Annotated in this window: 36 protein-coding genes; 19 read left to right on the top strand and 17 right to left on the bottom strand. The window is 59.8% G+C overall.

Translation table 11 applies throughout. From position 1 onward, the window contains the following. Nucleotides 1-836: 836 nt before the first annotated feature. Nucleotides 837-1,295 (bottom strand): DUF721 domain-containing protein, encoded by a 459-nt coding sequence (locus BMY73_RS23930; RefSeq protein ID WP_062384179.1) that lies wholly within the window; start codon nt 1,293-1,295, stop codon nt 837-839. A gap of 318 nt (nt 1,296-1,613) precedes the next feature. On the opposite strand from BMY73_RS23930, the gene secA reads away from it, so the two are divergent. The 4 genes from secA (at nt 1,614) to BMY73_RS23910 (ending at nt 7,429) form a co-directional block, all read left to right on the top strand. Next, a complete protein-coding gene (gene secA, locus BMY73_RS23925) occupies nt 1,614-4,364 on the top strand; it encodes a preprotein translocase subunit SecA (protein ID WP_062384177.1) in 2,751 nt (916 codons plus the stop codon). A gap of 126 nt (nt 4,365-4,490) precedes the next feature. After that, a complete protein-coding gene (argJ, locus tag BMY73_RS23920; RefSeq protein WP_062384174.1) occupies nt 4,491-5,708 on the top strand; it encodes a bifunctional glutamate N-acetyltransferase/amino-acid acetyltransferase ArgJ in 1,218 nt (405 codons plus the stop codon). Nucleotides 5,709-5,855: 147 nt separating this feature from the next. After that, a complete protein-coding gene (locus BMY73_RS23915; RefSeq protein ID WP_092410210.1) occupies nt 5,856-6,482 on the top strand; it encodes a glutathione S-transferase family protein in 627 nt (208 codons plus the stop codon). A 2-nt stretch (nt 6,483-6,484) separates the two neighbouring features. Continuing rightward, nucleotides 6,485-7,429 carry a Nudix family hydrolase gene (locus BMY73_RS23910; protein ID WP_092410208.1) on the top strand — a complete coding sequence of 315 codons (945 nt, stop codon included), beginning with the start codon at nt 6,485-6,487 and terminating at the stop codon, nt 7,427-7,429. Nucleotides 7,430-7,584: 155 nt separating this feature from the next. On the opposite strand, the gene BMY73_RS23905 is transcribed toward BMY73_RS23910, so the two are convergent. The 3 genes from BMY73_RS23905 to BMY73_RS23895 form a co-directional block, all read right to left on the bottom strand. Continuing rightward, nucleotides 7,585-8,163 (bottom strand): cob(I)yrinic acid a,c-diamide adenosyltransferase, encoded by a 579-nt coding sequence (locus tag BMY73_RS23905; RefSeq protein ID WP_092410206.1) that lies wholly within the window; start codon nt 8,161-8,163, stop codon nt 7,585-7,587. 4 nt (nt 8,164-8,167) lie between these two features. Then, the gene (locus BMY73_RS23900; RefSeq protein ID WP_092410204.1) at nt 8,168-10,216 is read right to left on the bottom strand and encodes a sensor histidine kinase; all 2,049 of its coding nucleotides are present in this window, start codon (nt 10,214-10,216) and stop codon (nt 8,168-8,170) included. 114 nt (nt 10,217-10,330) lie between these two features. Next, nucleotides 10,331-11,251, bottom strand: coding sequence for a putative 2-dehydropantoate 2-reductase (locus tag BMY73_RS23895; protein ID WP_092410202.1), 921 nt, complete (start codon nt 11,249-11,251; stop codon nt 10,331-10,333). A 172-nt stretch (nt 11,252-11,423) separates the two neighbouring features. On the opposite strand from BMY73_RS23895, the gene BMY73_RS23890 reads away from it, so the two are divergent. Continuing rightward, nucleotides 11,424-11,909 carry a YajQ family cyclic di-GMP-binding protein gene (locus tag BMY73_RS23890; RefSeq protein ID WP_062384157.1) on the top strand — a complete coding sequence of 162 codons (486 nt, stop codon included), beginning with the start codon at nt 11,424-11,426 and terminating at the stop codon, nt 11,907-11,909. A 140-nt stretch (nt 11,910-12,049) separates the two neighbouring features. After that, nucleotides 12,050-12,904 carry a mechanosensitive ion channel family protein gene (locus tag BMY73_RS23885; protein WP_092410212.1) on the top strand — a complete coding sequence of 285 codons (855 nt, stop codon included), beginning with the start codon at nt 12,050-12,052 and terminating at the stop codon, nt 12,902-12,904. 194 nt (nt 12,905-13,098) lie between these two features. Here BMY73_RS23885 and BMY73_RS23880 read toward each other — a convergent pair whose 3' ends face one another. After that, entirely contained in the window at nt 13,099-14,658 is a 1,560-nt protein-coding gene (locus tag BMY73_RS23880) for an AmpG family muropeptide MFS transporter (protein ID WP_092410200.1), read from the bottom strand. A gap of 42 nt (nt 14,659-14,700) precedes the next feature. Beyond that, nucleotides 14,701-15,069 (bottom strand): MGMT family protein, encoded by a 369-nt coding sequence (locus BMY73_RS23875; RefSeq protein ID WP_092410198.1) that lies wholly within the window; start codon nt 15,067-15,069, stop codon nt 14,701-14,703. 159 nt (nt 15,070-15,228) lie between these two features. Here BMY73_RS23875 and BMY73_RS23870 point away from each other — a divergent pair, with 159 nt between their 5' ends. The 5 genes from BMY73_RS23870 (at nt 15,229) to groL (ending at nt 20,060) form a co-directional block, all read left to right on the top strand. After that, nucleotides 15,229-16,236, top strand: a complete 1,008-nt coding sequence (locus BMY73_RS23870; protein WP_092410196.1) for a DUF481 domain-containing protein — start codon at nt 15,229-15,231, stop codon at nt 16,234-16,236. A gap of 286 nt (nt 16,237-16,522) precedes the next feature. Then, nucleotides 16,523-17,254 (top strand): HugZ family pyridoxamine 5'-phosphate oxidase, encoded by a 732-nt coding sequence (locus BMY73_RS23865; RefSeq protein WP_062384150.1) that lies wholly within the window; start codon nt 16,523-16,525, stop codon nt 17,252-17,254. Between the two features lie 65 nt (nt 17,255-17,319). Beyond that, on the top strand, nt 17,320-17,817 hold the full coding sequence (locus tag BMY73_RS23860; protein WP_062384147.1) for an FxsA family protein: 498 nt from the start codon (nt 17,320-17,322) through the stop codon (nt 17,815-17,817). A 253-nt stretch (nt 17,818-18,070) separates the two neighbouring features. Further along, nucleotides 18,071-18,364: a co-chaperone GroES gene (locus BMY73_RS23855; RefSeq protein ID WP_062384143.1), complete on the top strand. Its 294-nt coding sequence runs from the start codon at nt 18,071-18,073 to the stop codon at nt 18,362-18,364. A gap of 52 nt (nt 18,365-18,416) precedes the next feature. Further along, nucleotides 18,417-20,060, top strand: a complete 1,644-nt coding sequence (gene groL, locus BMY73_RS23850; protein WP_062384140.1) for a chaperonin GroEL — start codon at nt 18,417-18,419, stop codon at nt 20,058-20,060. A gap of 609 nt (nt 20,061-20,669) precedes the next feature. Here groL and BMY73_RS23840 read toward each other — a convergent pair. Next, a complete protein-coding gene (locus tag BMY73_RS23840; RefSeq protein ID WP_092410192.1) occupies nt 20,670-21,413 on the bottom strand; it encodes a phosphatase PAP2 family protein in 744 nt (247 codons plus the stop codon). Between the two features lie 235 nt (nt 21,414-21,648). Between BMY73_RS23840 and colR the strand changes: the two genes are divergently transcribed. The 5 genes from colR to BMY73_RS23815 all read left to right on the top strand — a co-directional run bounded on the left by colR (nt 21,649) and on the right by BMY73_RS23815 (nt 25,421). Beyond that, entirely contained in the window at nt 21,649-22,332 is a 684-nt protein-coding gene (gene colR, locus BMY73_RS23835; RefSeq protein ID WP_062384084.1) for a two-component system response regulator ColR, read from the top strand. Then, nucleotides 22,322-23,608 carry a sensor histidine kinase gene (locus BMY73_RS23830; protein WP_062384081.1) on the top strand — a complete coding sequence of 429 codons (1,287 nt, stop codon included), beginning with the start codon at nt 22,322-22,324 and terminating at the stop codon, nt 23,606-23,608. The genes colR and BMY73_RS23830 overlap by 11 nt, the downstream gene beginning before the upstream one ends. Nucleotides 23,609-23,804: 196 nt before the next feature. Then, nucleotides 23,805-24,473 (top strand): class I SAM-dependent methyltransferase, encoded by a 669-nt coding sequence (locus BMY73_RS23825; protein ID WP_092410190.1) that lies wholly within the window; start codon nt 23,805-23,807, stop codon nt 24,471-24,473. 4 nt (nt 24,474-24,477) lie between these two features. Beyond that, nucleotides 24,478-25,197, top strand: coding sequence for a lipopolysaccharide kinase InaA family protein (locus BMY73_RS23820; RefSeq protein ID WP_062384073.1), 720 nt, complete (start codon nt 24,478-24,480; stop codon nt 25,195-25,197). Next, nucleotides 25,194-25,421, top strand: coding sequence for a hypothetical protein (locus tag BMY73_RS23815; protein ID WP_062384070.1), 228 nt, complete (start codon nt 25,194-25,196; stop codon nt 25,419-25,421). Before BMY73_RS23820 ends, BMY73_RS23815 begins: the two co-directional genes overlap by 4 nt. A gap of 85 nt (nt 25,422-25,506) precedes the next feature. Here BMY73_RS23815 and BMY73_RS23810 read toward each other — a convergent pair whose 3' ends face one another. From BMY73_RS23810 to BMY73_RS23765, 10 genes are all read right to left on the bottom strand, one after another. Further along, nucleotides 25,507-28,533, bottom strand: a complete 3,027-nt coding sequence (locus BMY73_RS23810; RefSeq protein ID WP_092410188.1) for a multidrug efflux RND transporter permease subunit — start codon at nt 28,531-28,533, stop codon at nt 25,507-25,509. Between the two features lie 40 nt (nt 28,534-28,573). Beyond that, a complete protein-coding gene (locus BMY73_RS23805) occupies nt 28,574-29,725 on the bottom strand; it encodes an efflux RND transporter periplasmic adaptor subunit (protein WP_092410186.1) in 1,152 nt (383 codons plus the stop codon). Between the two features lie 43 nt (nt 29,726-29,768). Then, nucleotides 29,769-30,881, bottom strand: a complete 1,113-nt coding sequence (locus BMY73_RS23800) for a DUF1513 domain-containing protein (RefSeq protein ID WP_092410184.1) — start codon at nt 30,879-30,881, stop codon at nt 29,769-29,771. 1 nt (nt 30,882) lies between these two features. Continuing rightward, a complete protein-coding gene (locus tag BMY73_RS23795; protein WP_092410182.1) occupies nt 30,883-31,947 on the bottom strand; it encodes an imelysin family protein in 1,065 nt (354 codons plus the stop codon). 31 nt (nt 31,948-31,978) lie between these two features. Then, the gene (locus tag BMY73_RS23790; protein ID WP_092410180.1) at nt 31,979-33,406 is read right to left on the bottom strand and encodes a di-heme oxidoreductase family protein; all 1,428 of its coding nucleotides are present in this window, start codon (nt 33,404-33,406) and stop codon (nt 31,979-31,981) included. 147 nt (nt 33,407-33,553) lie between these two features. Next, nucleotides 33,554-34,093 carry an AP2/ERF family transcription factor gene (locus tag BMY73_RS23785; RefSeq protein ID WP_062384048.1) on the bottom strand — a complete coding sequence of 180 codons (540 nt, stop codon included), beginning with the start codon at nt 34,091-34,093 and terminating at the stop codon, nt 33,554-33,556. Between the two features lie 277 nt (nt 34,094-34,370). After that, a complete protein-coding gene (locus BMY73_RS23780; RefSeq protein ID WP_092410176.1) occupies nt 34,371-35,717 on the bottom strand; it encodes an imelysin family protein in 1,347 nt (448 codons plus the stop codon). 343 nt (nt 35,718-36,060) lie between these two features. Continuing rightward, on the bottom strand, nt 36,061-38,112 hold the full coding sequence (locus BMY73_RS23775) for a putative bifunctional diguanylate cyclase/phosphodiesterase (protein WP_092410174.1): 2,052 nt from the start codon (nt 38,110-38,112) through the stop codon (nt 36,061-36,063). Between the two features lie 305 nt (nt 38,113-38,417). Then, the gene (locus BMY73_RS23770) at nt 38,418-39,014 is read right to left on the bottom strand and encodes a superoxide dismutase (protein ID WP_062384041.1); all 597 of its coding nucleotides are present in this window, start codon (nt 39,012-39,014) and stop codon (nt 38,418-38,420) included. A gap of 217 nt (nt 39,015-39,231) precedes the next feature. Then, the gene (locus BMY73_RS23765; RefSeq protein ID WP_092410172.1) at nt 39,232-39,834 is read right to left on the bottom strand and encodes a LysE/ArgO family amino acid transporter; all 603 of its coding nucleotides are present in this window, start codon (nt 39,832-39,834) and stop codon (nt 39,232-39,234) included. Between the two features lie 112 nt (nt 39,835-39,946). Here BMY73_RS23765 and BMY73_RS23760 point away from each other — a divergent pair, with 112 nt between their 5' ends. The 3 genes from BMY73_RS23760 (at nt 39,947) to BMY73_RS23750 (ending at nt 42,846) form a co-directional block, all read left to right on the top strand. Next, complete coding sequence (locus tag BMY73_RS23760) at nt 39,947-40,846, top strand: LysR family transcriptional regulator ArgP (RefSeq protein ID WP_092410170.1); 900 nt, start codon at nt 39,947-39,949, stop codon at nt 40,844-40,846. A 59-nt stretch (nt 40,847-40,905) separates the two neighbouring features. Next, nucleotides 40,906-41,904 carry an NAD-dependent epimerase/dehydratase family protein gene (locus tag BMY73_RS23755; RefSeq protein ID WP_062384032.1) on the top strand — a complete coding sequence of 333 codons (999 nt, stop codon included), beginning with the start codon at nt 40,906-40,908 and terminating at the stop codon, nt 41,902-41,904. Nucleotides 41,905-41,985: 81 nt separating this feature from the next. Then, nucleotides 41,986-42,846, top strand: a complete 861-nt coding sequence (locus tag BMY73_RS23750) for an ATPase (RefSeq protein WP_092410168.1) — start codon at nt 41,986-41,988, stop codon at nt 42,844-42,846. Nucleotides 42,847-43,359 lie beyond the last annotated feature (513 nt).

The following is a 43,359-nucleotide window of genomic DNA, read 5'->3' as shown; positions in this document are numbered from 1 at the left end:
GGCGGTGTAACAGTCTCTTCTTCTCAGTTTCATATTTAAGGCCACCTTCGGGTGGCCTTTTTTATGGACTCTGTTTTTTACGTTGAGAGGGTGTGTATATCCGTTTTTTTGGTAACGGCGACTTAGGGTTCCGCTCTTACAGCGGGTCACTTTTTCCAAGAGCCGAAAAAGTAACCAAAAAGGCCCTGCTCCTGGCTTGGCCCTCCTGCGTCGGGTACCCGCACTCCGACGACGCTCCGTGGGCCCGCGCTGAACGGACATCCATGTCCTGGCAGCGCTCTCGCGGCATCCATGCCGCTCGGCCCACTGCGCGTCGTCTGCGCTTGGCCTGCACCCAAGTCGCGATTTGCGGTGTCCGGAATATCGATGTCGAAAAGCAAAATCAAAAGCAGATCTATCAGGCTGACACAGTCCCTGTAGGAGCGTGGCTTGTCCCGCGATCTACCGCGCAGCGGTAGCAAAATCAGGCGACTCAATTGTGCCTGACACCCCGCATGCACAGGTATTGCTGCCGGTTCCCGGCAGATCGCGGGACAAGCCACGCTCCTACAAGAGAGAGGTGCGGGAAATGGATGCACGAACCAAGAAAGCGATGAGCGTTAGCTCCAGCCCGCATTGCTTTTGTACGCAACAGTCCAGACGACACACATCGCGACTTGGGTGCGGGTATCCGACGAAGGAGGGCCAAGCCAGGAGCAGGGCCTTTTTGGTTACTTTTTCGTGGTCCGACATTTCGGCTCTTGGAAAAAGTGACCCGCTGTAAGAGCGGAACCCATATCAGCACCACCCGAGCTAACGGATATGCACCCAAAGCCGAGCGTGTCCGTCACGCTTCCTTAGGCTTCCTTAGGCTTCCCATGCGCCGCCAGCCGCTCCAGCGCCGCACGGAGCTTGGGATCACTGATCCCCTCAGCCGTCGAACTGATCGACTCAGCCGCCGCGGTCGACAAATCCCTGGAATGACCAACGGCACCCCGGTGCACCGTTGCAGGCTGTACCTTGAGTTGCAGTCGGGTAAGGTTGGCGAATTCTTTGAACGCCACCAATTGCCGCTGCAACCGCTTCTGCTGATAACGCAGACGCGTCGCCCAGTGCCCGTCGGTGACAATCAATAGAAGAGTACCCTCACGCCACGAGGCCACATGGCAGTGCTCGCGCGCTGCGGGTTGCAACTGGCTTTCCAGCAGGCGCTGTAAATGCGCCAGTCGCTGGGCATGATTGAAAATGGCTTTAAGCGGCCTGGCTTCGCGCAGAAGAACAGCCGGTGAGCGAGCCGGTAGAGGACGAAATGCCACGAAAGGTACCTTTTCTTACAAGCGCGGGATAGTACCAGAAAGCGTGAGTGGGTCCGGCAGGCAACCCGATCTGGAGCGTGCCAACGTCCGGTTCATGAAAAAACATTAATAAAACTTCTCCCCGCGATGGGTTGAAGTCCCGGGAAATGCCCCTATTGTACATCTGCCCCGTAACATTGCTGTGCCAGCATCGTGGAATAACGCCACTTTCCTCACCACCATTTCCGGGTAGAATGCTCGTTCGCATGCGGCCATGAGGGCTGCACGGGCGACTCACGGGGCCGCCCTCCATCCCTATGTGTGGAAGATCCTGTCGATATGTTTGCACCTTTGTTAAAAAAACTTTTCGGAAGCAAAAACGAGCGCGAAGTGAAGCGCATGCTCAAGACGGTCCAGATCGTCAACAGCTTCGAAGAGCAAATGGTGGCCCTTTCGGACGAGCAACTGCGTGCCAAAACCGAAGAGTTCAAGGCCCGCATAGCCAAAGGTGAGACCCTCGATCAGCTCCTGCCTGAAGCGTTCGCGGTTTGCCGTGAAGCGGGCAAGCGCATCATGGGGATGCGTCACTTCGACGTTCAGTTGATCGGCGGCATGACGCTGCACGAAGGCATGATCGCCGAGATGCGTACCGGTGAAGGCAAGACCCTGGTAGCGACTCTGGCGGTGTACCTCAACGCTTTGTCCGGCAAGGGCGTGCACGTGGTCACGGTGAACGACTACCTGGCCCGTCGTGACGCCAACTGGATGCGTCCGCTGTATGAATTCCTCGGTCTGAGCGTCGGCGTTGTCACGCCCTTCCAGCCGCCGGAAGAGAAGCGCGCTGCGTATAACTCGGACATCACCTACGGCACCAACAACGAGTTCGGTTTCGACTACCTGCGCGACAACATGGCGTTCAGCCTGGAAGATAAATTCCAGCGCGAGCTGAATTTCGCGGTCATCGACGAAGTGGACTCCATCCTCATCGATGAAGCGCGTACGCCGCTGATCATCTCGGGTCAGGCTGAAGACAGCTCCAAGCTCTACACCGAAATCAACAAGCTGATCCCAAGACTCGAGCAGCACATCGAGGAAGTGGAAGGTGTGGTCACCAAACAGGGCCACTACACCATCGACGAGAAATCGCGGCAGGTGGAGCTGAACGAGTCCGGTCACCAGTTCATCGAAGAGATGCTCACCGAAGTCGGCTTGCTGGCGGAAGGCGAGAGCCTGTATTCCGCGCATAACCTTGGCCTGCTGACCCACGTCTACGCCGGTCTGCGTGCGCACAAGCTGTTCCATCGCAACGTTGAGTACATCGTTCAGGACGGCAATATTCTGCTGGTCGACGAGCACACCGGTCGTACCATGCCGGGTCGTCGCCTGTCCGAAGGCCTGCACCAGGCGATCGAAGCAAAAGAGCACCTGAACATTCAGGCCGAGAGCCAGACCCTGGCCTCGACCACGTTCCAGAACTACTTCCGTCTGTACAACAAGTTGTCCGGCATGACCGGTACTGCAGACACCGAAGCGTTCGAATTCCACCAGATCTACTCGCTGGCCGTGATGGTCATTCCGCCGAACAAACCGTTGGCGCGTAAAGACTTCAATGACCTGGTGTACCTGACTGCCGAGGAGAAGTACGCGGCAATCATCACCGACATCAAGGCCTGTCTGGCCGAGCAGCGTCCGGTGCTGGTCGGTACCGCGACCATCGAAACTTCCGAGCACATGTCCAATCTGCTGCGCAAGGAAGGCATTGACCACAAGGTTCTGAACGCCAAGTTCCACGAGAAAGAAGCCGAGATCATCGCGCAAGCGGGTCGTCCGGGCGCCTTGACCATCGCCACCAACATGGCGGGTCGTGGTACCGACATCCTGTTGGGCGGTAACTGGGAAGTCGAAGTCGCAAGCCTCGAAGACCCGACCCCGGAGCAGATCGCACAGATCAAGGCCGACTGGCAGAAGCGCCATCAGCAAGTGATCGAGGCGGGTGGTCTGCACGTCATCGCGTCCGAGCGTCATGAATCGCGTCGTATCGATAACCAGCTGCGCGGTCGCGCCGGCCGTCAGGGCGACACCGGTTCCAGCCGTTTCTATCTGTCGCTGGAAGACAGCCTGATGCGCATCTTCGCCTCTGACCGGGTGAAGAACTTCATGAAGGCACTGGGCATGCAGTCCGGCGAAGCGATCGAACACCGCATGGTGACCAACGCGATCGAGAAGGCGCAGCGCAAGGTTGAAGGCCGTAACTTCGACATTCGCAAGCAGTTGCTCGAGTTCGACGACGTTTCCAACGAACAGCGTAAAGTGATCTACCACATGCGTAACAGCCTGCTGGCTGCGACCAACATTGGTGACACCATTGCCGAGTTCCGCGAAGAAGTCCTCGACGCCACGATCAATGCACATATTCCTCCACAATCGCTGCCAGAGCAGTGGGATGTGGCCGGTCTGGAAGCGGCACTGAACAGCGACTTCAGCGTGAAGCTGCCGATCCAGCAATGGCTGGACGAAGACGATCACCTGCATGCGGAAAACCTGCGTCCGAAGCTGTTGGAAGCCATCATGGCGGCTTACAACGAGAAGGAAGACCAGGCCAGCGCCGAAGCATTGCGCACCTTCGAGAAGCAGATTCTGCTGCGTGTTCTGGACGATCTGTGGAAAGACCACCTGTCGACCATGGACCACCTGCGTCACGGTATTCACCTGCGCGGCTACGCTCAGAAGAACCCGAAGCAGGAATACAAGCGCGAGTCCTTCACCCTGTTCCAGGAACTGCTGGATTCGATCAAGCGCGACACTATCCGTGTGCTTTCGCACGTTCAGGTTCGCCGCGAAGACCCTGCCGAAGAAGAAGCGCGTCTGCGTCGCGAAGCCGAAGAGCTGGCTCAGCGCATGCAGTTCCAGCACGCTGAGGCGCCGGGTCTTGAGCATCCGGACGCGCTGGCTGAAGAGGGCGAGGACGTTGCAGTCGCGGCCGCCACGGCGATGTCGCCGGTGCGCAACGACCAGAAGCTGGGCCGTAATGAGCTTTGCTGGTGTGGCTCGGGCAAGAAATTCAAACACTGTCACGGCCAGATCAATTAAGTAAAGGCCGACAGGGGCTGTACCGTACTACCACGCCGCGACCGGCCCAGCCGTCGCGGCGTTTTTCAATTGATCGAGCCGTGCCGGTGATCCGGGCGGCGTGATATCTCTCAAGGAGCGCATTTCATGGCTGTTGGTCTTGGTCCTCTGCCGACTCTGCACCCGGTTCCGGGTTTTGAACTGGGTATCGCCTCTGCCGGCATCAAGCGCCCTGGGCGCAAGGATGTGGTCGTCATGCGCTGCGCCGAAGGCTCCAGCGTCGCGGGCGTGTTCACCCTGAACGCATTCTGCGCGGCGCCGGTGATTCTTTCCAAACAGCGTGTGCAGGGCACCGTGCGTTACCTGCTGACCAACACCGGCAACGCAAACGCAGGCACCGGTGAGCCGGGGCTGGCCGCTGCAGAGCGCACCACGGCCAGGCTGGCCGAGCTAACGGGCGTCGACGCCAGCGCCGTGCTGCCGTTCTCCACGGGTGTGATCGGTGAGCCGCTGCCTGTGGAAAAGATCGAGGGCGCGCTGCAAGCCGCCCTGGACGACCTGTCCGTGGATAACTGGGCGGCTGCGGCCACCGGCATCATGACCACCGACACGTTGCCAAAAGGCGCGAGCCGGCAGTTCCAGATCGATGGCGTGACCGTCACGGTGACCGGCATCAGCAAAGGCGCCGGCATGATTCGTCCCAACATGGCGACCATGCTGGGTTACATCGCTACCGACGCCAAGGTGTCCCAGAGCGTGCTGCAAGACCTCATCCGTGATGGCGCGAACAAGTCATTCAACCGCATTACCATTGACGGCGACACCTCGACCAACGACTGCTGCATGTTGATCGCGACCGGTCAGGCCAACCTGCCGGAAGTGACCGAAGCCCGCGGCCCGCTGTTCGATGCGCTGAAAAAAGCCGTGTTCGACGTGTGCATGGACGTGGCTCAGGCCATCGTGCGTGACGGCGAAGGGGCCACCAAGTTCGTGACCGTTGAAGTCAACGGTGGTGGCAATCATCAGGAATGCCTGGATGTCGGCTATACCGTCGCCCACTCGCCTTTGATCAAGACTGCGCTGTTCGCCTCCGATCCGAACTGGGGCCGTATCCTGGCCGCTGTCGGCCGTGCCGGCGTACCGGACCTCGACGTGAGCAAGATCGACGTTTTCCTGAGTGGCGTCTGTATCGCCAGCAAAGGCGCGCGCGCGTCGACCTACACCGAAGCGCAGGGCTCGGCGGTGATGGCTGAGGAAGAAATCACCATCCGTATCGAGCTGGGTCGCGGTGACTGCAGCGAGACGATCTGGACCACTGACCTGTCCCACGAGTACGTGAAGATCAACGCGGAATACCGCACCTGATTCAGGTGGGATTTCGTCATCGGGTAGGAGCACATGTGCCCGCGATAACGTCGTGTATCGAACATTGTCGTTTGACATGATGTGATTGCGGGCAAGCGCACTCCTACAGGTTTTATGAAGTCATGCGTTTTTCAACGGAGCCAGACCATGAGCCTGCACCTGATCATCGGCGACAAACGTTATTCTTCCTGGTCCATGCGGCCTTGGCTGGTGCTGGAAATGATCGGTGCGCCCTTCACCGATCAGGTCATCCGCCTGAACCAGGCCGACACCGACCGGCTGATCCGCGAGCACTCGTCCAGCGGCAAAGTCCCTGCGCTCAAGTGCGACCACGGCACCATTGTCGATTCGCTGGCGATCTGCGAATACCTGGCCGAGCTGTTTCCCAAGGCCAACGTCTGGCCAGCGGACACCGCTGCCCGAGCACAGGCGCGTTCGGCGTGCGCACAAATGCACAGCGGTTTCATGGGCTTGCGGTCGAATCTGCCCATGGACCTGCGTCGTGATGAAGCGCTGGAGGTGATTCCGGTGGAGGCGCAGGCCGACATCGAACGCGTTATCGAACTGTGGGCCGAGTGCCGTACGGCGTCGAAGGACGGTGGTCCGTTCCTGTTCGGCAAGCCAGGCATCGTCGATGCATTCTTTGCACCGGTCGCCGTGCGCCTGCGCACCTATCGCGTCGAGTTGCCCGCCGACGCAGCTGCCTATGTCGAAACGATTTACCAATGGCCTGCGTTCCAACGCTGGGAGCAGGCAGGTTTAGAGGAAGGCTGAACGTGAAACGAATCCATGTCGCCGCCGCGGTCATTCGTGGCTCCGACGGCAAGATTCTCATTGCCCGACGCGCTGACAAACAGCACCAGGGCGGTTTGTGGGAGTTTCCCGGTGGCAAGGTCGAGCCTGACGAAACTGTCCAGGCGGCCCTGGCCCGTGAGTTGAAAGAAGAACTGGGCATCGCTGTCGTGGCGGCGCGGCCGCTGATCAAGATCAAGCACGACTACCCGGACAAACAGGTATTGCTGGACGTCTGGGAAGTCTCCTCGTTTACCGGCGAGCCCCATGGCGCTGAAGGTCAGCCGTTGGCCTGGGTGTCGAACCGCGAGTTGGCCAGCTATGAGTTCCCTGCGGCCAATCAGCCGATCGTCGCGGCGGCGCGGTTGCCGGGCGAATACCTGATCACGCCGGATGCCCTCGAAACCCCGGCGTTGTTGCAGGGGATTCAGAAGGCGATTGCAGGCGGCATCAAGCTGATCCAGTTGCGCGCCCCGAATGGCTATGACCCGAAATACCGTGATGTGGCGGTAGACGCGGTCGGGCTTTGTGCGGGAAAGGCGCAGTTGATGCTCAAAGGGCCGCTGGAGTGGCTGGGCGATTTCCCGGCTGCCGGCTGGCACCTGACCAGCGAGCAACTGCGTAAATACGCCAGCAAGGGCCGTCCGTTCCCTGAAGAGCGCTGGTTGGCTGCGTCATGCCATAACGCTGAGGAGTTGTCGCTGGCTGAGCAGATGGGCGTGGATTTCGTCACACTGTCCCCGGTCCAGCCGACCCAGACTCATCCCGATGCGCACCCGCTGGGTTGGGAAAAAGCGCGCGAGCTGATCGAAGGCTTCAGCAAACCGGTGTATCTGTTGGGTGGCGTCGGGCCGACGGAGCGTCAGCAGGCGTGGGAAAACGGCGCGCAAGGCGTGGCTGGAATCCGGGCGTTCTGGCCCGATAACTGACATGAACCACCTGTAGGAGCGTGGCTTGTCCCGCGATCGGGGGGGAACCCGCCGCAAACCCGGCAAACTCGGTCCGCCGGACACACCGCGTTTACCGGATGGCTGCCGGTTCCCGGCAGATCGCGGGACAAGCCACGCTCCTACAGTTGTTGTGATTACTCAGGCTTCTTCGCCGGCTCCCACAAAATCTCCGCAACACCTTCCCGGCGGGCGATCAGGCGGGCCGCGACGAACAGCAAATCCGACAACCGATTGATGTACGCCAGCCCCACACCCGCCAGCGGTTCCACGGCGTTCAGGTGCTGGCAGCGCCGTTCGGCCGTGCGCGCCAGGCTGCGACAGACATGGGCCTGGGCGATCAGTGTCGAGCCGCCCGGCAGGATGAAGTTCTCAAGTGGCCCGAGTTCTTCGTTCCAGCGATCGATAGCCGTTTCCAGCCGCTCGATTTCCGCTGGGTTCAACGCCCGATACTCCGGCATCGCCAGTTCGCCACCCAGATCGAACAATCGGTGCTGACACGGCGCCAGCACGTCGATGATTTCCTGGAACGCGGGCACCGCACCGACGAGTCCTGCAAGTCCCGCCAGCAACAGGCCCAACTGGCTGTTCAAGGTATCGACTTCACCGATGGCTTCGACCCTTGGATGGTCTTTCGGTACCCGGCGCCCGTCACCCAGGCCGGTTTCACCCGTATCGCCCGTGCGCGTGTAAATCTTCGACAAGCGAAATCCCATGGTTCTACTCCCGGTCGTTCTGACCAATGATCTGTGGGGCAGGCACGTTCATCGGGTTGCCCGCCAATGGCAGACGCAACGTGAAGCAGGTGCCCTGGCCGAGGGTGGAGTGCACCTCCATCTGGCCCTTGTGATTGTTGGTGATGATGAAATACGAGACCGACAGGCCGAGCCCGGTGCCCTGACCGATCTCCTTGGTCGTGAAGAACGGCTCGAAGGTGCGTTTGCGCACGGCTTCGGACATCCCGATACCGTTGTCCTCAACCTGGATTTCCGCCCATGGCGGATTCAGACGGGTGCGCAGAATGATGCGCCCCGGCTCGGTTTCGTTTTCGCGTTGGTGAATGGCCTGCGCGGCATTCTTGAGCAGGTTGAGCAGGACTTGTTCCAGCTCGTTGGCGGTGCCCGGTACAGGGCCCAGCCTGGGGTCGAACTCACGAATGATGTTTTGACCCTTGAAGTCGAAACCGATGGTCAGGTCGAAGTCGTTGCTGGCGATTTCCACGGCCTGATCGATCAGTGCGGGCAGATCGCAAGGCGCCATCTGCCGGTTACTGCGGCGGCTGAAGCTGAGCATGTGGCTGACGATTTTGGCCGCACGCGCGCCGGCCTGTTGGATGCCGTCGAGTAACTGCGGCACTTCTCGCGCGCTGAGGTACTGGTTCACCGCGCTCAGTTCCACGCCTTCCTGCTGGGCTTGTTCCAGGTTCTTCGGAAGGTCGGGCGACAGGCGACGTCGAATGTTCTGCACGTTGTGCATGATCGCGCCCAGCGGGTTGTTGATTTCGTGGGCCATGCCCGCCGCGAGTCCGCCCACCGAGAGCATTTTCTCCGATTGCACCATCATGTCTTCCAGCGACAGGCGCTGGGTAATGTCGTCGATCCGGATCACCACGCCGCGACCGGCGCCGCCGGTCAGTGGGTAAAACGTCAGCGCGTAATGCCGGCTGACGTCCCCCTTGACCCACGTCACCCGCTCGATCTTGGTCACGGTGTGGCGTTCGACGGTCTGTTTGATCTGCGGCAGAAACGCCTTCATCGGCGGGAACGCGAGGAAAATCGGCTGGTTCAGCGCTTCGTCCAGCGGCGTGCCGGAGAGGGCGCCGGCTTCCTGATTCCATTGCGTGACGTAGAGCTGTTCATCCAGCGCAATCAGGGCCGAGGGCATAGAGTCGATGATGCTGTTGAGGTAGTTCTGAAAGCCGGTGAGCTTTTTCTCGATCTTGCTTCGCACCTGGACTTCCAGCTCCAGCTTGCGGTTGGTGTGGCGGGTTTCTTCGGCGAGCCCCTGCGCCTGATCGTAAGCTTCCTGAGACTCGTCGCGCGCGCGCTTGAGTTGCTGCTCGCGGGCTTCTATTCGCGACAGCATGGTATTGAACGCTTCAGCCAGCGAGCCGATTTCGTCGCGATTACCGGTGCCGGCGCGCAGGGCGTAGTTCTCTTCCCGGGTCACCCGGCGCGAAAGCTGTTCCAACTGATAGATCGGCTCGGTGATGAACCGCCGGATCTGCCTCGCCACGCCTGCCCACAGCAGCACGCTGAAGATCAGAATGCCGAGACTGGCGGTCAGCGTGCCGGTGTAGAAGGCGGTCGGCAGTTCGCTGCTGGCGACCAGCAACAGATGGCCGGGCGCCTGCCCCGGTTTGGAGACGGGAATGACCTGGGTGTTGCGAAACTCGGTGATGCGCCAACTTTCAAGATTGCGGTAATGGTCCGGCAACCGGAGCTTGTCGCCTTGTTGAACCTGGGCCAGCCGATTGCCGTTGGTGTCGTACACGGCAGCGGCACGCAACGGGGTGTAATTTTTCAGCTCCTTGAGCAGCGCCTGAGCGTTGTAAGGTGACGACAAGGCCTGCTCGGACAGGCCAGGGTTGCTGATCAGTCGGCCAATGGTCTGCAACGCCTGAGGCGCCATGGCTTCCTGAGAAATGTAATAGGCGGCGCTGATGAACGTCAGGTTGGCGACCAGCAGAACGGTGGTCAACAGGACCAGCAGCGCAGCCAACAGCTTCTGGCCGACCGGCAGGTTTTCGAGGCGCTGGCGCAATGGCATTGTCAAAGTCACTGGCGAATGAGGAACAGGCAGGTTAGCGCTGTTCGGGCCCTGCGCAAACCCGAACCTTTGAAATGGTTTGACGCGCTCCCGGTTGCAGTCCGGTATCCGCTGCTAGTAGCCCGGTAGGCCCCGGGCGTGCAGATGATCGATCAATTGTTCGCGTATCCGGTTCAGGCCGGGCGCGTGGCACTTGTGTTGTCGGGCGACGTTGCAGACGTGACCGAGCAAATAGCTGATTTCTGTTCGTCGACCTTGCGCGACATCCTGATACATCGACGAGTAGTTGGCGGCCGTGGCCTGGATGACCCGTTTCACTTCAGCGTGTAATCCGATCGCGGCCTCTGGCTGGCCGCAGGTTTTCAGCACCTGAACCAGTTCGTCGCACAACGCGTCGACTTCTTCGCGGTGCTGCAGCAGGTCACCGTTGCGGCATTCGTGCAGCACCGTCAGCGGATTGATCGCGCAGTTCAGCGCGAGCTTGCGCCACAGCCGGTCGAGAATGTCCGAAGACCATTGGTGTGGAATGCCTGCAAGGCTCAGTTCATCGAGCCAGTGGGGGGCGGCGCCGTTCTGCGTATCGCCGAGCCAATTGAAGCCCTTCCCGGCGAACACCACGCTGAAGTCTGCATCCCGAAACGCCCCTTCGGTGCTGGAAACGAATATGCACCGCACGTGCGGGACAAGCCCGGCGACAGCGTCCTGGCTGCCGAGCCCGTTTTGCAGCAGCAGAAGCTCGGCGCCAGCTTTGAGTCGCGGCGCAATGCTCTTCACGGCGCGTTCGGCATCGTACGCCTTGCAGGCCACCAGCAGACGCTGGATCGGCTCATCGTCGTCGACGGTCTGTGCCGGGATATCCAGCGTCAGGTGTTGTCCTTGCTCATTGAGCGTCAGGCCGCCCTTGCTTGCATACGCACCGAGGCGCGTGGCATCACGCAGGATCAGCCGCACCGGCAGCCCCGCGCGCGCGAGCCTTGTCGCCCACAAACTGCCCAGGCTCCCGGCGCCAAGGATGTGCCAAAGGGTTGTATTCAAGAGACGTCGCGCCGCAGGTCGGTGAGCATGGGTAAGAGGGAAAACAAAATCGACACCGCAGGCTCACATGAATGGGGGAAAAGTCTCGTTATAATGAGCGGGCTTTCATACCGTCAAGTCAGGCGTGCTCCATTTCCATGTCGAGCCGCGCCGTATCAATTGGAGAATCTACATGCCCTCGTTCGACGTAGTGTCCGAACTGGATAAACACGAAGTCACGAATGCCGTCGACAACGCGATCAAGGAGCTGGACCGCCGCTACGACCTCAAAGGCAAAGGCAGCTTCGAGTTCAAGGAAAAGGAACTCACCGTCAACCTGACCGCCGAAGCCGAGTTCCAGCTCGAAGCGATGATCGAGATCCTCAAGCTGGCGCTGATCAAGCGCAAGATCGACGTGCAGTGCCTGGAGGTGAAGGATGCCTATCCGTCTGGCAAAGTGATGAAGCAGGAAGCGATCCTCAAAGAAGGGATCGACAAGGAGCTGGCGAAGAAGATCGTCGCTCATATCAAAGACGCCAAGCTCAAGGTTCAGGCCGCCATCCAGGGTGAGCAGGTGCGTGTGACCGGCAAGAAGCGTGATGACCTGCAGGAAGCCATTGCGGCCCTGCGTGCCAAAGAGTTCGGCATGCCGCTGCAATTCAACAATTTCCGCGACTGATCGCGTCCTGATTTGCCTCTGCGTGGGGAACCCGAAGGGGTTGTGCGCGTCCGAGTGCAGGTCCCGCTGAAACGACGGCGCGGTAAAGCGCTGTCGTTTCAGTCTTCCGTTTTCGCGACCGCGAGGAGAAATGAATGGATTTGGATTTGAACGGCCAGGTCGATCACCTGGTCAAGGCTTCCCAGGCCTGGCTTCCCATGGTCATGCAGTACGGCAGCAAAGTCCTGTTGGCACTCGTGGTGTTGCTGGTGGGCTGGTGGCTGATCAATAAACTGACCAGCAAGGTGGGCGCACTGTTGGCGCTCCGTCACGTTGACTTGGCGCTGCAAGGCTTCATCAGCAGTCTGGCCAACATCATTCTGAAGATTCTGCTGATCGTCAGCGTCGCATCGATGATTGGCGTCGAGACCACGTCGTTCGTTGCAGCCATCGGTGCGGCCGGCCTGGCCATCGGTCTGGCGTTGCAGGGCAGCCTGGCGAACTTCGCGGGTGGCGTGCTGATTCTGCTGTTTCGCCCGTTTCGCATCGGTGACTGGATCGAAGCGCAAGGCGTGTCGGGCACCGTGGACAGTATTCAGATCTTCCACACGATCATTCGCACCGGCGACAACAAAACGGTGATCCTGCCCAATGGCAACCTGTCCAACGGCATCATCACCAACACCAACCGTCAGCCGACCCGCAAGATCACCTTTGATGTGGGCATCGATTACGACGCGGACCTCAAGCAGGCGCTGCAAGTGTTGATGGACATGGCCGACGATCCCCGTGTGCTGCAAGACCCGGCGCCGCAGGCCGTGGTGGCCGCATTGGGCGACAGTTCAATCACGGTGTCATTGCGGGTCTGGACCAAGACCGGGGACTTCGGTGAGGTGTCCAACCGCTTCAATGCCGAGATCCGCGATCGCCTGCGCGCTGCGAACATCGACATCCCGTTCCCACAGCGCGTGGTGCGCGTCGTGCAGGAGCACCAGGAGCCCGTTACACAGCGCTGATCAAGGCTGCTGAAACGACAAAAGCCCCGGCTCGTCACAGTCCGGGGCTTTTTGTTGGGTGTCGGGACAGCAAGAGTCATTACAGGAGCGGGCTTGGTCTGGGCCGCATCCGACGATTGCGGTACACCTGAATCACGGGCATCGCCTGACACACCGCCATCGCCGCTCCTGCAATGGGTCAGCGAATCACGAAGTTACGGCTGTTCGCTCACTTGCGTTTCAACGGGGGGCTGTTGCTCGTCGCGCTTCTCCTTGCGCGCTTCCTGCACCCAGTGCAGGGCGATCATGAACAGGGTGGGTACGCCCATCAGCGCGGTCGCGAGAAAGAAGTTGTGGTAACCGAGTTTCTCCACCATCACCCCTGAGTACCCGCCGATCAGGCGCGGTAACAGCAGCATGATCGAACTCAGCAACGCGTACTGTGTGGCCGAGAACTTGAGGTTGGTCAGGCTGGACAGGTAGGCGACAAATGCCGAGGTCGCCAGGCCCGAGCTGAAGTTATCCAGCGAGATCGTGACGATCAGCATCTTAAGATTCGGGCCCATGTCGGCCAGCATCAGGAACAACAGGTTGGTCGCCGCTGACGTCGCGCCCCCGATGAACAAGATGGGCAGGATGCCGAAGCGGACAATGGCCAGACCGCCGAACGCCGCACCGACCAGTGTCATTACCAGGCCGAAGAGCTTGCTCACACTGGCGATCTGATCTTTGGTAAAGCCCTGATCGATGTAGAACACGTTGGCCATTACGCCCATGACCGTATCGGACATGCGATAGGTGGCGATCAGCCCCAGCAGCAGAAAGGCCTGCCAGCGATACCGCAGGATGAAGTCGTTGATCGGCGTCAGGACCGGTGCCAGGCCACGACGGCCCATGGACGACAGGCAGGCGGCGGTGAGCAGCGTGTAGAGAATGGCGCGCAGGAAAGCACGGTCTTCCATCAGCAGACTTTTCCAGGTGGTGCCTTCGAACAGCACGCTGGCGAAATCGGTGTTGTACAGCTGGGTGAACATCGCCGGCACCGACACCAGCAGGATGATCAGCACGAACACCGAGGCGAGTTGATGAACGAAGCCGTAGCGTGCCGCCGAGAGCTGCGTACGCAGCGGCACGGCGGGTTCGCGCATGATCAGCGTGGTGATCAGCGCAGGAAGCATCAACAGACCGAACAGCACGTAGGTGCCGGTCCAGGCCGAGTGTTTATAGGCGAAGCCCGTGGAGCCGAAGCCTTCGGCGAAATACAGGGCACCGGCGGTGGCGAGCAGGGCGGCAACGCGGTAACCCGCCATGTAGCTGGCGGCGAGCGTGGCCTGCTGGCTGTCGGAGGCAATCTCGAGGCGGTAGGCGTCGATGGCGATGTCCTGGGTGGCGGACGAGAAGGCCACCACCACCGCAATTGCAATCAGCCACGACAAATGCTGCTGCGGGTCGCAGAAGCCCATGCCGATCAGCCCGAGTGTCACCAGCGTCTGAGACAGCACCAGCCAGGAACGCCGCCGTCCCAGTTTTCCAAGTAGCGGCAGGCGCCATTGATCGAGCAACGGCGACCATACCCATTTAAAGGCATAGGCGAGGCCGATCAGGCTGGCATAGCCGATGGTTTCCCGTGCGACACCGGCTTCACGAAGCCAGACCGACAGCGTGGAAAACACCAACATATAAGGCATGCCCGCAGCGAAGCCGAGCAACAACAGCACTAACGTGGAGGGGCTGGCATATGCGGCGAGCGCGGCGCGCCAGGTTTTGCGGGGCATGGGCTGGAATCTGCCTCAGGTTACGTAAACAAAGCGCGCACTCTAACCGTTGTGCTCTGTCGGGCGCCAGCCATGACGCGTCATATCCACACGATTGTTACGGATGGTCACCCCTTCGGCGCGCAATCGGGCCCTTTGTTCTTCACCCGACACGGTTCCCGCCGCAAGGCTCAGCTTTCCGCCGGCGCCGAGTACCCTGTGCCAGGGCAGCGTGCTGCCGTCGGGCAACTGGCTCAAGGTCCTGCCTACAAAGCGTGCCGCTCGTCCTAAACCCGCCAGTTCAGCCAATTGACCATAACTGACCACTTTGCCTTCAGGCACTTGATGCAATGTCAGGTAAAGCGCCGTGCGCCGTGCCTCTGAGGGAGAAAGCCCGGTGGGGTCGTCCGGTGCCAGAGAGTGTTCGATCACGCATTCGTTCCTGTTTGTTGGACCGGCGGGAATTTTCGATAAGGAACTAGGGAAACTTCCTACGGTCAGTGATACCTGTGTCGGCGGTCCTTGGATTGCCTCGACGTTATCCGACAGGATAATGCCCGTTTTCCGCAAACCAGAGCGTTGTCGTTGCTTATGTTGTCCAGAACCCTGCTGTGCCTTGCCATTACCAGTGCTTCCACTCCTTTGCTCGCCGACACCGTCTGGTTGAAGAACGGTGACAAGCTGACCGGGACCATCAAAGTCTTCGACGGCGGGAAGTTACTGCTCAATACCAAATACGCAGGCGACATTCCTTTGGACTGGAAGGAAGTCAAGACACTGGAAAGCGATCAGCATCTGCTGGTCAAGCAAGACGCCTACAACGGCGAGATTTCCAAATCGCTGCAGCCCGCCGACGATGGCAAGGTGACGCTGGCCAACGGCGACGCACCGAAGACCGTCGATCTGGCGAGCATCCAGCAGATCATGAAGCCCAAGCCGGTCGTCACCGATCTGGTCTGGAAGGGCAATATCGATGCCGCCCTGGACTTCCAGCGAGCCGACAAAGACACCGATGACTACAACATCGCGTTCAAGACCTCGGCCACCCATGGCAAGTGGCGTCACAACGCCGAGGGTGAGTACAACCGCGAGACGCAGGACGAAGACACCACCATCGACAACTGGCAAGCCGAGTATTCCATCGACCGCTTCATTACTGACAAGTGGTTCTGGGATGGCCGGTTCACCTACAAGCATGACAACGTCGAAGATTTGCGCCGTCAGCGCACGGTCGGTACCGGTCCGGGTTATCAGTTCTGGGACGACGAATTGGGCGCTTTCAAGGTCGGTACACTGCTTAACCGCACTGACTTCGAATATTCCAATAATGAGAAAGACAACTTCTACTCGATTTCCGGTACGTGGGACTACAACCGCTACCTGATCGGCAAGAAGGTAGAGTTCTTCACCAACGGCGAACTCGGCAAGCCCATCAGCGGCGTGGCGGATTACAGCCTGGATACGGAAATCGGTCTGCGTTACAAGGTCACCGAGTGGGCATCGCTCAACCTCAAGGCCGAGAAGAACGTCATCAGCGGTTCTGACGATGGCGATCTGGACAAGACCCGTTACACCGCCGGTTTCGGTGTCGCCTGGTAAAACGACACGTTTTCAATGTAGGAGCGTGGCTTGTCCCGCGATCGGCTGCGCAGCAGTCGTACATTTGGTAAATGCGGTGTGACAGTGGCACCGCACTCACCGATTTCGCGATGGGTTCCCCGCCGATCGCGGGAGTCAATCAGTTTTTTACGCGAAAACCCACGTAAAATCGTCACCGCCTCTCAATCTGGCACCCGCCAACGATAACGATTATCTTGTTCCCGATGCCCGCCAAGGTGGGTCTTTTTTGTCTGTACAGATCGCGTTTTCTTTGAGGAGCCACACCATGAGCGCCAATGCCAACCGGCAAGCCCGAGCCCTGCTGCTCAAGGAATATCGCGGTGTGCTGTCGACCCATTCCAAGTCGATGCCGGGGTTTCCCTTTGGCTCCGTGGTGCCGTACTGCCTGGACGATCAGGGACGGCCGCTGATTCTGATCAGCCGTATCGCCCAGCACACCCACAACCTGCAGCGCGACCCAAAGTGTTCGATGCTGGTGGGCGAGCGCGATGCCGAGGACGTTCAGTCGGTGGGCCGCGTTACGGTCATGGCCGAAGCGCACAAGGTCACGGATGAGGCGGCTGTCGAGGCTGCGGCACAGCGTTATTACCGCTACTTCCCCGAGTCGCAGAGCTATCACAGCGCTCACGATTTTGATTTCTGGGTCCTGGCGCCGGTGCGCTACCGCTACATCGGCGGGTTTGGCGCGATTCACTGGCTTGACGACGTCGCGCTCCCCAATCCGTTTGCGGGTGCTGCCGAAACCAGCATGGTCGAACACATGAACGAGGACCATGCCAAGGCCATCGCGCACTATGTCGAACTGGCCGGCTTGCCGAAGACCGAACCGGCGACATTGGTCGGCATCGACAGCGAAGGCATGCATTTGCGCATCGGGCAGGGGCTGTACTGGCTGGCGTTCGCTGAGCCTTGTAATACGCCGACACAAGTCCGCCAAGCCTTGGTTCAGCTGGCTCACGCAGAAAAATGGCCGACCGCGGAAGCCGCTGAGGCTTGAATTTACAACCTTGCGACATCACGTAGGGTCTACTGGAAGACTCCTTCCGTTGAGGAACTGATTTGATGCGCGCTTTCTTACTGCTTTTATTGCTTTTTCCAGTGCTCGAGCTGTTCGTGCTGGTGAAAGTCGGAATGTCCATCGGCTTCCTGGCGACGTTCCTGCTGGTGGTCGCGGGCTCGATGCTCGGCGTCTTTGTGGTCCGTGTTGCAGGTCTCGCGACCGCCATGAGTGCCCGTGAGAGTCTGGCGCGTGGCGAGTTGCCTGCCCAGCAGATGATGGACGGGCTGATGATGACCGTCGGTGGTGGCCTGCTGGTGTTGCCCGGCTTCATCAGCGACGTGTTGGGCCTGATCTGCCTGTTGCCGTTTACCCGTCGGGTGCTGGTGGACAAGGTGCGTCAGCGCGCAGAAGCATCGGCCAGCCGTCAGCGAGCGTTTGCCGATGACCTGCGTTCGGCGGGGTCGACGAATCCGGGCGCCCACCGCCCTGGTTCCCGCCCACCTGAGGTCATCGAAGGTGAAGTGATCGAGGGTGAGTTCGAACCACTCGATAAAAAGTAATCGACTGTTTCATCCATACGGCACCTTCGGGTGCCGTGTTCGTTAACGCGACCTCGATTCTCTTAAAAAATTTCTTCGGTGAGCCTTGTAATCAGCTTGCCCGCCCTTATGTATGGGTCACCGCAAGGTTTCTGGCGCATTTCGTCAGACCGTATTCTGCGGTTCGCTCGCGAACCGTAACCGGCAAGCCCGGATGTTTAAACCCGCCGGTGTCAACACCGGGCGTTCAAAAACCATAATTAGGAGATCGACAATGAAGCTTCGTCCTCTGCATGACCGCGTCGTAATCCGTCGCAGCGAAGAAGAAACCAAAACTGCTGGCGGTATCGTGCTGCCTGGTTCGGCTGCTGAAAAACCAAACCGTGGTGAAATCATCGCTGTCGGTGCCGGTCGCATCCTGGACAACGGTGAAGTACGCGCACTGGCCGTGAAAGTGGGTGACAAAGTGGTGTTCGGCCCTTACTCCGGCAGCAACACTGTGAAAGTAGACGGCGAAGACCTGCTGGTGATGAGCGAGAACGAGATTCTCGCGGTCGTCGAAGGCTGAGTTGATACCCCGCATTTTCCCGTTACTACAAAGTATTTAAGGAATATCGATCATGGCTGCTAAAGAAGTTAAGTTCGGCGACGTTGGCCGTAAGAAAATGCTCGCCGGTGTGAACGTCCTGGCTGACGCAGTAAAAGCGACCCTGGGCCCGAAAGGCCGTAACGTCATCATCGAGAAAAGCTTCGGCGCTCCGCTGATCACCAAAGACGGTGTGTCGGTTGCCAAAGAAATCGAACTGAAAGACCGCTTCGAAAACATGGGCGCGCAGCTGGTTAAAGACGTTGCCTCCCGTGCGAACGACGACGCTGGCGACGGTACCACCACCGCGACCGTTCTGGCTCAAGCCATCGTCAACGAAGGCCTGAAAGCCGTCGCTGCCGGCATGAACCCGATGGACCTGAAGCGCGGCATCGACAAGGCGACCATCGCCATCGTTGCCCAGCTGAAGTCGCTGTCCAAGCCTTGCACCGACACCAAGGCCATTGCCCAGGTGGGTACCATCTCCGCCAACTCCGACAGCTCCATCGGCGACATCATTGCCGAAGCAATGGAAAAAGTGACCAAAGACGGCGTTATCACCGTTGAAGAAGGTTCGGGTCTGGAAAACGAGCTGTCGGTCGTAGAAGGCATGCAATTTGACCGTGGCTACCTGTCTCCGTACTTCATCAACAAGCCGGACACCATGGTTGCCGAGCTGGACAGCCCGCTGCTGCTGCTGGTTGACAAGAAGATCTCCAACATCCGCGAAATGCTGCCAGTCCTGGAAGCCGTTGCCAAAGCCGGTCGTCCGCTGCTGATCGTTGCCGAAGACGTTGAAGGCGAAGCCCTGGCGACGCTGGTTGTGAACAACATGCGTGGCATCGTCAAAGTCGCAGCCGTCAAGGCGCCAGGCTTCGGCGACCGTCGCAAGGCCATGCTGCAGGATATCGCTGTCCTGACCGGCGGTACCGTTATCTCCGAAGAGATCGGTCTGAGCCTGGAAAGCACTACCCTGGAGCACCTGGGTAACGCCAAGCGCGTTGTGCTGAACAAAGAAAACACCACCATCATCGACGGTGCCGGCGTTAAAACCGACATCGACGCGCGTATCGCTCAGATCCGTCAGCAAATCGGTGACACTTCGTCGGACTACGACAAAGAGAAGCTGCAAGAGCGTCTGGCCAAACTGTCGGGCGGCGTTGCCGTGATCAAGGTCGGTGCCGGTTCCGAAGTTGAAATGAAAGAGAAGAAGGCCCGCGTTGAAGACGCCCTGCACGCGACCCGTGCAGCCGTTGAAGAAGGCGTGGTACCTGGCGGTGGCGTGGCACTGGTTCGCTCCCTGCAGGCTATCTCCGAGCTGAAAGGCGACAACGCCGATCAAAACGTCGGTATCGCTCTGCTGCGTCGCGCTGTTGAAGCTCCACTGCGTCAGATCGTGGCCAACTCCGGTGACGAGCCAAGCGTTGTGGTCGACAAGGTCAAGCAGGGTTCGGGTAACTTCGGTTACAACGCTGCGTCCGGCGAGTACGGCGACATGATCGAAATGGGTATTCTGGACCCGGCTAAAGTGACCCGTTCTGCTCTGCAGGCGGCGTCCTCCATTGCCAGTCTGATGATCACCACCGAAGCGATGATCGCTGACGTGGCAGAAGACAAGCCTGCGGCTGGCGGCATGCCAGACATGGGCGGCATGGGTGGCATGGGCGGCATGATGTAAGTCGGCCTTACCCGCTTCTAGCTGCATGAAAAACCCCGCTTCGGCGGGGTTTTTTTATGGGCGCTGTCTGGGTTTGGGATACGGACATCCCTGTCCTGACGGCGGTCTCGCGGCATCCATGCCGCTCGACCCACTGCGCGTCATCTGCGTTTGGCCTGGACCCAAGTCGCGTTTTGTGGTGTCCAGGCGTTCTCTGTACGAAGATCAACGGCAACGGCACAGACAGAGCTATCAGGCTGACGCAGTTCCTGTAGGAGCGTGGCTTGTCCCGCGATCTGCCGGGAACCGGCAGCGAAACCTGCACATGCAGGGTGTCAGGCAGAATCGAGTCGTCTGGTTTTGCTACCGCTGCGCGGCAGATCGCGGGACAAGCCACGCTCCTACAGCTGAGAGTGCAGCGTGGGCGACAGGGACTGTTGATCGTTCCCACGCTCCGCGTGGTAACGCAGCGACTGACGCTCTGCGTCAACGTGGACGCGGAGCGTCCTGGCAGGCATTCCCACGCGGAGCGTGGGAACGATCATGCAAACCGAAAAATCTCAGCGCCACCGCACATACCGCATGTTCATGCAAATCAAGCAGCGGTATCAGCAAACAAGCAAGCAAGCGCTAGCCCGACACCGGCTCACCGGCCAACACCTTGTCCTTCTTACGCACCGGCCGATAAAGCACAGCGTAATAGGCCCCCAGACAAATCAGCCAACAGAACACCGCCGTCCAGATGTTGTGCGAGAAAAAATGCGCCCCCTGCAACATCCGCCCCACCGAAAACACCGTCCCGAGGCCGAACGCGAAGATCAGGCCCGCCCTGGCCATGCGCGGCTTGCGGTCACGAAACACGAAGAACAGCGCGAACAGCGTAAAGCCGGTCGCCGCATGGCCGCCTGGCCAGCAACGGCCCGGTTTGTCCGTCTGAGGGCGAGGGCTCAGCAGCTCGCTGTACTGCTCCTGGCCACCAAACTCCGTCAGGCTCCAAGGGCACTGGACCGCCGTGACGGCTTTCATTGGCGTCACGAAACTGGTCGACAATGCCATCGACAGCACCATGCAACCCAGTTCACGTTTCCAGGGCTTGAGCTTCTCTATAAAGAACGAGGCGATAAAGCCCGCGAAGGACAGCACGCCCAGTGCGATGACCACCTGTTTGGCTCGGTCATGCAGTACGTTCTCCAGGAAATAACTGTGTTTACCGATGAAGCCGCCAGCAGACGGGTCGTAGGCCAGCTTGGCGATATCCATGTCCAGCGACGTCAGTTCCAGTAACAGCAAGACAATGGCGGTCACCGCTGGAATGCCGAGATAAACCCACAGGTTGATCGGGCGTGAAGCGGGCCGTTCGAAGACTTCAGACATGGTGAATCCCGTGTTGTGGCGAGAAGGAGCGCGCAAGGCAGGCCGAGAGCAGTCGGCAGTCTGGACCAAGGCCTGTCGCCCAGCTGTGAACCGGGAGTGAAAAAAACGTTATGCACCGCGAGGCTGGCCCTCTGGCGCGCTTGGCCGTAAGCTGCCGCCAACTCTGACCTGAATGAGTCCGCCGTACGGTTGCGCGCCAGGTCATGCCGACATCCATCGAGGGAGACACGCGCCCATGAGAATTCTGCTGGTTGAAGACAACCGCGATATCCTGGCGAACCTGGCCGACTACCTGGGTTTGAAGGGCTACACCGTTGATTGCGCGCAGGATGGGCTTTCCGGTCTGCACCTGGCCGCGACCGAACATTACGACTTGATCGTGCTCGACATCATGCTGCCGGGCATCGATGGCTACACGCTGTGCAAACGTCTGCGTGAGGACGCCCGTCGCGACACGCCCGTGATCATGTTGACCGCCCGTGACCAGCTTGACGACCGCCTGCAGGGCTTTCGCTCGGGGGCTGACGACTACCTGCTCAAACCGTTCGCGCTGTCGGAACTGGCTGCGCGCATAGAGGCAGTGCTGCGTCGTGCGCAGGGCGGCGGTCGGCGTACGTTGCAGGTGGCCGAACTGGTTTATGACCTGGACACCCTGGAGGTGACGCGCGAGGGGCGGCTGCTCAAACTCAACCCCGTCGGCCTGAAACTGCTGGCGGTGTTAATGCAGAAAAGCCCTCATGTGCTGCGCCGCGAAGTGCTGGAAGAAGCGCTGTGGGGCGACGACTGTCCGGACAGCGACAGTCTGCGCAGCCACGTTCACCAGTTACGTCAGGTGATCGACAAACCCTTCGCCAAGCCTCTGCTGCAAACCGTGCACGGTGTCGGGTACCGCCTGGCCGAGGGCCGCGATGGAGTTTAAGCAGAGCCTTGCGCAGCGGATCATCATTGCCTTTGCGTTGATGAGTGCGCTGGTTGCGGGATCGTTTGCCATGGGCATCGTTGCGACGGTGCACCTGGTCGAAGAAAAGCTGATCTCTTCCGGGTTGGGCGGTGACCTGACGCGCCTGTTGCTCATGGACAGTGTGGAAGACTGGAGCCATCGCCCGGAGCCGGATCAACTGTTCTATTTCAGCGGCGGGCCTGGTGACTTTGAGTTGCCCAAGGACCTTCGCCATCTGGAGCCCGGTTTTCACGAGGTGTTTCGCGGCCCGTTGTCCTATCACGCCATGGTGGAAGTGGTCGATGGCCGTCGCTATGTCCTGTTGCAGGATCAAAGCGATTTTGAAGAGCGCGAGCGCGTACTCTTTGCCGTGGTGCTGGTCGGTTTCGTGTTGGCGCTGGCGTTGGCGGTTTTCCTGGGATGGGTGCTGGCTCGCCGGGTCATGGCGCCGGTGGTTCGGCTGGCCCGTCAGGTGCGTCATCGCGATCAGTTACTGGGGCTCGCACCACCGCTTGCGCCGGATTACGCCGCGGATGAAGTGGGTGAACTGGCGGTGGCATTCGACGCGACGCTGGGGCGCTTGCGCGACGCCTTGACCCGAGAGCGCATGTTTACCAGCGACGTGAGCCACGAGCTGCGGACACCATTGATGGTGCTGGCAAGCTCCTGTGAGCTGCTGTTGGAGAACCCTGCGCTGGACCAGCGCGCCCGTGCTCAGGTCGAACGGGTAGGGCGGGCGTGCGAGGAGATGCGTGACCTGGTGCAGACGTTCCTGATGTTGGCACGCACTCAACGGGACGATGCGGGCATGAATCCGCAACTGTCGTTGCAAGCAGCGGCACAACAACTTTTGACGCTTTGGCGTGAGCCTATCGAAGCCAAAGGTCTGCAGTTGGAATATCACCCTGATAACGCTTCGCAAGCCACTTACAATGCGACCTTTCTGTACGCCGTGATGGGCAACCTGTTGCGTAATGCCCTTCACTACACCGATCAGGGGTTTATCCGGCTCACGCTGCTGCCCCATGGCTTCACCGTTGAAGACTCGGGCGTCGGCATACCTGAGGAGAAGCGGGAGGCGATGTTCCAGCCCTTCGTACGGGGTAGCGAGCAACGGGGCGAAGGGCTGGGACTGGGCCTGTCGTTGGTGCAACGCATTTGCGAAAACCAGGGCTGGGCCGTGACCCTGGACACGATGGAGCCAAACGGCTGCCGGTTCACCGTCGACCTCAGAACAGCGGCCGGCACCGCCTGAAGCCTGGATGCACAGATTTGTATGGGGAATGTAAATGTTGCTGCGATCATGCAGATAATGGCTCTATGCTAGCCCTATCTTCTGGAAAAACCTCGTAACATTTGCGCCCGCCAACGCACGTTTTTTTCACAATTGCATGACCTGACGGTCACGCGAATCTACCTAGTTTGGCCGTATCACTTCAGGAGATACGGCCATGAGCAAACGGATCGAGCTGGATTTTTCGCGCAAATACGACGAAGAGCACGCGAGAAAATATTTACGCAAGCACAAGGACGGATTGGCAAGACGGTTGTCTGATCGTCGCGACAAGCAATTGGCCAGACGCGCGCTGGCCTTGGCGGGTGAGCCTGGACTGGTGCTCGATCTGCCATGCGGCGCGGGCCGGTTCTGGCCGTTGCTGGCAGAGAAGGCCAATCGCGTCATCATTGGCGCCGACAATTCTGCGGCCATGGTGGCCACGGCGTGTGAGTCTCAGCCAGCCGAGGTGGTGAGTAGGGTACGGCCCTTGCAGACGTCTGCATTCGCCATCGACATGCCGGACAACGCGGTGGACAGCATTTTTTGCATGCGCCTCCTGCACCATGTGGGAAAGGCGCAGGACAGGGCGGTGTTGCTGAAGGAGTTTCATCGTGTGACCCGTGACAGCGTCATAATTTCGCTGTGGGTCGACGGCAATTTCAAGGCATGGAAACGCAAACGCGCGGAGAGTAAACGTCATCAAGAGGGTTACCAGAACCGCTTTGTGTTACCGGTGGCCACAGTAGAAGCCGAATTTGAACAGGCAGGATTTCGCATCCAGGAGCGATTGGGCTTCCTGCCGCTATACGCCATGTGGCGTGTGTATCTATTACGTAAGAGGTAACAGGATGGCCGTGGATTTTGCAGCAGAGTCGAGCGTTCCCGCCAAGGACCGTTTTGCCTATTTCTGGAACACCCGTGGTGAGTGGGTTGAAGAGCCCAATGTGCGCCGCGGCGGGGAAAGTGGCGTACAGCGCGTCGTGTCGGAGAACGGTCGTCTGTTGTATGTAAAGCGCCAGACTGGACACATCTACCGCAGTTGGCTGCACCCGTTTGGTCGTCCGACGGTCCTGCGTGAGCGGGACGCACTGGAGGGCCTGCGTCAGCTCAATGTCAACGTCCCACGCATGGTGTTCTGTGGTGCTGAGCGCGACGAGAATAATGAGTGGCGTGCGCTGTTGGTCACGGCTTCGCTGGACGGTTATGAAGAGTTCGAAAACTGGCTCAAAGCGGGTGGCCGCGAGCAGTATGGCGAAGCTGTCTACGAGCAGATGCTGAAGGCGCTGGCTGAAAATCTGGCCCGTATGCACAGGGGCCGTTGGCAGCACAGCTGCATCTACATCAAACACGTTTTTGTACGCGTGGTCGGCGAGGGCGCCAGCGCCAAGCCTGAAGTGGCCTTGCTGGACCTGGAGAAGTGCCGCCAGCGCCTGACCGCGTACGGCGCGGCTCAACACGATATGAAGCAGCTACGTCGCCACTCGTCGTTCCAGCCAGCAGACTGGAAGAAGCTCGTCTACTTTTACGAGACGGCGTTTGGCAGCCCCATCAAAGGTTTAGATCGATGAAGTTAGAAATGGCGCGAGGTTTGTTTCTGGTCGGGGCGTTGGGCATTGCCTCCATTGCCATGGCCGCCTGGGAGCAACCCAGGCCACAGATACTGAGCGCGGCCCATGGCGAAGGGCATTGCCCTTTGCCGCGGGTGGCAAAGGCGGATCTGCCGGTGCGACCTGATCATGACCTGTTGTTGTTGATGTTCGGCCTCGCCCAGGGATCGGGGCCACAACATTGAGACAACCACCTGACTGAAGGCCCCGTTGATCGGGGCCTTTTTTATTTGGGGTGAGTTGGGGTTTTCCAAGCCGATACCCTCAACATCAAACTCGCGCCTTCCCCGCCATCACCGTATAAACACACGGCAACACAAACAACGTAAACAACGTCCCCACCGACATCCCTGTCGCGATCACCAGCCCGATGTCGAAGCGGCTGACCGCTCCCGCCCCCGTTGCCAGAATCAGCGGCACCATGCCGAACACCATCGCTGCGGTGGTCATCAGAACCGGGCGCAGGCGAATCGCGGCCGCTTCCTCCACGGCCTCTCGCACCCCAAGGCCCTTGTCGCGCCGCAGTTGGTTCGCGAATTCGACGATCAGGATGCCGTGCTTGCTGATCAGCCCGATCAACGTCACAAGGCCAACCTGCGTATAAATGTTGAGCGTGGATATGCCGAGGAACAGCGGGATCAGCGCGCCGCAGATCGATAAGGGCACGGTCACCAGAATCACCAGCGGATCGCGAAAGCTTTCGAACTGCGCTGCCAGCACCAGGAAAATAATGGCCAGCGCAAGGCCGAACGTCACCCACAACGCATTGCCTTCCTGCACGTATTGACGGGACGCGCCTGCGTAGTCATAGGCAAACCCGGCGGGTGCTTCCTGATCGGCGATTTGTCGCACCGTATCGATGGCTTCGCCCATGCTGACCAGCGGAAAACCCGAGATGATGGCTGAGTTGAGCTGCTGGAACTGGTTGAGCTGGCGCGGTCTGGCACGGTCACTGACGGTGATCAGCGTCGACAGCGGGAGCATCTTGCCCTCGCTGTTTTTCACGTAATAGTTCGACAGCCACTCAGGGTTATCGCGGTAAGCCCGTTCCACTTGCGCGATGACCTTGTAACTGCGGCCATCGATGGTGAAGCGGTTGATCTCCGCTTCGCCCAGCAAGGTGGCCAGACTCCCGCCCAGGTCCTGCATCGAAACGCCCATCTGTGCCGCCTTGGCACGGTCGATATCAACCACGACTTCCGGCTTGTCGAACGCCAGATCCACATCGAGAAACGCGAACTTGCCGGATTCCGTCGCGCGCTTCTTGATCCGGTCGACGACCTCAAGCAGCGCGGGATAATCGTTCGGCGAATTGATCACGAACTGAAAGGGCAGCCCTTCACCGGTTCCTGGCAACGACGGCAAGTTGAACCCAAAAATCTGCAGGCCGGTGATCTGTTCGAGCTTGGCCTGAACTTCCGGTAACAGTTCCATCTGTGTGCGTTTGCGTTCGTCCCATGGCTTGAGCAGGAAACCACCGACACCGGTCTGTACGCCGTTGAAGCCATTGATCTGGAACGACGAATAGTACTCGGGGAACGCCTTGAAAATGGAGATGAACTGGTCGGTGTACGTGTTCATGTAATCAAGGTTGGTCGGTTGTGGCGACGTCGCCATCATGAAAATGATGCCCTGGTCTTCATCAGGCGCCAGTTGCGACTGGCTGAATTTCAGGAAGACCGGAATCAGGCACAGCACCAGCACGGCGAAGACGATGACCACCGGACGACTGTTCAACGTGCCATGCAGCAGGCGTTGATAGCGCACTTTCAAACCGTCGAAAATCTGGTCGAGCTTGTGTGCCAGTCCGCTCGGGTTTTCGTCATGGCGCAGCAGAACGGCGCACATCATGGGCGAAAGAGTCAGGGCGACGATCCCGGAAATCACCACGGCACCCGCCAGCGTCAGCGCGAACTCCTTGAACAGCGCGCCTGTCAGGCCCTGGAGGAAACCGATTGGCGCATAAACGGCGGCCAGGGTCACCGTCATCGACACCACCGGCATGGCGATCTCGCGCGCGCCTTCCAGCGCCGCGTTCAAAGGCGTTTTGCCCTCTTCGATGTGCCGATGAATGTTTTCCACCACGACGATGGCGTCGTCCACCACCAGACCGATCGCCAACACCATGGCCAGCAACGTCAGCAGGTTGATCGAGTACCCCATCACCTGCATGAAGAACAGCACGCCGATCATCGACAACGGAATGGTGATCACCGGGATCAGGACCGAGCGCAGCGCACCCAGAAACAGGAACACCACGACGATGACGATCAGCACCGCCTCGATCAGCGTTTTCACCACTTCATGGATCGAGGCCTGGATGAACAAGGTGGCGTCGTAGGCGATGGAGACTTTCAGGCTGGGCGGCAGTTGGCTTTCAAGCTCCGGCATGATCCGCCGGACTTCCTTGATCACGTCCAGCGGGTTGGAACTGGGCGTGCCCTTGATGCCGATGTAAACCGAAGGTGTGCCGTCGAAAGAGCTGACGGTGTCGTAGTTTTCCGCGCCCATTTCGACGCGCGCCACATCGCCAAGCAAGACACGGCTGTCACCTACGGTCTTCAGGGGGATGGCGGCGAATGTCTCCGGGGATTTCAGATCGGTGGTGGCGTTGACACTGGTCACCACGTATTCGCCTTTGACCTCGCCCGCGGCAGACAAGAAGTTGTACTTGCGCACCGCGTCCGTCACATCGCTGGCCGTCAGGCCGAAGCCTGCGAGCTTGACCGGGTCCAGCCACAGGCGCATGGCGAACACCTGATTGCCGAGAATCTCGGCTTCGGCCATGCCGGGCAGTGTGGCCAGCTTTGGCTGAATGACGCGGGACAGGTAATCAGTGATTTGCGGATTGTTCAGTTCCGAGCTGTAGAAACTGATGTACATGAGTGCCGAGGCATCGGCCGCTTCCTTGCTCAGCACCGGGTCTTCAGCGTCCTGCGGCAGCTTGTTTTTGACTTCATTGGCCTTGGCCAACAACTCGGTGTAGAGCCGGTCGGTGTTCGCGCCGATACGCGCGTAGATCGAGATCACCGAGAAGTTCTGCCGACTGACCGAGGTCATGTAGTCGATGCCTTCCGCGCTGGCCAGACTCTGCTGCAGCGGCTGGGTGATGTAGCCCTGAATGGTTTCGGCATTGGCGCCGGGGTACGCCGTGGTCACCGTGATCAGGGCGTTTTCCATCTGCGGGTATTGGCGGATGGTCAGTTTGCTGAACGCCTGAAAGCCCAGCAGCACGATCAGCAGGCTGATCACACTGGCGAGGACGGGGCGGCGGATGAACGGGTCTGTGAATGCCATGGTCGTTCCTTTGAAGGCTCCTTCGAGCCGTCAGCTGTGATCAGTCAGCCTTGGGTTGGCTTTTCTGCTCTGCGGGCGCAGCCTGATCGGCGCTGATGGCGACGTGAGTGCCGTTGTCCAGCTTGAGCTGGCCGCCGGTCACCACTTGCTCGCCTGCTTTCAATCCCTTGCTGATGATCACCAGCCCGCCACGGCGCTCGCCGGTGGTCACGAAACGTCGTTCGACGGCCAGTTGCGGTTCACCCTTGTCGTTTTTTTCCAACTGGCCGTCAGTGCCTTTTTTCGGCACGACGACATACACCGAGTTGCCATACAGCGTGTAGGTGATGGTGCTTTCGGGCACCACCAGTTGCGGAGAGCCCTGTCCGAGGATGACCTGCAAATTGGCGAACATGCCGGGCAGCAGTTTGCTTTCGGGGTTGGGGAGGGTGGCACGCACGAGCACGTTGCGTGTGGCATCTTCGACCTTGGGGTTGATGGCGCTGATGCTGGCGATGAACACGGCGTCCGGGTAGGCCGCTACGCTGACCTGCACCTGTTGGCCGAGGGCGAGTTTTGGCAGCATTTGTTCCGGTACAAAGAAGTCGACGTAGAGGCTGCTCAGGTCTTGAAGGGTGGCGATGACCGTGCCGCTGGCGAGGTAATCGCCCACGTCCACCTGACGAATGCCGATGGTGCCGCTGAATGGCGCGAGAATGCGTTTCTTGGCCAGCGAGGCATTCAGTTGCGCGACACTGGCCGCGGCTTTTTTCTGCGTGGCGGCGAGCTTGTCGAAGTCGCCCCTGGAAATGGAACCATCGCCCACCAATTTGCTGCCGCGAGCGAAGTCCAGCTGCGCCAGACCCAAGTCAGCTTCGGCGGTGCCGAGCAGGCCTTTCTCCACGTCGCTGTCGAGTTGCACGAGGGGCTGGCCCACCTTGACCTTCTGGCCGGACTCGAACTGCAAGGCCTTGACCGTGCCAGAGATTTCCAACGCCAGGTCCACGCCTTGCAAAGCCCTGAGCGTGCCGATGGCAGGCAGGCGATTCTGCCAGGGACGTTCCTCGACCACTGCAACCGCCACATTGATCGGCGGCTTGGGGGCGGTGAATTGCTGGATCTGTTGGTAGATCGAAAATGCCTTGTACCCGCCCAGGGCCAGCACCACGATGACGACAACACCCAACATGATCAACATGCGGCGACGCAACATATTTCACTTCCTTGAAAAATAGATGAAGCAGGCGGCCTTGATGCTATCCCAGGCCTACCTCAACCACATGCAAATGGTTATCCCACAACCCTGCCGGCAGCTCCAGTGGCTGAGCAATCAGTGTGCTCTGGCGGCAATCGTAAAAGCGGCATCGGCCCTGTCCCGAGGTGACGACGAAACCCTCGGCGACTGCCCCGACACCCGCGCAATCAGGCAGCGGCGCATCCAGCCGGACCGCGCCGGTGTCCAGGTCCCAGATAAAGAAACGATTGCCGCGCGGCGCTGTTAAGGCGACCAGCCGCAATTCGCTGTGGATGGCCACGCTCGCGGTGTAGTGCGCCATCGCTTGCAACTGCTGTTCAGCCACGGGAAACGCCTGAAACGGTTGCCCCGGCCGTTTGATCGCGAGCAATTCGGCAGGCTCATGGGATGCCCCCATGAACTGTTGACCCGTCACCAGGGTGCCGTCAGCGGCAATCGCCATATGGCGAACGCTGTTCATCGGCTGGAACAAGGTTTCCTTGCTCAACAGCGTGCCGTCCCGTTGCATCAATACCAGGCTCGGTTCCATGGCATTCAGGTTCATCTCGACCCGGCTTTCGGCCTCGGTGCGGATGCCACCGTTTGCAACGGCAAGCGTCTCGCCGTCCGGCAACCAGGACACCTGATGCGGGCCTATGCCATGGGTCGGGATCTCACCACTGTGCGCCAGGCGATCATCGACAAACCGGTAGACGCCAAGTAATCCACGCCCCGGATCGGTGGTGTCGTTTTCGGTGGCGTACAGCCATTCCCCGTCCTTGTGAATAACCGCATGACCGTAGAAGTGTCGATTCGGCTTCGAGATGATGGTCTGCAACAGACGACCGTCGCGCAGGTCGATCAGGTAGCTCTCGGTCCCCGGTCTGCGGGCGACGAACAGCGCAATCGGCCGGTCTGGATGATTGACGATGTCGTGGCAACGCTGGGCCACCTGTGTGGCGAACACCTGAGTACCGTCCACGCGATACCCCACGGCGTAGTGCCTGCCATCGCTGTCATCCCGGGCAGACAACAGCAGCGGGCTTTCGCCTTTCTTTTTGAACAGCGTCCATCCACCCAGAGTACAGGCGCTGAGAACAAGGGTGCCGAGAGCCAAGGCCTGACGTCGCAACATATCAGTCACCATCATTGGCATTGAAGCCAAGCTGAATGCCTAGTGCTTTGGCGAGTTCGCCCTCGTGCAGGCGATGCACCTTGTTGAGGCTGTCGTAGAACGCGTTCAATTGCTGACGGCCTTGCTCGGTGGCGAGCAGCTCGACCAAGGGCGGCTTCAGCGCTGCCAACTGCTTTTGGCTTTCAGCGTAGGCAGCGTCGATCTTGTCAGCCAGGGGCTTCTGCTCGGCAGGTAACAGACTTCTCAGCCCTTTGTTGTCCACGCCAGACCAGACTGTTTCGGCGCTGGCGAGACCCGCTTGCAGGCTGCTCAGTGATGCCTTGCTGCGCCAGGCTTCGGCCTGGAAGGGTTGCGGCACGCCCTTGGTCTGGCGACCCAGCGGCGTGCCGAGTTTTTTCTTCAGACTATCCAGTGCGGTGACTTGCACGCGCAGCAGTTCGGCAATGGCTTCGTGGGCGTCGGCGTAGCGCTGGTTGGGGAATTTGCTCAACTGCGCGAGCATGCCGTCGGTGCTGTTCCAACCGTCGAGAATCTCTTGCGCCAGGGTTTTCTGGCGCTCGCCGATGGCAATCAACAGTGGGCAGTAGCGCGCTTTCTGGTCAGCGCTTGCCATGTCGATTTCGGCATCGAACAGGATGTATTCATACGCCGACAACCCCTGAACGACGACGCTGGATTTAGCCAGTTCATCGGCGCTGATGTGAGGCTGGGCAGTGACCAGTTGTTCGACCTGACGGCCCACGAGGTTCTTCTTGTCCGGCCAGAACTGTATCTGCCACGAACGGTTGCCTTCGGCCAGCGGACCGATCAGCAGTGGCTGCAGTTCGGCCCAGGCTTTCTGAGCGTGGAGGAAGTCGGCCCGCGCCGTGTCCAGATCGCTCTTGCCTTGGCAGAACGCCTGCGCACTCACCGCCAGTTGCCGGTCAGCGTCGACCCAGCGGCTGTAGGTCGGCAGGATCACCTGCCTGGCGATGGCGGCAGACGTCACGGCCTGTGGATCCGCCGGTGCGCAGGCACCCAACGCGAGCGCGGCGAGGCTGGTGAACAACAGCTTGGGGCGGAACATGTCCCGGCTCCTTATCGTTTGGATAATACGTTTATAGGGAATTCAGGAACGCCAGCAGGGCTGCCCGCTGCTGGGCGTCGAAAGCCAACACCTGACGTTGCGCGGGCAGTGCTTCGCCACCGTGCCACAGCACGGCTTCCATGATGCTGCGGGCGCGCCCGTCGTGCAGAAACTGCGTATGGCCGCCAACGGCCTGAGTCAGTCCGATGCCCCACAACGGCGGGGTTCGCCATTGCTGGCCGTTGGCCTGGAATTCCGTGAGGTTGTCGGCGAGCCCTTCGCCCATGTCGTGCAGCAACAGGTCGGTGTAAGGGCGGATCACCTGATTGGCGAGCTCGGGCTCGGCGGCGTTGGCTGCGGTCGTGAACTGCGGGGTGTGGCACTGCTGGCAACCGGCTTTGAAAAACAGATTCTTGCCGGCCAGCACTTGGGCGTCGGAGACGTCACGCCGCGCGGGCACGCCCAGATTGCGGGTGTAGAACGTGATCAGCCGCAGAATGTTATCGCTGACTTCCGGCTCACCGTCAGGGCCTTCACCGTTGGGCGCGGCAAGGCAGGCGGTCTGCGTCGGTGTGCAGTCATCCGCCGACTTGAGGCTGGAGGTCAGCCCCATGTCGCCGGCGAGGGCATGGGCGTTTTGCTGATTGAGACTGGGCTGCGAGGCCTTCCAGCCGAAACGTCCCAGCACGGTTTTCTGCTGTGCGTCGTCCCAGACCCAGTTGGGTGTGCCGGTGATCCCCGTGCCTTTACTGTCCTCCGGGTCGGCGTTGGCCAGAATCGCTGCTTCAGGAATGGCCTCCAGCAGACCCAGGCCGATCATGGGCGGCGCGATGCGGGCCGAGGCACGGGTCTGCGGGTGCATCGCCCCGTAACCGAGCTGGGTGATCTGCAGGGTAGGGCGACGCAGATGCGCGGGCGTACCGTCGCGGAAGTGCACGGTCATCGAGTCATATTCCACGCGCACTTTGCCTTCGGGTGTCACACCGGGAATCGCCATGTCCTGGAGCTGTTTGCCATAGACCGGCTCGGGTGTCAGGCCCAGACGCTTGATCTGCTCTGCGTAAGCAGGCTCATCGGGAATCGACAGGCGTACGAGCATTGACACGGCGTTGTCGGCGCCCGGCTCGGGCGGGTGTCCACGGCCATCCTTGATGTGGCAGTTCTGGCATGCATTGGTGTTGAACAAGGGACCCAGGCCGTCTCGCGCGGTCGTGGTCGAGGGCGCGATGACCCAGGGATTCCGGAAAAAGCTGTTGCCGACGCTGAAGTCCAGGCGCCGGGTCGGTGCAAGGTTGGCGGACGGAAGGGAAAACGCCGCGCGGTCCTTTTTGTAGACGGTGGTTGCGCCGCCGGATCGTGCCTCGCCAGGCTCGGCGGCGGTAAAACGCGGGGCGTCGTCGCACCCGCCAAGGGCCGAGGCCATCAGCAGGAAAAGCCAGAGACGGAACCGCGCAGTCATACACATCCTGCAAAGGGCTGGAAATCGGGGCGAGAGCTTACCAGCCCCGTTGTTCAGGAATAAGAGGGATTTGCGTTTGTAAGTGTCTCTCGAAACGTGTTGTAACCAATTTGCCGCCAGACCCGAGGTTTGGCGGCAAAGCACGAGTCAGACGCCGGCAATTTCCAGCGCGGGATTTTCCACCAACAGTTGCATCAGCCGACGTTCACCTTCTACGACCTTGAACGATCGGTAGTCGCCAATGCTGTCGAGCTGTCGCTCGCGTTCGCGAATGGCGAGCTCCTTGGCGCGTTCGTAGCCGTAGTATTCGACTCTGAATGACTTGGTCACGCTGCTGCCATTGCGTAGCGTCGTGCGCGCCACCCAGTAGGCAATGCCGGTGTAGCAGCGGTAATGCACGCCGGGATAGCCGCTGGTATTGGTTGAGATGAGTCGTTGGCGGATGTCGCGGCTGAGTTTGGGCAGATGATCGAGCAGCAATTGGTCGCGGCAAGCATCGGCTGCTTTGCGGGCGGCTTCGCGGCCACCGTAGCGAGAGAATGAAAACAATCTGTTGAAGGTTCTTCCATCACGGTAGATCGTCACTTTCCAGGCACGAGGCCCCTTGATGCCGACCAACAGATGGATGCCGTAGTCATTGGCTTTGAGTGTGCTGACGCGGCGCCTTTTGTTGTTTCTCTTGGGCACTTTCTGTCTCCTCCTGGATAGGGTGGGGTCAAGGAAGTGCGCATGATCGACGGCCAATAGAGCGCGTTCAATCCGACAGGGGGCGAACAGGAAACGCCCTACAAAACTTACGGATCGGTCTTCAGAAACCCCGTGTTCACAGGGAGGTGACGGTTTTTTCGTGGTCAAAAAAAGGCCGACCCGCCAATGGATCGGCCTTCTTTTGACGTTCATCGCCCTGCGCTCAGACGAGTGCCTGGCAGGCATCGATCAGGATCGGACTAAAAAAACGGGCCCATCAGAATTCGTGATCGGCGTTGTCCGGGTTCAGGTCGGTGATGCCCAGCTTGCCAGCGGCTTGCTCGATGGCGCCGGTCTGCTTCACCAGTGCCTCGATGGCGTCACGAACCACCTGATTGCCAGCGGTATTGCCCGCCGCGATCAACTGGTCGAAATGTTCGCCCTTGTTGGCGTGATCGACAATCGCCTGCAGTTTCGCCTGTGTCGCATCCAGGTCGGCGCGTACGGTGCTGTCGGTCGCGGCATCGGCCTTGGCGACCAGCGAGGACAGGCTTGGACCGCTGACTTTGCTGCCGTCCACGCGGGTGTACTCACCCAGGTAAACGTTGCGGATCCCCAGACCGTTGTAGAAGTGGGAGTTGTGGGTGTTGTCGCTGAAGCAGTCGTGTTCGTCTTCGCTGGAGTTGGCTTCCAGCGCCACCTTCATTCGCTCACCCGCCAGCTCGCCCAGGGACAGGCTGCCCATGCCGAACAGCATTTTACGCAGGCCGTTTTCAGCAGGCTCCGCTTCCAGCGTGGCGCGGTAGTTGTCGGCAACGCCCGGTTTCCAGTTGTTGACCATTTCTTCCAGGTCGCTCACCAGCAGGTCGGTCGCGGCTTTCAGGTAGGCACGACGACGGTCGTTATGGCCACCGGTGCCCCCTTTGCCTTCAATGTAGTCACTCGCGGGACGTTCGCCGGCGCCCGGGCCGTTACCGTGCAGATCCTGGCCCCAGAGCAGGAATTCGATCGCGTGGTAACCGGTCGCAACGTTGGCTTCGGAGCCACCCAGCTCGTTCAGGCTGGCCAGTTTCTCGGGCGTGATTTCGGTGACATCGACCTTGTCTTCGCCGACCTGCACCGACGTGTTGGCGATGATGTTGGCGGTCGCGCCCGGGTTGCCGAGCGCATGCTGGTAATCCTTGGCCACGTAGTCGATCAGGCCTTCATCCAGCGGCCAGGCGTTCACCTGACCTTCCCAGTCGTCGATGAGGGTATTGCCGAAGCGGAACACTTCGCTCTGCATGTACGGCACACGCGCCGCGATCCAGGCGTCGCGCGCAGCTTTCAAGGTCTGGTCGTTCGGCGTGGCGAGGAATGCGTCCACCGCGGTGCTGAGTTTCTTTGCAGTGGATTCGGCATCGCTGAACACGGCGAAAACGATGTTCGCGTAATTAGCGACCACGGCCTTGGCGGCGGCATCGCTGGTCTGGGTCGATGCTGCTGGCGCGGCTGCGGGAGCCGGCGCGGTTGCAGCGGGCGTCGGGGTGGGCGCGGCGGCGGGCTTGTCCTTGCCTTGGTCACAACCGGCCAGAGCGATAGCGATGGCCAGCAGACTTGCAGTTGCCAGGGGCGTACGAATCATGACGGAATCCTGCGTCGGAAGAATGTGTAAACGGTGGCGGGCGCCAACAAAAAAAGCTGCGCAATAATGCGAAAGATTTGCATTCTGTGTAAAGGCAAAACGCCTTGTTGCGGACGGGGGAGGTATTTCAAGCTGTTACAAGGGGTTTCAGCGTGATCGTTAGTTGATCTCTGCGCAGGCGCTTGCCGGTTGTTGGTCTGGCCACAAGTCGGTCAGCGTGCGTGAATGACTGCAAACATGATTGCGGGAGGGTGTTTGCCGACTGTGTTTGGTCAAATGTATTGATAGAGGATGACCCATCGCGCTCGCGGGCAAGCGCGCTCCTACAACCGCGTGGCGGTGGCTACAGAATCCCCACGTGCGTCCGCTGGGCCTGCTTCAGATAAGACAGCAGCTCCCGCGCGGGCAGCGGCTTGCTGTAGAAATAGCCCTGACCTTCGTGGCAGCCCTCGGAGATGATGTATGCCTCTTGCTCCGTGGTTTCCACGCCCTCGGCGATGACCTGCATGCCCAGGCTTTTGCCGAGCTGGATGATGGCGCGCACGATAGTGGCGTCGTCATCGTCGTCGATCAGGTCTTGCACGAAGCTCTTGTCGATCTTGATCTTGTCCAGCGGCAGGCTCTTCAGATAGCTCAGCGAGGAATAGCCTGTCCCGAAGTCGTCGATGGCAATCAACGCCCCGGAGCGACGCAGGCTGAGGAGGTGCTGAGCGGCGGTGCTGATGTCTTCCATCAGGCCGGTTTCCGTGACTTCAAGTTCCAGGCTGCGTGGCGGAAGACGGTAGATCTGCAGCAGGTTGTTGACCACGCGAGGCAGCTCGGCGTGGTGCAGTTGCACGGTGGACAGGTTCACGGCCATGCGCAGGTCGCTAAAGCCCTGATCGTGCCATTCGCGCAGTTGTTTGCAGGCCTGGTCCAGCACCCATTCGCCGATGGCAATGATGGTGCCGTTCTGTTCGGCCAGCGGAATGAACTGATCGGGCGGGACGAAGCCGTGCTCGGGGTGAATCCAGCGAATCAGGGCCTCGACGCCGACGACGCGCTGGTCGCGATAGCTGATCTGAGGTTGGTACACCAGATGGAACTGGTTGCGCACCAGGGCTTCGCGCAGGTCTTTTTCAAGCTCGCGGCGGCGACGCATCTCGCTGTCGACGCTGGCGATATAGAACTGATAACGGTTGCGCGAACGTGTCTTCGCCAAGGTCATCGTCTGCTCGGCTTTTTGCAGCAGCTTTTCGGTACTGTCGCCATCCTCCGGGAACAGGGTGATGCCGATGGTTGCGCGCAGGCGGATTTCCTGTTGATCGACGGCGAACGGCGCCTCCAGGTCATCAAGAATGTTTTGTGCCAGCTCTGCTGCTTCATAAGGCTGTTCGATGTCGGCCTGCACCAGCGCGAACTGGTCGCCACCCAGGCGTGCGAGCGCGCCCAGACGGCCACTGTGACCACGCAGACGGTCGGCCAGCGCCAACAGCAGTTGGTCACCCGCCTGATAACTGAATTGTTCGTTGATCCCCTTGAAATCATCGAGGCCGACGCATAGCACGGCCACGCGGTGCTGCACGCGTCCGGCGTCGATCAGAATCTTGTCCAGTTGCTGTTGCAGTTGCTGACGGTTGGGCAGCCCGGTCAGAAAATCATATTGGGCCATGCGCAACAGGCTCGACTCCGCCTCGTGTCGCAAGTGGGTATTGCGCTCGATGGAGGCCAGGAGTTGATTGGCGGTGCTGACCCAAAGGCCCAGTTCGTTCTTCTCATGCCCCTTGAGCAGCGGCAATTGGTGTTCGCTGGGGCGGTCAGGGTTGATGCTCGTCAGGTGCTCGATGATGCGCGACAGCGGTTTGGTCAGCAGCCAGTGATACACCAGATACAACACCAACCCCATCGCCAGAGCGCGCAGTACGCCGGAAATAAAGATGATCATCGAATTGACGAGAAAGCCCTCGCCATAGGTCGCGGTATCGAGGGTGATGCGCAGATCGCCGTAGTATTCGCTGTACGGGCTGCGGCCTACCAACTGCGTGGTGAAGCTGCGTTCCTTGCCGAGGATCGGGTCGGTCAGCCAACGGGTCGGCGAGTGTTTGAGGTCCCGGGTTTTTTCCGCGAGCAATGTCTCGTTGGGATGGCCGATGGATGCCATGCGTACGGCCTTGTCCTGAAACAGCCCCTCGATGACCTGCATGCCCATTTCCCGGTCCAGGCTATAGACCGCCTGGGTCGATGGATCACGGAACATGTCGAGAATCCGCTCGGCGTCAGTGGCGACGGCCTGTCGGGTCTTGTAGGCGTCGTAAACGATTTGTGCGCAACTGAGCACAACGCCCACGACAAGCGCTGAGAGCAACACCACACGCAGCAGCTTCACCGACAAGCTGTTCTTGAGTTCCAGCTTCAAATGGGCATTCCTTCATCCATGCTGATAGCGGGTGACTGTATGCAAGCATTGGCAATGCACGCCATGGGGTCAAGGCTCGATACACCTGACCTGTTTCATTCAGATAACGATCCACATGCAGGCAAGTAAGGCTATCAGTACTGTGTCGGTAAACAGGGGGTGGAACTTGAGCTTCTTTTCATCTGTTCGAACGAAACTGATATTAGTCCGCTATCGCTTTCTGACAATACATAAAGGACGAACAGAAGGCGAAAAAAAACCCGGCGGTGCCGGGTTTTTCTCTAAGTCGCGCTCTGATGCAGCGATCAGGCGGTGAAGGCTTTGCCTTCGAACTGCTCGGCGACGAACTTCCAGTTCACCAGGTTCCAGAACGCTTCGACGTATTTTGGACGCAGGTTACGGTAGTCGATGTAGTAGGCGTGTTCCCAGACGTCGCAGGTCAGCAGCGGGGTGTCGCCGCTGGTCAGCGGGTTGCCGGCGCCGATGGTGCTGGCCAGCGCCAGGGAGCCGTCAGCTTTCTTCACCAGCCAGCCCCAGCCGGAGCCGAAGGTGCCGATGGACGTCTTGCTGAATTCTTCCTTGAACTTGTCGAAGGAGCCGAACGCAGCGTTGATGGCGTCAGCCAGCGCACCGGTAGGTTGGCCGCCAGCGTTTGGCGCCAGGCAGTTCCAGTAGAACGTGTGGTTCCAGACCTGGGCTGCGTTGTTGAAGATACCGCCCGAGGAGGACTTGACGATTTCTTCCAGAGTCTTGCCTTCGAACTCGGTGCCTGGCACCAGGTTGTTCAGGTTCACGACGTAGGTGTTGTGGTGCTTGTCGTGGTGGTATTCCAGAGTTTCCTTGGAGATGTGCGGTGCCAGAGCATCATGAGCGTACGGCAGCGGAGGCAATTCGAAAGCCATGGTAATTCTCCTAATCAGGTCAGTTGCGGTTAGCGCAAGGCCGATCACGGGCGGCCAGACAGAACATACGCCGGAGAGTCTTTTACTCTTTGCGGCGCAGGGGTCTGGATCATAGCACCGGGTCCGGCCCATAACCACGCAACAACTGTGTGGGATAGAGGTTCCAGAGCGTTGCACGGGAAACATGGATATTTTTGATGCGTCGCCAGGCGCATGATCAGGCTGTTCTGATCAATTGCACCGCGACGCTGAACATCATGACGGCGACCATCAGATCCAGCAGACGCCAGGTCGCCGGTCGGGCAAGCCAGGGTGCGAGCCAGGCTGCACCGATTGCCAGTGTCGAGAACCACAGCAGTGACGCACTGGCGGCACCGGCCACGTAGGCGCCCGGTTCCAGCTGCTGGGCCCCAAGCGACCCGATCAGCAGGACGGTGTCGAGGTAAACGTGCGGGTTGAGGAGCGTCACGGCCAATGCCGTCAGCAGCACTGCGCGGCGCGAACGCTGGCCGTCAGCGTCGCCGTGTTGCAGGCTCTGTGGCGAGACGGCGCGGCGCAGGGCTTTGCCGCCGTACCACAGCAGAAATGCCAGGCCACCCCAGCGCGCGACGGCCAGCAAGGTCGGGTTATGCGCCAGTACATTGGCCAGCCCGAACACGCCGGCGGTGACCAGCACCGCATCGCACACGATGCATAACAACGCCACCGACAGGTGATGCTCGCGGCGCAAGCTTTGCGCCAGTACATAGGCATTCTGGGTACCGATGGCCATGATCAGGCCGAACGCAACCAGCAGGCCGTTGAGGTAGCTTTGCCACATGGGGGTCGTGCTCCAGAAGTCGATGAGGCGAATTGCACATTGCTGTGGCGATTGTCGGTGGATTAGCGGTATAAGAAAAACCAATAATGCTCATCGCTCATTAGGGAAAGTGATGTTCGACTACAAATTGCTTTCGGCGCTGGCGGCTGTGATTGAACAGGCGGGCTTTGAACGCGCAGCGCAAGTGCTGGGCCTGTCGCAGTCGGCCGTTTCACAACGGATCAAACTGCTGGAGGCACGCATCGGTCAGCCGGTGCTGGTGCGGGCGACGCCACCCAGCCCCACTGACATCGGTCGGCGCCTGTTGAACCACGTTCAGCAGGTGCGGTTGCTGGAGCGAGACCTGCAAAGCGTGGTCCCGGCACTGGACGAGGGCGGTATTCCGGAACGGCTGCGCATCGCCCTGAACGCGGACAGTCTGGCCACCTGGTGGGCGCTGGCGGTGGGGGATTTTTGTGCCGAACACCGGTTGCTGACCGATCTGGTCGTCGAGGATCAGGACGTGGGCCTCAAGCGCATGCGTGCCGGTGAGGTCGCGGCCTGTCTATGTGGCAGCGAACGCCCGGTGGCGGGCGCGCGCAGTTTGCCACTGGGCGCCATGCGTTACCGTGCGTTGGCCAGCCCGGCGTTTATTGCGCGGCATTTCCCCAACGGCGTCACGGCTCAGGCGCTGGGGCGTTCACCGGCTCTGGTCTTCGGGCCGGATGACTTTCTGCAGCACCGCTATCTGGCCTCGCTGGGCGTCGAAGGCGGTTTCGAACATCACTTGTGCCCGTCATCTGAAGGTTTCATCCGCATGACGGAGTCCGGAATGGGTTGGGGGCTGGTCCCTGAATTGCAGGTGCGCGAGCAACTGGCGAGCGGCAAGCTCGTGGAATTGTTGAGTGATCGCTGCATCGATGTGCCCTTGTACTGGCATCATTGGCGCAATGGCGGGCAGTTGTTGACCCAGTTGACCGATCATCTGGCGAAGAAAGCCGGTCAATGGTTAGTGCCGCTGAAGGCGCACTGAGCGTCAATGCCAGTCTGTTAACAGGCAAACGCAACATGTACACATCAACGGAGCGGTAAATGAAGATTCTGGTCACCGGCGCAAGCGGCTTTATCGGCGGACGCTTTGCGCGTTTTGCCCTGGAGCAGGGATTGAGCGTCCGGGTCAACGGCCGTCGCGCGCAAGGCGTTGAGCATCTGGTGCGGCGCGGCGCCGAATTCATTCAAGGCGACCTGAGTGATCCAGAACTGGTACACGCCTTGTGCGACGACGTCGAGGCGGTCGTCCATTGCGCGGGGGCTGTGGGCACGTGGGGACGTCGTCAGGATTTCCATCAGGGCAACGTTCAGGTCACTGAAAACGTCGTCGAAGCCTGTCTCAAGCAACACGTCCGCCGGCTGGTGCACTTGTCCTCGCCTTCGATCTATTTCGATGGGCAGTCGCACCTTAACCTCCGTGAAGAGCAGGTACCCAAGCGCTTCCATAATCACTACGCCGCGACCAAATACCTGGCCGAGCAAAAGGTGTTTGGCGCTGCCGAATTCGGGCTGGAGGTCATCGCGTTGCGTCCTCGGTTCGTCACGGGCGCGGGAGACACCAGCATCTTCCCGAGACTGATGCAGATGCAGCGCAAGAAGCGCCTGTCGATCATCGGCAATGGCCTGAACAAAGTCGATTTCACCAGCATTCAGAACCTGAACGAAGCGATGCTCAGCAGTTTGCTGGCGACAGGTTCGGCATTGGGCAAGGCTTACAACATCAGTAACGGCACGCCGATTCCGATCTGGGACGTGGTCAATTACGTCATGCGTCAGATGCAATTGCCGCCTGTCACGCGTTATCGCTCGTACGGGCTGGCCTACAGCGCGGCGGCGATCAATGAAGCTGCCTGCATGCTCTGGCCTGGCCGACCTGAACCGACGCTGTCCAGAATGGGCATGCAGGTCATGAACCGAGATTTCACGCTTGATATCAGTCGCGCTCAGTATTATCTGGATTACCGGCCCAATGTCAGCGTCTGGACCGCGCTCGATGAGTTCTGCAACTGGTGGAAGGCGCAGCACGGTCAGGCGGTTTAAAACGGTCGGCGTTTAATAAGGTCCCACGTGTCGCGGTTATACTGCCGCCATTCAGATTCAGCGGTCTTTAAAGGGAAACACATGCGCAAAGATCCGTATGACGACATCGATGACGTTCCGAGCCTCAGCGCCAAAGATGATGACGACGACTTCATCCCGACCGCCGGTGCCCGAGAGCGCACCACGGTGTATTCACGCACCACGCCTGTGGTCAAGGTCAAAGCCCCGGGCACAGGCGCCTTGTGGGCCTTAATCGGGGCGCTGTTCATTGCATTCTGTGGCTTGGGCTGGTGGAGTTTTCAGCAGGTTTCGTTGATGGAGCAACAACTGGTCGCCACCCAGGAAAGCTTCGCGCGTATCAGCGAGGAAGCGGCGGGGCGCCTGCAGGATATCTCCGGCAAGGTGGTCGCCACCGAGTCGGTGGCCAACAGTGGTGGTGAGGCGTTGAAAGCGCAGATCAAGCAATTGCAGGATCAGCTCGCCGATCAGAGCAAGCAGCAGCAAGGCGTCGCGGGGTTGCAGGGTGGTCTGGACAAGCGTCTGGAGCAGATTGCGGCTCAAGCGACGCAGCAGCAAGCGACCAATCAGCAGTTGCAGGATCAGTTGAAGACGGTCTCGACCGAGCTGGCTACGCTGAAGGCGGCGATGCCTGACAGCAAGTCGGCGCAATCGCAGCAGGATCGTCTGGAGTCGGAACTCAAAGGCCTGAGTGCCGATGTGGCGAATTTGAAGAAGAGCAATAACAGTCAGGCGATCGAGCGTCTGGAGCAGGACATGATTGTGCTCAAGAGCGAGCAGGATAATCGTCCTGCGCAGCCGGCCTCATCCGCAGCGAGCACGGCGGAGTTCGATGCGTTTCGCGGGCAGATGACGCGCAATCTCAATACCTTGCAGAGTCAGATTCAGACGTTGTCGCAGCAGATCAATGCGCGGGGGCAGTAGGCGCACTGAGTGAGGCGTGAGTGCGGACAGTGAGGTGAGATGTTCGCTGTTTGTGGTGGCGCTGCTTTCTTGGTTTGGCCTAAGGGCCAAACTGTTTCGCCTCCGGCGAGTTACTTGGAAAAGCACCCCAAGTCACCAAGGGTGCTTGCTCTTGGTTTGGCCCTCCTGCGTCGGGTACCCGCACTCCGATGACGCTTCGTGGGCCCGCCGCCATCCGCCATCCATGGCGGCGGGCGGCTCTCGCGGCATCCATGCCGCTCGACCCATTGCGCATCGTCTGCGTTTGGCCTGCACCCAAGTCGCGTTTTGTGGTGTCTGGACTGTCGCGCACAAGAGCAACGCTGGCTGGAGCTAATGCTCCTCGCATTCTTGGTACGTGCATCCATTTCCCGCACACCACTCTCTCTTGTAGGACCGCGCTTGTCCCGCGATCTGCCGGGAACCGGCAGCAAGACCTGTGCATGCAGGGTGTCAGGCAGAATCGAGTCGCCTGGTTTTGCTACCGCTGCGCGG

The organism is Pseudomonas sp. NFACC02, assembly GCF_900110765.1.
Lineage (GTDB): Bacteria > Pseudomonadota > Gammaproteobacteria > Pseudomonadales > Pseudomonadaceae > Aquipseudomonas.
This window is presented reverse-complemented; position numbering and strand designations above follow the sequence as displayed.

Bases quoted from the DNA above. Each gene is read 5' to 3' on its own strand.
- BMY73_RS23860 (WP_062384147.1), top strand. From the start codon at position 17,320: ATGCGCGCTTTCTTACTGCTTTTATTGCTTTTTCCAGTGCTCGAGCTG.
- BMY73_RS23800 (WP_092410184.1), bottom strand. From the start codon at position 30,881: ATGTTGCGACGTCAGGCCTTGGCTCTCGGCACCCTTGTTCTCAGCGCC.
- BMY73_RS23795 (WP_092410182.1), bottom strand. From the start codon at position 31,947: ATGTTCCGCCCCAAGCTGTTGTTCACCAGCCTCGCCGCGCTCGCGTTG.
- colR (WP_062384084.1), top strand. From the start codon at position 21,649: ATGAGAATTCTGCTGGTTGAAGACAACCGCGATATCCTGGCGAACCTG.
- BMY73_RS23855 (WP_062384143.1), top strand. From the start codon at position 18,071: ATGAAGCTTCGTCCTCTGCATGACCGCGTCGTAATCCGTCGCAGCGAA.
- BMY73_RS23830 (WP_062384081.1), top strand. From the start codon at position 22,322: ATGGAGTTTAAGCAGAGCCTTGCGCAGCGGATCATCATTGCCTTTGCG.
- BMY73_RS23770 (WP_062384041.1), bottom strand. From the start codon at position 39,014: ATGGCTTTCGAATTGCCTCCGCTGCCGTACGCTCATGATGCTCTGGCA.
- BMY73_RS23815 (WP_062384070.1), top strand. From the start codon at position 25,194: ATGAAGTTAGAAATGGCGCGAGGTTTGTTTCTGGTCGGGGCGTTGGGC.
- BMY73_RS23760 (WP_092410170.1), top strand. From the start codon at position 39,947: ATGTTCGACTACAAATTGCTTTCGGCGCTGGCGGCTGTGATTGAACAG.
- BMY73_RS23820 (WP_062384073.1), top strand. From the start codon at position 24,478: ATGGCCGTGGATTTTGCAGCAGAGTCGAGCGTTCCCGCCAAGGACCGT.
- argJ (WP_062384174.1), top strand. From the start codon at position 4,491: ATGGCTGTTGGTCTTGGTCCTCTGCCGACTCTGCACCCGGTTCCGGGT.
- BMY73_RS23750 (WP_092410168.1), top strand. From the start codon at position 41,986: ATGCGCAAAGATCCGTATGACGACATCGATGACGTTCCGAGCCTCAGC.
- BMY73_RS23870 (WP_092410196.1), top strand. From the start codon at position 15,229: ATGTTGTCCAGAACCCTGCTGTGCCTTGCCATTACCAGTGCTTCCACT.
- BMY73_RS23780 (WP_092410176.1), bottom strand. From the start codon at position 35,717: ATGATTCGTACGCCCCTGGCAACTGCAAGTCTGCTGGCCATCGCTATC.
- BMY73_RS23810 (WP_092410188.1), bottom strand. From the start codon at position 28,533: ATGGCATTCACAGACCCGTTCATCCGCCGCCCCGTCCTCGCCAGTGTG.
- BMY73_RS23865 (WP_062384150.1), top strand. From the start codon at position 16,523: ATGAGCGCCAATGCCAACCGGCAAGCCCGAGCCCTGCTGCTCAAGGAA.
- BMY73_RS23915 (WP_092410210.1), top strand. From the start codon at position 5,856: ATGAGCCTGCACCTGATCATCGGCGACAAACGTTATTCTTCCTGGTCC.
- BMY73_RS23825 (WP_092410190.1), top strand. From the start codon at position 23,805: ATGAGCAAACGGATCGAGCTGGATTTTTCGCGCAAATACGACGAAGAG.
- groL (WP_062384140.1), top strand. From the start codon at position 18,417: ATGGCTGCTAAAGAAGTTAAGTTCGGCGACGTTGGCCGTAAGAAAATG.
- secA (WP_062384177.1), top strand. From the start codon at position 1,614: ATGTTTGCACCTTTGTTAAAAAAACTTTTCGGAAGCAAAAACGAGCGC.
- BMY73_RS23880 (WP_092410200.1), bottom strand. From the start codon at position 14,658: ATGCCCCGCAAAACCTGGCGCGCCGCGCTCGCCGCATATGCCAGCCCC.
- BMY73_RS23900 (WP_092410204.1), bottom strand. From the start codon at position 10,216: ATGCCATTGCGCCAGCGCCTCGAAAACCTGCCGGTCGGCCAGAAGCTG.
- BMY73_RS23890 (WP_062384157.1), top strand. From the start codon at position 11,424: ATGCCCTCGTTCGACGTAGTGTCCGAACTGGATAAACACGAAGTCACG.
- BMY73_RS23805 (WP_092410186.1), bottom strand. From the start codon at position 29,725: ATGTTGCGTCGCCGCATGTTGATCATGTTGGGTGTTGTCGTCATCGTG.
- BMY73_RS23790 (WP_092410180.1), bottom strand. From the start codon at position 33,406: ATGACTGCGCGGTTCCGTCTCTGGCTTTTCCTGCTGATGGCCTCGGCC.
- BMY73_RS23905 (WP_092410206.1), bottom strand. From the start codon at position 8,163: ATGGGATTTCGCTTGTCGAAGATTTACACGCGCACGGGCGATACGGGT.
- BMY73_RS23755 (WP_062384032.1), top strand. From the start codon at position 40,906: ATGAAGATTCTGGTCACCGGCGCAAGCGGCTTTATCGGCGGACGCTTT.
- BMY73_RS23765 (WP_092410172.1), bottom strand. From the start codon at position 39,834: ATGTGGCAAAGCTACCTCAACGGCCTGCTGGTTGCGTTCGGCCTGATC.
- BMY73_RS23840 (WP_092410192.1), bottom strand. From the start codon at position 21,413: ATGTCTGAAGTCTTCGAACGGCCCGCTTCACGCCCGATCAACCTGTGG.